The 57671-nt window shown below is 56.8% G+C and carries 47 protein-coding genes (1 of these 47 running past the window's edge); 20 read left to right on the forward strand and 27 right to left on the reverse strand.

Going from position 1 to position 57671, the window contains the following annotated elements:
- From VH599_06470 to VH599_06480, 3 genes are all read left to right on the forward strand, one after another.
- A partial coding sequence (locus tag VH599_06470) for an IS481 family transposase (protein HEY7347947.1) occupies window positions 1-133 on the forward strand: 133 nt, incomplete at its 5' end.
- Window positions 134-309: 176 nt separating this feature from the next.
- Window positions 310-798, forward strand: a complete 489-nt coding sequence (locus VH599_06475; GenBank protein HEY7347948.1) for a hypothetical protein — start codon at window positions 310-312, stop codon at window positions 796-798.
- A 122-nt stretch (window positions 799-920) separates the two neighbouring features.
- Entirely contained in the window at window positions 921-1562 is a 642-nt protein-coding gene (locus VH599_06480) for a hypothetical protein (protein ID HEY7347949.1), read from the forward strand.
- Window positions 1563-1634: 72 nt separating this feature from the next.
- On the opposite strand, the gene VH599_06485 is transcribed toward VH599_06480, so the two are convergent.
- The 5 genes from VH599_06485 to VH599_06505 all read right to left on the reverse strand — a co-directional run bounded on the left by VH599_06485 (window position 1635) and on the right by VH599_06505 (window position 7981).
- Window positions 1635-4319 (reverse strand): valine--tRNA ligase, encoded by a 2685-nt coding sequence (locus tag VH599_06485; GenBank protein HEY7347950.1) that lies wholly within the window; start codon window positions 4317-4319, stop codon window positions 1635-1637.
- Window positions 4320-5018: 699 nt separating this feature from the next.
- Complete coding sequence (locus VH599_06490) at window positions 5019-5306, reverse strand: PspC domain-containing protein (protein HEY7347951.1); 288 nt, start codon at window positions 5304-5306, stop codon at window positions 5019-5021.
- Window positions 5307-5417: 111 nt separating this feature from the next.
- Window positions 5418-6236 carry an ABC transporter permease gene (locus tag VH599_06495; protein HEY7347952.1) on the reverse strand — a complete coding sequence of 273 codons (819 nt, stop codon included), beginning with the start codon at window positions 6234-6236 and terminating at the stop codon, window positions 5418-5420.
- The gene (locus tag VH599_06500; protein ID HEY7347953.1) at window positions 6233-7249 is read right to left on the reverse strand and encodes an ATP-binding cassette domain-containing protein; all 1017 of its coding nucleotides are present in this window, start codon (window positions 7247-7249) and stop codon (window positions 6233-6235) included. The genes VH599_06495 and VH599_06500 overlap by 4 nt, the downstream gene beginning before the upstream one ends.
- A gap of 63 nt (window positions 7250-7312) precedes the next feature.
- Window positions 7313-7981 carry a PadR family transcriptional regulator gene (locus tag VH599_06505; protein HEY7347954.1) on the reverse strand — a complete coding sequence of 223 codons (669 nt, stop codon included), beginning with the start codon at window positions 7979-7981 and terminating at the stop codon, window positions 7313-7315.
- Window positions 7982-8593: 612 nt separating this feature from the next.
- Between VH599_06505 and VH599_06510 the strand changes: the two genes are divergently transcribed.
- Window positions 8594-9844, forward strand: a complete 1251-nt coding sequence (locus VH599_06510; GenBank protein HEY7347955.1) for a hypothetical protein — start codon at window positions 8594-8596, stop codon at window positions 9842-9844.
- Window positions 9845-10139: 295 nt separating this feature from the next.
- Here the strand turns inward: VH599_06510 and VH599_06515 are convergent, their stop codons facing one another.
- Together VH599_06515 and VH599_06520 are read right to left on the reverse strand one after the other, a co-directional pair.
- Window positions 10140-11885: a methylmalonyl-CoA mutase family protein gene (locus VH599_06515; GenBank protein ID HEY7347956.1), complete on the reverse strand. Its 1746-nt coding sequence runs from the start codon at window positions 11883-11885 to the stop codon at window positions 10140-10142.
- A 93-nt stretch (window positions 11886-11978) separates the two neighbouring features.
- Window positions 11979-13178 (reverse strand): acetyl-CoA C-acetyltransferase, encoded by a 1200-nt coding sequence (locus VH599_06520; protein ID HEY7347957.1) that lies wholly within the window; start codon window positions 13176-13178, stop codon window positions 11979-11981.
- Window positions 13179-13439: 261 nt separating this feature from the next.
- On the opposite strand from VH599_06520, the gene VH599_06525 reads away from it, so the two are divergent.
- Window positions 13440-14339, forward strand: a complete 900-nt coding sequence (locus VH599_06525) for a DUF5666 domain-containing protein (protein ID HEY7347958.1) — start codon at window positions 13440-13442, stop codon at window positions 14337-14339.
- A gap of 62 nt (window positions 14340-14401) precedes the next feature.
- On the opposite strand, the gene pckA is transcribed toward VH599_06525, so the two are convergent.
- Window positions 14402-15997, reverse strand: coding sequence for a phosphoenolpyruvate carboxykinase (ATP) (gene pckA / locus VH599_06530; GenBank protein ID HEY7347959.1), 1596 nt, complete (start codon window positions 15995-15997; stop codon window positions 14402-14404).
- 287 nt (window positions 15998-16284) lie between these two features.
- On the opposite strand from pckA, the gene VH599_06535 reads away from it, so the two are divergent.
- Together VH599_06535 and VH599_06540 are read left to right on the forward strand one after the other, a co-directional pair.
- Window positions 16285-16944: a uracil-DNA glycosylase family protein gene (locus VH599_06535; protein ID HEY7347960.1), complete on the forward strand. Its 660-nt coding sequence runs from the start codon at window positions 16285-16287 to the stop codon at window positions 16942-16944.
- Between the two features lie 44 nt (window positions 16945-16988).
- Window positions 16989-17741, forward strand: a complete 753-nt coding sequence (locus VH599_06540) for a PIG-L deacetylase family protein (GenBank protein HEY7347961.1) — start codon at window positions 16989-16991, stop codon at window positions 17739-17741.
- A gap of 31 nt (window positions 17742-17772) precedes the next feature.
- Here VH599_06540 and VH599_06545 read toward each other — a convergent pair whose 3' ends face one another.
- Window positions 17773-18174 carry an iron-sulfur cluster assembly scaffold protein gene (locus VH599_06545; GenBank protein HEY7347962.1) on the reverse strand — a complete coding sequence of 134 codons (402 nt, stop codon included), beginning with the start codon at window positions 18172-18174 and terminating at the stop codon, window positions 17773-17775.
- A gap of 149 nt (window positions 18175-18323) precedes the next feature.
- The gene (locus VH599_06550; GenBank protein HEY7347963.1) at window positions 18324-19202 is read right to left on the reverse strand and encodes a sulfurtransferase; all 879 of its coding nucleotides are present in this window, start codon (window positions 19200-19202) and stop codon (window positions 18324-18326) included.
- A 287-nt stretch (window positions 19203-19489) separates the two neighbouring features.
- Between VH599_06550 and VH599_06555 the strand changes: the two genes are divergently transcribed.
- Window positions 19490-20902 (forward strand): glycosyltransferase family 9 protein, encoded by a 1413-nt coding sequence (locus tag VH599_06555; GenBank protein ID HEY7347964.1) that lies wholly within the window; start codon window positions 19490-19492, stop codon window positions 20900-20902.
- Here the strand turns inward: VH599_06555 and VH599_06560 are convergent.
- Window positions 20802-21185, reverse strand: a complete 384-nt coding sequence (locus VH599_06560) for a hypothetical protein (GenBank protein ID HEY7347965.1) — start codon at window positions 21183-21185, stop codon at window positions 20802-20804. The two genes, VH599_06555 and VH599_06560, sit on opposite strands and share 101 nt — an antisense overlap.
- A gap of 353 nt (window positions 21186-21538) precedes the next feature.
- Between VH599_06560 and VH599_06565 the strand changes: the two genes are divergently transcribed.
- On the forward strand, window positions 21539-22654 hold the full coding sequence (locus VH599_06565) for a GTPase (GenBank protein HEY7347966.1): 1116 nt from the start codon (window positions 21539-21541) through the stop codon (window positions 22652-22654).
- 11 nt (window positions 22655-22665) lie between these two features.
- Here VH599_06565 and VH599_06570 read toward each other — a convergent pair whose 3' ends face one another.
- From VH599_06570 to VH599_06585, 4 genes are all read right to left on the reverse strand, one after another.
- Entirely contained in the window at window positions 22666-23262 is a 597-nt protein-coding gene (locus VH599_06570) for a PRC-barrel domain-containing protein (GenBank protein HEY7347967.1), read from the reverse strand.
- A gap of 185 nt (window positions 23263-23447) precedes the next feature.
- Window positions 23448-25304 carry an NAD+ synthase gene (locus tag VH599_06575; protein ID HEY7347968.1) on the reverse strand — a complete coding sequence of 619 codons (1857 nt, stop codon included), beginning with the start codon at window positions 25302-25304 and terminating at the stop codon, window positions 23448-23450.
- A gap of 188 nt (window positions 25305-25492) precedes the next feature.
- The gene (locus tag VH599_06580; GenBank protein HEY7347969.1) at window positions 25493-26320 is read right to left on the reverse strand and encodes a hypothetical protein; all 828 of its coding nucleotides are present in this window, start codon (window positions 26318-26320) and stop codon (window positions 25493-25495) included.
- The gene (locus VH599_06585; GenBank protein ID HEY7347970.1) at window positions 26313-27749 is read right to left on the reverse strand and encodes a MurT ligase domain-containing protein; all 1437 of its coding nucleotides are present in this window, start codon (window positions 27747-27749) and stop codon (window positions 26313-26315) included. Before VH599_06585 ends, VH599_06580 begins: the two co-directional genes overlap by 8 nt.
- A gap of 360 nt (window positions 27750-28109) precedes the next feature.
- On the opposite strand from VH599_06585, the gene VH599_06590 reads away from it, so the two are divergent.
- The 3 genes from VH599_06590 to ruvA all read left to right on the forward strand — a co-directional run bounded on the left by VH599_06590 (window position 28110) and on the right by ruvA (window position 30131).
- Window positions 28110-28871, forward strand: a complete 762-nt coding sequence (locus VH599_06590; GenBank protein ID HEY7347971.1) for a YebC/PmpR family DNA-binding transcriptional regulator — start codon at window positions 28110-28112, stop codon at window positions 28869-28871.
- A 136-nt stretch (window positions 28872-29007) separates the two neighbouring features.
- The gene (gene ruvC, locus VH599_06595; protein HEY7347972.1) at window positions 29008-29532 is read left to right on the forward strand and encodes a crossover junction endodeoxyribonuclease RuvC; all 525 of its coding nucleotides are present in this window, start codon (window positions 29008-29010) and stop codon (window positions 29530-29532) included.
- Window positions 29532-30131 (forward strand): Holliday junction branch migration protein RuvA, encoded by a 600-nt coding sequence (gene ruvA / locus VH599_06600; GenBank protein ID HEY7347973.1) that lies wholly within the window; start codon window positions 29532-29534, stop codon window positions 30129-30131. The genes ruvC and ruvA overlap by 1 nt, the downstream gene beginning before the upstream one ends.
- Here ruvA and VH599_06605 read toward each other — a convergent pair.
- The 10 genes from VH599_06605 to VH599_06650 all read right to left on the reverse strand — a co-directional run bounded on the left by VH599_06605 (window position 30113) and on the right by VH599_06650 (window position 42735).
- Window positions 30113-30982, reverse strand: a complete 870-nt coding sequence (locus VH599_06605; GenBank protein HEY7347974.1) for an NADH-quinone oxidoreductase subunit H — start codon at window positions 30980-30982, stop codon at window positions 30113-30115. The genes ruvA and VH599_06605 overlap by 19 nt on opposite strands.
- Complete coding sequence (locus tag VH599_06610; GenBank protein HEY7347975.1) at window positions 30979-31503, reverse strand: hypothetical protein; 525 nt, start codon at window positions 31501-31503, stop codon at window positions 30979-30981. The genes VH599_06605 and VH599_06610 overlap by 4 nt, the downstream gene beginning before the upstream one ends.
- Window positions 31504-31532: 29 nt before the next feature.
- Window positions 31533-33269: a hypothetical protein gene (locus VH599_06615; GenBank protein ID HEY7347976.1), complete on the reverse strand. Its 1737-nt coding sequence runs from the start codon at window positions 33267-33269 to the stop codon at window positions 31533-31535.
- A 104-nt stretch (window positions 33270-33373) separates the two neighbouring features.
- Window positions 33374-34327, reverse strand: a complete 954-nt coding sequence (locus VH599_06620) for an MBL fold metallo-hydrolase (GenBank protein HEY7347977.1) — start codon at window positions 34325-34327, stop codon at window positions 33374-33376.
- Window positions 34328-34376: 49 nt separating this feature from the next.
- Window positions 34377-35450 (reverse strand): hypothetical protein, encoded by a 1074-nt coding sequence (locus VH599_06625; GenBank protein HEY7347978.1) that lies wholly within the window; start codon window positions 35448-35450, stop codon window positions 34377-34379.
- A 23-nt stretch (window positions 35451-35473) separates the two neighbouring features.
- Window positions 35474-36595, reverse strand: coding sequence for an LCP family protein (locus VH599_06630; protein ID HEY7347979.1), 1122 nt, complete (start codon window positions 36593-36595; stop codon window positions 35474-35476).
- Window positions 36596-36732: 137 nt separating this feature from the next.
- On the reverse strand, window positions 36733-38322 hold the full coding sequence (locus tag VH599_06635) for an O-antigen ligase family protein (GenBank protein ID HEY7347980.1): 1590 nt from the start codon (window positions 38320-38322) through the stop codon (window positions 36733-36735).
- Window positions 38323-38374: 52 nt separating this feature from the next.
- Window positions 38375-39532, reverse strand: coding sequence for a glycosyltransferase family 4 protein (locus VH599_06640; GenBank protein ID HEY7347981.1), 1158 nt, complete (start codon window positions 39530-39532; stop codon window positions 38375-38377).
- A 123-nt stretch (window positions 39533-39655) separates the two neighbouring features.
- Entirely contained in the window at window positions 39656-41572 is a 1917-nt protein-coding gene (locus VH599_06645) for a glycosyltransferase family 39 protein (protein ID HEY7347982.1), read from the reverse strand.
- A 14-nt stretch (window positions 41573-41586) separates the two neighbouring features.
- Complete coding sequence (locus VH599_06650; protein HEY7347983.1) at window positions 41587-42735, reverse strand: lysylphosphatidylglycerol synthase transmembrane domain-containing protein; 1149 nt, start codon at window positions 42733-42735, stop codon at window positions 41587-41589.
- Between the two features lie 465 nt (window positions 42736-43200).
- Between VH599_06650 and VH599_06655 the strand changes: the two genes are divergently transcribed.
- The 6 genes from VH599_06655 to VH599_06680 all read left to right on the forward strand — a co-directional run bounded on the left by VH599_06655 (window position 43201) and on the right by VH599_06680 (window position 51511).
- Window positions 43201-44028 (forward strand): ABC transporter permease, encoded by an 828-nt coding sequence (locus VH599_06655; protein HEY7347984.1) that lies wholly within the window; start codon window positions 43201-43203, stop codon window positions 44026-44028.
- Window positions 44012-44896, forward strand: coding sequence for an ABC transporter ATP-binding protein (locus VH599_06660; protein HEY7347985.1), 885 nt, complete (start codon window positions 44012-44014; stop codon window positions 44894-44896). Before VH599_06655 ends, VH599_06660 begins: the two co-directional genes overlap by 17 nt.
- A 111-nt stretch (window positions 44897-45007) precedes the next feature.
- Complete coding sequence (locus VH599_06665) at window positions 45008-48145, forward strand: glycosyltransferase (GenBank protein HEY7347986.1); 3138 nt, start codon at window positions 45008-45010, stop codon at window positions 48143-48145.
- 14 nt (window positions 48146-48159) lie between these two features.
- Window positions 48160-49524, forward strand: a complete 1365-nt coding sequence (locus VH599_06670; GenBank protein ID HEY7347987.1) for a glycosyltransferase — start codon at window positions 48160-48162, stop codon at window positions 49522-49524.
- A complete protein-coding gene (wecB, locus tag VH599_06675; protein HEY7347988.1) occupies window positions 49518-50636 on the forward strand; it encodes a UDP-N-acetylglucosamine 2-epimerase (non-hydrolyzing) in 1119 nt (372 codons plus the stop codon). The genes VH599_06670 and wecB overlap by 7 nt, the downstream gene beginning before the upstream one ends.
- Entirely contained in the window at window positions 50636-51511 is an 876-nt protein-coding gene (locus tag VH599_06680; protein ID HEY7347989.1) for a glycosyltransferase, read from the forward strand. Before wecB ends, VH599_06680 begins: the two co-directional genes overlap by 1 nt.
- A gap of 15 nt (window positions 51512-51526) precedes the next feature.
- Here the strand turns inward: VH599_06680 and VH599_06685 are convergent, their stop codons facing one another.
- On the reverse strand, window positions 51527-53701 hold the full coding sequence (locus VH599_06685; protein HEY7347990.1) for a protein kinase: 2175 nt from the start codon (window positions 53699-53701) through the stop codon (window positions 51527-51529).
- Between the two features lie 664 nt (window positions 53702-54365).
- On the opposite strand from VH599_06685, the gene VH599_06690 reads away from it, so the two are divergent.
- Window positions 54366-55256 (forward strand): glycosyltransferase, encoded by an 891-nt coding sequence (locus VH599_06690; GenBank protein HEY7347991.1) that lies wholly within the window; start codon window positions 54366-54368, stop codon window positions 55254-55256.
- Window positions 55253-56251 carry a glycosyltransferase family 2 protein gene (locus VH599_06695; GenBank protein ID HEY7347992.1) on the forward strand — a complete coding sequence of 333 codons (999 nt, stop codon included), beginning with the start codon at window positions 55253-55255 and terminating at the stop codon, window positions 56249-56251. The genes VH599_06690 and VH599_06695 overlap by 4 nt, the downstream gene beginning before the upstream one ends.
- Before the next feature lie 241 nt (window positions 56252-56492).
- Here VH599_06695 and VH599_06700 read toward each other — a convergent pair whose 3' ends face one another.
- On the reverse strand, window positions 56493-57671 hold the 3' portion of the coding sequence (locus VH599_06700; GenBank protein HEY7347993.1) for a hypothetical protein. Its footprint extends 591 nt past the window's final position; the window shows 1179 of its 1770 coding nt (coding positions 592-1770); the start codon falls outside the window, past its right edge — the gene reads right to left on this strand; its stop codon occupies window positions 56493-56495.

Here is a 57671-nt window from a genome sequence, read left to right on the forward strand (position 1 = left end):
GCTCCAGAGCGACTTTGATCGCTGGCTCATCCAGTACAACACCGAACGCCCGCATCAAGGCTATCGCAACTTGGGCAAACGCCCGATTGATACGGTCAACGCTTACTTGCAAACTGTTAGGAAAGAAGCTTAGTAGTACAGGTTATCATGAAATCAAGGTTTCATTGGGTTTGTACTCATTGGCCCCCTGGTCTGGCGGTTATGCTGCTCTTGCTGTCTGGCTGCATAGTTGCTCAGCCAGGGACAAGCACGCAGTCTAATGGCCTCCATATTCATAGCGACAACCTCTCGATAGACTGGAGTACCCATATGTGTGTAGCTTACCTGGCTGCTGATGCGGGCATTGCTGGGTTGGGAGCAAGCCATTGGAACTCGCCAGATGGCTCCAGGCCAGCGGCAGATGAACGAACCATAGTGAGGCAGGGATATGCCATCTACACGCCGCTCCAGTTCTCCTCTATGCGTGTCCTTCGGGATCAGCGTCATCAGCCCACAACCGAATTTGACACCATTGGCGGGCAGGTGGGACCGGATAGCTACTCCAGCGATGATCCACAAGTGATACCTGGCGGGAGGTATCTGCTCCTGTTTGTCCCAGGAGTTGATGCAGTAGCCCAAGCCTGGAACGAAAAATGGATGGTGGCTGCTGCCGCCTGGCCTATCGACGCGAAAGGGATCGTCACGCTTCAGGCTGCACACACTGAGGAAGGGCAAGGACCAGCGGGAGAGTCATTCCCAGCCGTCACTATGCCCCTCTCCCAGATCGTTCAGCAGCTTGCCAACTGTAAGGCAGGCTAGGACTTCAGCGCAGCCAGCGGGCCGTCGTCGTGTTTGCCGATCTCCACTCGCTTGTAGCACCCATGCTATACTGAGGCACATCATTTCTACCCCGGCTGGTTAGCTCACAGAAGGAGGGTAACATGAAATCGGTGTCTCATCTTGCGCTCGCCCTCTGGCTCCCTGGTCTGGCGGTTATGCTGCTCCTACTGACTGGGTGCATAGTTGCTCAGCCAGGGACAAGTACCCAGCCCAATGGAATCCACCTTCACAGTGAAGCTTCCAGGCTGAGCGCCATTACGCCAGAACTCATGTGCAAAGCGATCCTGGTGATGGACGCTGGAGTTTCTGGGCTGGGGCCAGGCCATTGGAACACCCCAGATGGAACCAGACCAGCGGCAGCGGATGTACAGACCCTGGCGAGGGGCGGGTACGAGATCTATACGCCCATCTACTTCTCGTCTACGCACATCCATGTGGATTATCGCAGCCAACCAACGAAGGAATTTGACACCATTGGCGGGCGCGCTGGACCAGACAGCGACTCGACGGACTATCCACAAGTGGCGCCTCAGAAAAACTATCTGCTGACGTTGGTCTATGGCATCGAGGCGCAAAAGGGCGAGGTAAAAACCGTGATGATCGTGAACGATGCCTTCCCTATCGACGCGAAAGGGATCGTCACCCTTCAACCGCAGTCAGTTGAGCAAGGGAACGTCAATCCAGCAAGGACCGCTCCCCTCTCCCAAATCGTTCAGCAACTTGCCAATTGCAAAGCAGGCTAGGGCGTCAGCGCGGCCTCGCATCAGTGCGCTGCTTATTCTCCATGCGAGCAGCACGCTGATGCGAAACCATCATTACTCCAGTTCTTTGCGCCGGGCCTGGAGCTTTGCCAGTTTCTCCTCGTGGCTGGCGAGCTTCTCGCGCTCGCGCTCCACGATTTCTGGTTTGGCGCGGCTGGTGAACTGCTCGTTGGCGAGCATCTTCTGGCTGCGCGCGATGTCCTGTTGGGCGGCGGCAATCTCCGCGTCAATGCGCGCCAGTTCCTGAGCAAGATCGATCATCCCGGCCAGCGGCAGATAGACCTCGACGCCCGCCGCGATGAGGGCGACGGCTTGCTCCGGCGCGGGCAGGTCGGCCTCGATGCGCGGCGGCTCGCTGCGCGCCAGAAACTCGATCAGCGGCGCCTGGCTGCTCAGCGTCTCGGCATGCTCGTGGGCGGCGATCATGACCGGGATGCGCCGCGCCGCCTCCACGCCCATCTGCTTGCGCGCGTCGCGGATGCGCGTGATGATCTCTTGCAGGCGGCTGACATCAATTTCGGCAAGCAGATCGCGCTGGCTGTCATCCGCAGTCGGCCAGGGCGCGACGATCAGTGCAGAAGCCGGGCGGTTTTCTTCACCCTCGTAAAGATGCTGCCAGACCTCTTCGGTGACGTAGGGCATGAAGGGATGCAGCAGGCGCATGCTGCGGTCCAATACCGCGCGCAGGATGCCCGCCGTGTTTGCGCGTTCGGCCTCGCTCCCTTGTAACTGGACCTTGGCGATCTCCAGATACCAGTCGCAGTAGTCCGACCAGAAGAAGTCATAAATCTGACGGCCCGCCTCGCCGAACTGGAACTCGTCAATCAGTTGTGTGACGCTGGCCGTCAGTTCTTGCGCCTTGCTCACCATCCAGCGATCCGCCAGGGTGCGCGGCGTGGTCGTCTCCAGCGCCGGAATGCCGAGAGCTACGCCGTCGGTCTGGGTGAGGACAAAGCGCGCCGCGTTCCAGATTTTGTTGGCAAAGTTGCGATTGCCAACGATGCGCTCCGCTACCAGTTTCATGTCGTTGCCGGGCGTGCTGCTGGTCGCCAGTGTGAAGCGCAGCGCGTCCGTCCCGTACTGGTCCATGACCTCGATGGGGTCAACGACGTTGCCCAGCGATTTGCTCATCTTGCGACCCTGCTCGTCGCGCACCAGGCCATGCAGATAGATGGTGTGGAACGGGACCGTCCCCAGGAAGTGGATGCCAGACATCGCCATGCGCGCCACCCAGAAGAAGATGATGTCGTAGCCCGTCTCCATCACCGACGTGGGATAGAAGTAGCGCAGGTCGGGCGTGTCATCCGGCCAGCCCAGCGTGCTGAACGGCCAGAGCCACGAGCTAAACCACGTATCCAGCACGTCCGGGTCTTGCTCAAGCCGCTCGCTGGCGCAGGTCGCGCAGGTCGTGGGGTCTTCGCGCGAGACGGTGATATGGCTGTTCTCGCAGTACCAGGCCGGGATGCGATGCCCCCACCAGAGCTGCCGCGAGATGTTCCAGTCGCGGATATGCTCCAACCAGTCGGTATAGATTTTGTTGAAGCGCTCCGGCACGATCTTCATCAGTCCATATTTGACGGCGTTGAGGGCAGGCGTCGCCAGCGGGGCCATCTTGACGAACCACTGTTTCGAGATCAGCGGCTCGATGATCGTGCCGCAGCGCTGGCAGTGGCCCAGCGGAACGGTATAGTCTTCCGTCTTTGCCAGCAGACCCAGCTTTTCCAGGTCGGCCAGCAGGTTCTCGCGGCACTCGTAGCGGTCCTGGCCCGCGTAGGGGCCAGCCTCTGGCGTCATCTTGGCGTCGAAGCCGATGACTTGAATGCGCGGCAGATCATGCCGGTTGCCTATCTCGAAGTCTGTTGGGTCGTGGGCGGGCGTGACCTTCATCGCGCCGGTACCAAAGCCTGGCTCGATAGCATCATCACCGATAATGGGGATGCGACGGTTCAGGACAGGCAGGATGGCCGTTCGCCCGATCAGCGCCTGATAACGTGGGTCGCGCGGATTGACGGCGACGGCGGTATCGCCCAGGATGGTTTCCGGGCGTGTGGTGGCGACGGTGACGTACTGCTGCTCTGTCTCGCCCTCAACTGGTTCGATGGCGTAACGGACGTAATAGAGTTTAGCCGGGGTATCCTCGACCTCGACCTCCAGATCGGAGATGGAACTCATGCAGCGCGGACACCAGTTGATGATGCGCTCGCCGCGATAGGCCAGCCCTTCTTCGTAGAGCCGAACAAAGACCTCGCGCACTGCTTTGGATAGCCCTTCATCCAGGGTGAAACGCTCGCGCGTCCAGTCGCAGGATGCGCCCAGCCGCCGATGCTGGTTCTGGATGCGATGCTTGTACTGCCGGACCCACTCCCAGACACGCTCGACGAACGCCTCGCGTCCAAGCTGATGCCGGTCTGTCCCTTCTTTGGCAAGCTGCTTTTCGACAACAGCCTGGGTGGCGATGCCCGCGTGGTCTTCGCCAGGAAGCCAGAGCGTGGGTTCGCCGCGCATGCGGTGGTAGCGGATCATGATGTCTTCCAGCGTGGCCGTGATCGCGTGGCCCAGGTGCAGCGCGCCGGTGACATTGGGCGGCGGCATCGAGATCGTGAAGGGCCGCTGGTTGGGATCGATTTTGGGGATGAAATAGCCGCCCTCTTCCCAAAAGCGATAGAGCCGCTGCTCTACTCTCTGAGGGTCATAGGCTTTAGGAAGGTCGGCCAGGCGCCGTTTGGATTCAATCGCCATCTGCTGCCGCGCTCCTTTTTGTGCGATTTTGTGCGATCAAACATGCAAGTGACAAGAACCAATAAAAAAAGCCCTTTCCCGCCAAGGACGAAGGAAAGGGCGCTCGTGGTACCACCTTGCTTTGCAGGAGAAAAACTTCTCGCTGCCTCTGGCGCGCGGTAACGGGCGCTCCCGCGTTTCAACCTCCAGCCAGTCCGAAGACAGGCTGCAATAGCGAATCGGACTCGCAAGCGACGTTCGGTGGGCCGGGCTGCGAGCGTCTTTCAGCCAGGGACGCTCTTCTCTCTCAGCCGTGCCTTCGGCTGCGGGCGCACAAGCGCCCGCGCCGCGCCTACTCCTCTTGCTCCACGTCTTGATGCCAGTATTCGTTTTGCTAAGCAGTTGCTACAGTGTATCCCAAACAGGAGCGATTGTCAAGTTTTATCGGCTAGCATGGTTCCACCAAAAATGAGGTGTTAGCAAGCGAGACCCGTTATTTGTAGCGCCGCCTCCCTTCGGGAAGGGCCGCTTGCGGGCGCCCAGCGCCCGCACTCTCGCTCCCGTTGGTCGCTCGCGCGTCCCTCCAGGCGGCTCAACGCTGATCTGCTGGTCCGGTGGCCTGGCGGGCGAACGTTCGCCCTGGCGCAGCGGTAGCCGCCAAGATGGCGGCGCTACAAGTGGTGTCCCCCAATAGTTGGTGGAACCGGCTGGTATCTCGCCTCAGTCGTTGGGATGCTCAGTCAGCGGCTGGTGTGGCGGATACTGCGGCGGGTACTGGTTGGGCGGATAATTGGGAACGGGTACCCTGGGCAGGACCGCCCCCAGGATGACATACGCGATCACCAGCGAGAAATGGAGTGGGATAAGCAGCAGCACCGTAACGACGCGCACGGCGGTTGGATCCCAGCCCATATATTCGGCAATGCCGCCACAGACACCCATGATCTTTTTATCGCGCTGACTCAGGGTCAGTTGCCGCTGCTGATTCAATGGGTCTAGTGTATTCAATGTATTGGTTCCCTTCTGTTCCAGGGCGCTTACGCCCTATCAACTCCTTCATTGAAGACTACGCACCCTGGAGCAGAAGGTTGCAATATTGTTACCGTTCGCTTGCTTGTGTCAGCGTGTTGTCCTGCGCCCATACGCCCAGACAGCGAATGGCATGAAGACGACGAGGATACCCAGACACCAGACGAGCGCCTGCCAGCCCTCCGAACCCACTGGCTGGCCCAGAATGAACTCTCGCACGGTGTTAATGACCAGGGTCAGTGGTTGGTGTTCGGCAAAAGCCCGCAGCCAGTCGGGCATGCTGCTGGTCGGCACGAAGGCGCTGCTGGCGAAGGTCAGTGGAAACAGCCAGATAAAGCCAGCCGATTGAGCCGCCTCCACGCTGCGCACCGAAAGGCCGATTAACGCGCCCAGCCAGGAGAGCGCAAAGCCAAAGAGCAGCAGCAGCCCGCCGCCAGCAATCCAGCCGATGCCGTTCCCTGCTGGTCGGAAGCCGACCAGCAGGCCAACGACTATCATCACCAGGACGACGAAGGTATTCCGCACCAGATCGGCAATCGTCCGTCCGGTGAGGACCGCTGAGCGGGCCATCGGCAGCGAGCGAAAGCGATCAACCAGCCCACGCTGCAAATCCTGGGCAATGCCGATGCCGGTTGAGGTTGACCCGAAGGCAATCGTCTGCACAAAGATACCGGCCATCAGAAAGTTGACGTAGGTGGTGCCGCTTACATTGATCGCGCCGCCGAACACGTAGCGGAACAGCAAGACAAACATGATCGGCTGTATGGTCGAGAAGACGAGCTCTTCAGGGATGCGTGGAATCTGCTTAAGCTGGCGTTTTGCCAGGATCAGCGCGTCGGCAATGGCCCAGTACAGGCGATTGCGACGCAGCGGCTCGACGCTGCTGGTATGGAGACCAATACTGCTCATGCGGGTATCCTTTCAGCCACTCGACCAGTCCGATCAGCCTCGCTCTGCTCTTCTTCAGCAGGCGCTTCTGCCGCGTGGCCGGTCAGGGTAAGGAAGACATCGTCCAGGGTAGGTCGGCGCAGCGCCAGGTCGTCAAGTTGGACCCCGGCATCATCGAGGTCACGGATAATATTCGCCAGCAGCTTTGAGCCGTTGGTAATGGGGATGACGATACGGCGATGCTCGCTGTCTATCTGTTGCTCACCCTGGCTGTAGGGCGTGAGCGCGCGGATGGCCGTGTCGAGCCTGCTGCCCTGGGTCACGGTAATATCTAGCCGCTCGCCGCCCACCTGGGCCTTGAGTTCGTCGGATGTGCCGCTGGCGATCACCAGCCCGTGATCGATGACGGCGATCTGGTCGGCAAGCTGATCGGCTTCCTCCAGGTATTGGGTGGTGAGCAGAACCGTCGTCCCACCTTTCACCAGTTCGCTGATCAGATCCCACATGCCCAGGCGGCCTCGCGGATCAAGGCCGGTGGTGGGTTCGTCGAGAAAGAGGACTGGCGGCGAGACGACCAGGCTTGCCGCCAGGTCCAATCGTCGGCGCATGCCGCCGGAATAGGTCTTGACGATGCGCGAGGCGGCGTCAACCAGATCAAATCGCTCCAGCAGTTCGTTGGCGCGCTGCCGCGCCTGGGACTTCGGCAAATGATAGAGGCGTCCAACCATCTCCAGGTTTTCTCGTCCCGTCAGGTATTCGTCAACGGCGGCGTATTGCCCCGCCAGGCCAATCTGCGAGCGCAGTTGATCGGCTTGCCGGACGACATCGAAGCCGACCACCTCTGCCCGGCCAGCGTCCGGCTGCAAGAGCGTGGTGAAGATGCGAACTGCGGTGGTCTTGCCCGCGCCGTTTGGCCCCAGGAGGCCAAACACGGTCCCCTCCGCGACAGCGAGGTCAATACCACGTAATGCCTGGGTCTTACCATACCGCTTCTCCAGCCCTTCGGCCAGGATGGCGGGTTTGTTGGATAACATGCAAACTCCTTACTTGTGCTCTGTGTCCTACTTTGCTGCTCATGGGCATGTGCTGCCCATCGTCTATGGCCTGGCTTCTTCAGTCAGGCGTGCAATCTGGCCGTCGAGCCAGGAGATCTCGGCGTCCAGCGTGTGCAGGTGATAGTCAAACAACTGTAAGATGAAAGGGCGCTCGCTATCAGTAATCCCTGGGATGCCTGAAACCTTGTTCTGGCCGCTCTGCCAGTAGTTCCGCAGATGGCTCAGATAGCCCCGGTAGTGTTGCAGCACGAGCAATCGCTGCTCCGGGGTCAGGAACCCGAACTTTGTCAGCTTGATAGCAAACAGGTCAGGGCAGGCGCGGCAATACTCGCCAGGCTCAAGCATCAAGGCAAAGAATCGCTGGCGGCCAGCTTCGGTAATGCGATAGACCCGGCGCGCCTGGGCCTGGGTACGTGACTCATGAAAGAAGCGCCCATGCTTTTGCTCTGTTTCGGAGGTTGCCAATCCCCCCTGTTCTAGCCGCCGGATGAGCGGATACAGCGTACCCCAACTGAGTTGATGAAACGGCCCCAGCGCCTTATTCACAACCTCGTGCAGGCCATAACCGTACATAGGCTGGACCATCAACTCGCCCAGTACAAACAATTCATAAACAGGGTTCGTTCCTCGGCTTCGAGGCGCCCGCTCGCCCTCTACTGGCTCATGCGCCCGGTACGGGTCGTGCGGGTGGTGTCTTCCGCGTGCTGCCATAGAGCTTGTCTCCATTATATCGGTTCGTTATAATTATAACGGGCCGATATAATAAAGTCAAGGGATGACGAACAACTTTTCTACTCTTCTTTTTCTTCCTTCTTCACCTGGAAGTCGCGCCCGCATGTAAGGACGCGGGCTTTCCTGGTGGAAGATCGCGCATCTGGCGTATGAACGCGTTGCCCCGGCGTTACTCTCATCGCTTCCTTGCGTTCTATCAGGTAGGTAGAGGCCGTCTTATTGGCTGCTCTGCTGGGATCGCACACTCCGCACGATGTAGGAGGGTTTTCGATGGAACGCTGCATTTTTTGTCAGGCCCCATTGGCTCCTGGGGAAACGACATGCCCCCACTGTGGGCGAGCGCAATTACTGGCAGCGAGCAATCCACCATCTGAGGCTGATCCGGGATCAGACGTGTCTTCGTTGGGGGAAGTCCTCCTTCCCCCGCTTGAGTCGCCCACACCGTTTGAGACGCTGCCCGCTAGCGAGGTGGTGTCACAGGGGGACCAGCCCGATCCATTGTTGTCATCTGACTGGACGTCAGACCAATTTTCCTATCAAGAGTTCTCCGTGACCTCCCAAGGCGTCTGGCCTCTCGCGGAAGGTACCCCGATGTCGGCGCCTCCCGCGCCCGCTGCCGGTGGAGCCGTTCCAGGCGCGGAGTTGGGGCTGCCTCCCTCACCGCCGCGCAAGCGTCACCGCAAGGTGATCGCGCTGGTGTTGGCGGCGCTCGTTGTGCTGGGGGCCGGCGGGACGGCGGCGTTCATTCTCACCCGTCCCAGGCCGATCATCACTATAACCGGCCCGCAGCAGAGCGGCTCGCTCCCGGCAGGGGCGCCCGACACCGCTTTTTCTGTTACAGGGAGAGATTTCACTGCGAACTCGGCGATTACCTTCCTGCTGGATGGAAACCCCGCCCCCGGCGCGCCAGCGACGAGGAGTGACCAGACTGGCTCCATCAGCGTGGAGTTGCCCATTACAGATGACTGGCTGCTTGGACGGCATACCCTAACCGCCAAAGATGCGCAAGGCTATCTGACGAAGGATGGGGCGCTCTTAGCGGTGCTGGCTGCCCCAGTACTCAGCGTGAGAAGCAGCTATATGCGGGGATCGCTGCCTGCTGGCTCGAACGGGACGACGCTCGCATTCTCAGGAATGCGTTTTGCGCTGCATGCGCTGGTCACACTCCAACTGGATGGGAAACTACTCGATACCTCGTCTCCTGTCATGAGTGACGGGCGCGGGAGGATCGCTGGCGCCCTTTCGGTTGACGCGAAGTGGGCGTTGGGAACCCATTCTCTGACGGCGCAGGATGCTCAAGGCAATGTGACGCAGGCGGCGGCTTCGCTGGTGATTGTGGATCAGGGCGAAGCTGGTACGCCAGGCCCGAAGGGTGCGCCTGCTGATGATATTTCCTTTGGAGGGTACGCCCATGTGTCCGCCAGGGATGCGAGTGGTGTATCCTTCTCTTTCACGCAACTGTTCATGGTCACAGGGCGGCCCGACCCGGCGGGTGGTAGTGTGTGCGCTTTGGAGGATAATGGAAAGCCGCAGACCTTTACTGGCACCCTGGATAACTCCTCTGAGACGTTCACCGAGACGATCACATTCACCTGTCGGGGAACCTATAAGCATGGACACCTGACTTATATCGAGATCGGCACCAGCGATAAGTTCGTGCTGGGCAGCGGCGTGCGCTGTGCCTCAAGCGGCCCATATATCTATGGGGCTTACGATGGCACGTTTAGCAGCCCGACCACTATGAGCGGTGTCTATGCAAGGGAGTATTTCCAGGCCAACTGTACAGATGGAACCTATATCTTTCGAGACAGTGCAACGGGAAAGTGGACAGGCGGAACCTGAGACGTGAAGCTTATATCACGTTCGGCTGGATCGCCACTGCTCTTTGTAACGGTGCCTTCCAGAGCGGCGCTGCTCTGGAAGGCGGCCACCCGCCTGTACCGCCGCCACTTGTAGCGCCGCCTTCCAGGCGGCTGGACGCTGGCTTGCTGGTCCGCTGGTCTGGAGGGCGCCCGCTCGCCCTGGCGCAGTGGCTCGCCGCCGGTTTGCCAGCGCGACCGTTCCGGCGTCCCGACGGTGAGCCGCCTGGAAGGCGGCGCTACAAGTGGCCTTCGCAAGCATTCAAGAAGATGTGGTATTAGAAGACAGGCGATTCCATGTATTCGCCAAAGACTTCGCGGAAGACGCCCATCATCTCGCCCATCGTGGCGTAGGCGTTGACCGCATCAATCAGAGCGGGCATCAGGTTCTCGGATCCCTGAGCGGCGCTGCGCAGCGCCGCCAGCGCCTCTTTGACGCGCTGCTGATCGCGTTCGCGGCGCACGCGGTTCAGGCGGTCCAGATGGATTTTCTCTTTGGCCGGGTCTACATAGAGCGTCGGCACTTTGATCGCTTCATCCATCTCGTAGCCGTTGACGCCGACGATCACACGCTCTCCGGCGTCCACCTCGCGCTGGAAGCGATAGGCCGCGTCGGCGATTTCGCGCTGGAAGAAGCCGTTGTGTATGCAGGCCAATACGCCGCCTAGTTCATCAATGCGGCGCAAGTAGTCCATGCCTTCCTCTTCCATCTGGTCGGTTAGTTTCTCGACGAAGTACGAACCGGCCAGTGGATCGACGGTGTTGGTGACACCGCTCTCGGAGGCGATGACCTGCTGGGTGCGCAGGGCGATCAGCGCGGCCTTCTCGGTGGGCAGGGCCAGCGCCTCATCCAGCGAGTTGGTGTGCAGCGAGTTTGTGCCGCCCAGCACAGCGGCCAGCGCCTGGATGGCGACGCGCACGACGTTGTTGTCGGGCTGCTGGGCGGTGAGCGAGACGCCCGCCGTTTGCGCGTGGCAGCGCAGCATCCACGAGCGCGGGTCTTGCGCGCCATAGCGTTCGCGCATCAGCCGCGCCCACATGCGCCGCGCCGCGCGGAACTTGGCGATCTCCTCGAAGAAATCGTTATGCACATCCCAGAAGAACGAGAGACGCGGCGCAAACTCGTCAATCTTCAGCCCGCGCTCCAACGTGGCATCAACGTAAGCCAGGCCATCGGCGATGGTGAAAGCCATCTCCTGGGCCGCCGTTGCGCCTGCTTCGCGGATATGATAGCCGCTGATGCTGATCGTGTTCCATTTGGGCATATGGCGCGTGCCAAACTCTATGGTATCAACGACCAGGCGCATCGAGGGTTCCGGGGGGAAAAGAAACTCTTTCTGCGCGATATATTCTTTGAGGATGTCGTTCTGGAGCGTGCCGCCCAGCTTTGCGCGTGGGATGCCGCGCTTTTCGGCGTTGGCGATATACATCGCCCAGATCACCGCCGCCGGGCCGTTGATCGTCATTGACGTGGTGATCTCATCGAGCGGGAGATCAGCAAAGAGAATCTCCATATCGGCCAGCGATGAAACGGCCACGCCGCACTTGCCAAACTCGCCCATTGCCAGCGGGTGATCGTGGTCATAGCCGTAGAGCGTCGCCATGTCGAAGGCGCAGGAGAGGCCCGTCTGCCCCTGCTGAAGCAAATACTTGAAACGCTCGTTGGTTTCTTCGGCGGTGCCAAATCCGGCGAACATGCGCATCGTCCAGGGTCTGGCGCGATACATCGTCGGCTGCACACCGCGCGTATAGGGGTAATCGCCAGGCATGCCCAGATCGCGGCTGTAGTCCATTGCGGCGGTATCGTTGGGCGTGTAGACCCGCTCGATAGGCATGCCAGAGTGCGTGGTGAACTCGGCCTTGCTCTCTGGAATGCGTTCTGTGGAGCGTTTGAGAGTGGTCTGTTCCCAGTGTTCTTGCGCGCGCTTCAGATGCTCCAGCTCGCTCTGATCATAGAGCGTACCCTGTTTTTCCGTCGCAGCTTTGCGCGCGTGCGCCGCCTTTGGCGGTTTCTGTTCGAGCATATTGTCTCCTGGTGCAAAATCTATTGTGACCTCTTTGGCATTCGCTGATATACTTCACAGGGCTGGTGCGGCACGGGCAACACTGCATTACATTTACGACCCGCTGAGGGTATTGAAATCAATTGACAGGGCGACAGCGCCGCCGCCGCCCAGACAGAGCGTTGCCAGGCCGCGTCCACCTCCGCGCCGCCGCAGTTCATAGAGCAGCGTCGTCAGCACACGCGCGCCGCTGGCTCCGATAGGATGGCCGAGGGCGACAGCGCCGCCATTGACGTTGACGCGGCTCCAGTCCCAATCCAGCTCTTTGCCGTTTGCCAGCACCTGCGCGGCAAAGGCTTCGTTGACTTCGACCAGATCGAAATCGCTGATCTTCAGGCCGGTGCGCTCCAGCAGGCGATTGACCGCTCGCGGCGGCGCGGCAAAGATGTATTTCGGTGTGATGGCCGCCGAAGCGTAGCCGGTGATGCGCGCCAGAATGGGCAGCCCCAGCGCCTGAGCGCGTTCGCGGCTGGCGATGACCAGCGCGGCAGCGCCATCGTTCAGGCCGGGCGCGTTGCCAGCGGTGACAGTGCCATCTTTCTTAAAGGCGGGCTTGAGCGCCGCCAGCGCCTCCAGACTGGTATCGGGGCGGATAGACTCGTCACGGTCAATGGTGATGGTCCCCTTCTTCTGCGCAACCTGAACAGGGACCATCTCTTCCTTGAAGCGCCCGGCCTCGGTGGCGGCGCTGGCGCGTCTGTGGCTTTCGAGCGCGAAGGCGTCTTGCTCCTGGCGGCTGACGCAGAACTTGTCGGCAATAATTTCCGCCTCGTTGCCCATATGGATGTCCTCAAAGGCGCACCAGAGGCCGTCGTGGACAACGGCATCAACGACTTTCTGATCGTTGAGCCGGTAGCCGGTGCGCGCGCCGGGCAGCAGATAGGGCGCATTGCTCATGCTTTCCATGCCGCCCGCGACGAGCATATCGGCGTCTCCGGCGCGGATGGCCTGCGCGGCAAGCATCACGGCTTTCAGACCGGAGCCGCAGACCTTATTGATGGTGACGGCGGGCAAATCATCGGGCAATCCGGCGTGAATGGCCGCCTGGCGCGCGGGAGCCTGGCCGACGCCCGCCGAAACCACGTTGCCCATGATGGCTTCTTCTAACTGATCGACGGGTACACCGGAGCGCCTGACCGCCTCGCGGATGGCAATCGCGCCCAGTTCCGTCGCGCTCAGGGATGATAACCCGCCCAGGAACTTGCCGATAGGGGTACGCGCTGCGCTCACAATAACGGCTTCTCGTTCGGCCATGCAATCCTCCTCTATGAAGAGGCCCTGGATGCGCCAGTGTTCAGCGCGCGGCGCCCTGGGCTTGCCACAGGCGCACACCATTGTGCGCACTGCTGTTTCTCACTTTGATTATACGACATAGCGACCGTGACAAATAAAGAGCATAACAAATAGCCTCAAAGCGGCACTATCTGAGTGAAGCCTTTTGCGCAGAGGTCAAACACAACCAGTTGACAACCTGAGAACCAGTGACGCGATACGATGTTGGAGAGTTAAACGATCATGATACCCTGGATGAAAAGCAAACTGACAACCATTATTATCGCTGCGGTAGCCGTCTTTACCGTAGCAGGCGCAGGCGCTGTGCTGGCCGCGACAAACCACAGCCTTCCCTCTTTGATGCCCCGCGCCTCTAATGGGACATCTACCCAGCAGGCGAACGAGTTTGAGGCGCAAGGGGTGATCCAGCAGGTCACATTTGACCAGGGCAGCGCCCACAGCGGGAATCTGGTCTTCTTGCCAAACGGGCAGCAGACAACAGTAAAGGTGATTTTCACCGCCGCAACAGAAATTAAAGTGGGCGGGGGCAATGGCGGCGATAGCAGCCACGACCAGAACGACGATAACGGCAATGATAACGCGCAGCCCGGCGTCCTTCAGGCCGGAATGACCGTCAAGGTTGAAGGGGTGACGCAGGCTGATGGCTCCGTCCTCGCCAGGGAGATAGAGGCGAATGCCAATGATGCGAACGATAACGACGATAACGACAATAACGATCAGGAAGATCGGCATTTGTTCGGCGTCATCCAGTCGGTTGATCAGGGCGCGCAGACCTTTGTCTTCCTTCAGGATGGGCAGACGACGCCTGTGACCATTGCCTTCGACTCAAAGACCAATATTGAGGATGAACACGACGACGGACACGATAACGCGATCCTGGCTGCTGGCGCACATGTGCGCGTTGAGGTCGTCACGCGATCTGATGGCTCGCTCTACGCGAGGGAGATCAAGCCTGCCTCTGATAATGAGGGAGATGGCGGCCATAACGGGGATAATGGCGGCGGTGACAACAGCGGCCCTGGTGGCTCTGGTGATGGCGGGGGTGACAACAGCGGCTCTGGCAGCGGCCACGATGGCGGCGGTGACAACAGCGGCTCTGGCAGCGGCGATTCAGGCCACTGATCGACTGTAGCAAAAGAACACAGGCGGCTGAAGCATGGCGCTTCAGCCGCCTGTTCCTGCGTTCAGGAGCCGCGTGGCCCGGCGGCGCGCACGTCGGGGTCGGCGTCGGGGAACTTGGCGCAGTTTTCTACAAAGCTGCGCGCCAGGTCGCGCGCCTGGCGATCATACGCCGCGCTGTCCTTCCAGGTGTCGCGGGGGCGCAAGATGCTGGCGGGGACATCGGGGCAGGCCGTCGGGACATGCAGCCCGAAGATCGGGTCGGTCCAGGTCTCGGCTTTCTCCAGTGCGCCAGAGATGGCGGCGCGCACCATCGCGCGGGTGTAGGGCAGGCTGATGCGCGCGCCCACGCCATACGGGCCGCCGCTCCAACCAGTATTTACCAGGTAGACGCGCACCTGATGCTCCTCGATCTTCTTGCGGAACATCTTGGAGTAGACAGTGGCGGGCAGCGGGAAGAAGGGCGCGCCAAAGCAGAGACTGAAGTCCGGCTCAGGGTCGCTGCCCATGCCCGCCTCGGTTCCGGCCAGCTTGGCGGTGTAGCCGGAGAGAAAGTAATAGGTGGCCTGTTCCGGCGTCAGGATGGAGAGCGGCGGCAGTACGCCAAAGGCATCCGCGCTCAGCAGCAGGATCGCTGAAGGATGGCCGCCCATGCCCTCAGGGACCGCGTTCTCGATGAAATCGAGCGGATAGGCGGCGCGGGTGTTCTCGGTGAGCGAATCATCGGTATAGTCGGGAACGCGCGTCACCGGATCAACCACGACGTTTTCTACGACGGAGCCAAACCGCACAGCGTTCCAGATTTGCGGCTCGTGTTTTTGCGAGAGATTGATACATTTGGCATAGCAGCCGCCCTCGAAGTTGAAGACGCCCTTGTCACTCCAACCATGTTCGTCATCGCCAATCATCGGCCTTTCAGGGTCGGTGGAAAGCGTTGTTTTGCCTGTCCCCGAAAGGCCAAAGAAGAGGGCCACGTCCCCGGCTGCGCCGAGGTTGGCCGAGCAGTGCATCGGGAAGATGTTTTGCAAGGGCAGCACATAGTTCATCACGCCGAAGATTGATTTTTTTATTTCGCCAGCGTACTTCGTGCCAGAGATAATGATCAAGCCCTGCTCGAAGTTGACCAGAATAGCAGTCTCGCTGCGCGTGTCATCGGTAGCCGGAACCGCCAGAAACTCCGGCGCGGCGATGACTGTAAAGGCGGGCTTGTTATTCGCCTGCTCCTCCGGGGTCATGCGGCGAAAGAGTTGGCGAGCGAAGAGTTCATGCCAGGCATATTCAGCGACCACGCGGATAGGCAGGCGATAGGCCGGGTCAGCGCCGACCCAGGCATCCAGCACAAACACGTCGCGCCCCTGGAGATAGGCGCTCACCCGCGCGCGAAAGCGATTAAAGACGGCTGGCTCGATGGGCTGGTTGATCTTGCCCCAGGCGATACGGCTGGCGTTTTCCGGGGTGCGCACAATGAACTTATCTTTGGGGGAACGCCCGGTGCGCGAGCCGGTGGCGGCAACCAGCGCCCCGTTCGAGGCCAGCACCGCCTCGCTGCGGGCAATGGCCTGCTCCACAAGCTGCGGAACCGAGAGGTTCCAGTGGACAGCGCCCAGGTTGGTTACACCAATTTCAGCCAGGCTTTGATTGCTGGCGGTAGCAATAGCCATATCACTCTTCCTCACCTTCGTTGGCTTGCTTCAGCAGGGACATCGCTGTCCCTGTGGATAGATTGGTCGGGAGCCTCTGTAATGGTTTTCTACATGCTTTATGAGAGGGAAGCTAAGGCAGAACCTCACTCTATGTTATACGATATGGTCCATGTTTTTGACAAACAAACGTAATCATGCGGTGACCCTGCTGTTCTGCCCAATTGCTCTGTGCCAACTATACCTTTTTGGCCTGGCTGCTGTCAATAAACTTGCCATCAGACCAGGATACGGGCTATACTGTAGAGATGGAAGCGCGAATAGAACCAGCGGGACAAGAGACGCTTCGGGAGCGTCAGGCACGGCTGGAAGTGTTGATGACGCGCGTTCTCGCCTGTCGGCTGTGCCAGGAGCGCGGCTACCTGCGTGTAGCGAATCCGGTGGGCGGCGCGCGTGGCCGCGTGACGGATCGCGTGATGGTCATCGGGCAGGCGCCCGGCCATCACTCGGTTGAAAAGCAGCTTCCCTTTGCTGGCCCCGGCGGCAAAGTGCTGCAAAGCTGGTTTGTGCGCGCGGGCTTCCAGCCTGAAGACTTCCGCGAGCGCATCTATCTTTCGGCGATCACGCGCTGCGACCCTGGCCGCAATCCGCGCGGAACGGGTGATCGCAAGCCGTCCCCGGCTGAGCAGGCGCTCTGCCGCCCCTATCTGGATGAAGAGCTTGCCATCGTGCGCCCGCGAGTGCTGGCGCTGCTGGGCGGGCTGGCGATCCAGGTCTTCTGGGGTCCGGCAAAGCTGGATGAAATCGTCGGGACGTATCGAGAGCAGGATGGCCGCCTGCTCCTGCCCCTGCCGCACTCATCCGGCGCGAGCCGCTGGCTGAACGACCCGCAGCATCAAGCCCTGCTCTCCAGGGCGCTTGAGCATCTGGCCCGCTGGCGGGTCGAGTTGGGGTTGGATCAACGCTAATTGAGATTAATGCTCATTCCAGGTAAGGAAGGATAAGAATCCGAATGGCTGAACAGACAGCAGCGAACGAACAGCAGCAGAACCCTAAGCGGGCGTTGGTAGTGATGGCGCATCCCGATGATGGCGAGTTTGGCGCGGGCGGGACGATTGCCCATCTGGCGCGCCAGGGCTATGAGGTCTATTATTGTGTGGTAACAGACGGGAACTGCGGTTCAAGCGATCCCGAAATGACCTCTGAAAAGCTGGTACCCATTCGCCAGGAGGAACATCGCGCGGCGGCGCGCACGCTGGGGGCAAAGGAGGCGCTCTTCCTGCATTATGTTGATTCGACGCTGGAGCCAACGCTGCAAGTGCGTCATGATATTGCGCGGCTGATTCGCCAGATTCGCCCGGACACGGTGATTTGTCAAGACCCAACGATGTTCTGGTCCGGCCAGGGCTACATCAATCACCCCGATCATCGCGCCGCTGGCGAGGCCACGATGGCCGCGATCATGCCAGCGGCTGGGACGCGCTTGATCTTTACCGATCTGCTCAAAGAGGGTCTGGAACCCCACGATGTCAAGGAACTCTATCTTGCCAGCAGCCGCAACGCCGACCGCTGGGTAGACATCAGCGATACGCTGGAGGCGAAGATCGAAGCCCTGCGCCAGCACAAGAGCCAGATCAAAGATTGGAACCCGGCGGAAGAAATGAAAAGCTGGGCGAAAAGTACGGCTGACGAAGCCCGCAAGCATGGACATGACTTCAGATACGCCGAGGGCTTTAAGTATTTCCGCTTCACCGATGACGAGTAAGGCCCACTGAGGAAGCCGCCAGGGTTTTCTCCTATCCGGCGGCTTCCTTCTTGCGCTTATATTCGTGGACACCCTGCTTCAGCGTACCCAGCGCCGTCGTGGCGCAGGTGGGGCGGGTCATCACTACTTCCCGTCCGAGCGCGTCAATGAGATCCTCAAAGGTGAGGGCCTCTATCTCTTCTGGGGACATGCCCTCGGTGATCTCGCTGACGTAGGAAGCCGCTGCCATACTGACAGTGCAGCCTTCGCCCTCGAAATAGACTTCCTTGAGATGGCCGTCTTCATCAAAGTTGGCCTGCATGGTAATCACATCGGCGCAGCCGGGGCTGCCACCAGTGAGGTGAATATCCGGGTTTTCAAGCGTACCCCGATGGTAAGGGTGTTGATAATGCTCCAGCAGAAAATCAATAGCTTCCTGACGGGTCATGCTCATGGAAAGATGCTCCTTGGCGCAATGGGAAAAAGATGGGTTACGAGGAACGTCTCAGCGCGCCCTTCGCTGGAAACCTTCCTCCTGCATTATATCACGGTATCCAATCGGGCGGCTTTTCCCGTAAACGCCTCGTAACCCGTTGCCCGCGCTTACGGCTTTTCGATGGGCGCGTTCACCAGATTGCCCCATTCGGTCCAGGAGCCATCATAGTTGCGCACATTCGTATAGCCGAGCAACTGCGTTAGCACAAACCACGTATGCGCCGAGCGTTCGCCGATGCGGCAGTAGGCGACGACCTGCTTATCGGGTGTGACGCCCTCGCCGCCATAGAGTGCGCGCAGATCGTCGGCAGACTTGAACGTGCCATCTTCGCGCGCGGCCCTGGCCCAGGGGATGTTTTTAGCCGAGGGGATATGGCCGCCGCGCGTCGCGCCCTCTTGCGGGTAGTTGACCATGTGCAGCAGCTTGCCGGTGTATTCATCGGGGGAGCGCACATCCACCAGCGCGTAGCCGGACTTGCCCAGCAGTTCTTCCACCTGGTGGCGGAAGGCGCGAATGGAGAGATTGGCGTTCTGAGCGTGATAGGTGGCTGCCGCGAACGTCGGCGCGTCTTTGGTGAATGCCCGCCCTTCGGCTTCCCACTTGGCGCGGCCACCATTCATGATACGCGCGTCCTGGTGGCCGTAGAGCTTGAACAGCCAGAAGCTGTAGGCAGCGTACCAGTTGTTTTTGTCGCCATAGAAGACAACGGTGGTGTCGTTCGAGATGCCGTAGCGGCTTGCCAGTTTCTCGAAGTCGGCCTTGTTCACGAAATCCCGGCGCAGGGGGTCTTGCACATCAACATGCCAATCGAGTTTGACGGCGTTCTGGATATGCCCAACCTCATAGAGCAGGACATCTTCATCGGCCTCGACAATACGGACCTTGGGGTCATTGAGATGCTCCGCCACCCAGGCGGTGTCAACCAGCACCTCTGGATGAGCATACTGGGTGTAGTCAGCGGTGGCTCCTGTTGCTGTTCCTGACATAAGTCCTTAAACCTCCATTACAATCATTGGCCTATCTACCATGCAGGCCAATCAGGGACGCTGCTCTTTGGCGAAACCAGACAAACCTTCATAAGTATAACAAAGTTGATTGATTTAGTCAACTCCATCGTCCAGACATGTCTCTTAATGCGGTTACAGTGCTGTATCTGCAAGTTTGTGGCCGCTGGCCTGTGCCGGAGTGAAGAGGGCTTGACATCGCCCATCTAATTTGATATACATCTAATTAGATTTGCATAAAATTAGATGTATATCGAAGGAGATAAGCGATGCCGCTGGAGGCTATGCCGGTACCGGCGCGCGAGCGTGTTGATAGCCAGGGGGCGCAGACCCATTCGCTCGCTTTCTTGCATGATGGCGCGCTCAAGCGCCAGCGCCCCCTCTCTCCAGATAAACGGGGTGTTCTGCGCCTTGCCCAACATGCGCTCAAGCAGGCTGATACGGTTATCATCTGCCTGGGAGGCCGGTCTGGCCGATTAGGTGAGTGTATTGTGGGGACCGCCCTGCTGGAGGGGATACTGCTGGCGCTGCGTTTTGTTGGGAAAGCCGGAACGGCGATCAGGGTGATAATAGACACTGGCGCGCTCGAACTCTTCGATGAACGGCTTTACCAGGAACACTACTGGCCTCAGATTCAGGTCTCTGGCGCGCCGGTTGGGCAAACACTTTCACGCGCTGAAGCGCTCATCCAACAAAGCGCGGCAAGGAAGAGCCTGGTCGTCGATCTCCATGGTGCGCATGATGGGATGCCTTATCTGCGGATTGAGAAAAGGGCGCTTGCTCGTTCGTCTGGGAGCCTGGATAGAGATGCCTGCACGGTTACGACGTTAGGACGCCTCTTCCGGGTCGGGGTGAGAAGCTATGCGCAGCGCGGGAGGCACAGACGCTACGCCGATTTTATTGAGGATGTGTTTGATTTTCCCACTGGCGTGATCGATGGGCTTCTGGCGCAGCCACGGATATGGCTGAGCGCCGCCGATGAAGCGCGATACGGCGCTCTGGCAGGCGAATTTCGGCTGCGGCGCTCCGCGCTCCAGGTGGTCTGTTTTTTCCAATCCATTGTCCTTGCCAAGTGTTATGGGAGATGGCGTGAGGCGCTGACGATGATGTGTCAGCAGGTTGCGCGCCGCTTTCCAGACCAGCAGATTGATTTTCTCGTCGCCTGTGGGCCGGATGAGGACTTGCCCATAGGCGTCAAACTGGCCGATGTGGCCGATGAGTTCATTGATTTTACCGGGGACAATCGGAACGTGCGCACCAGCGTGCGCGCAACGCCTTCGCTGCGCGATCTGGCGATAGTGGTCAGGCACGCTGCGTTGGTCCTATCCAACGATACCGGGCCGGGCCATCTGGCTGGCGCACTGCGCATTCCTGCCATTGTCCCCTATCTTCCCGGCCAGGTGTATTCCAAGGCGGTGTGGGCCTCGACCCCTTGGCATCATGGAGTGACCCTGGAGCCTGCCCCATTTTGCGCTCAGCAAATAGAAGCAGCGGTACTCTGGGAGAGCACAGACATCATTGATAGCATACCTGCTGAACGCCTGGCGGTTGCCGCGCTGGGCGCGCTGGAAACCCGCTTGCTCAGCGATGGTTATAAAACTCCACGCTCCAACGCCACTCCTGGTAGTCCGGGGCATTCCACCACTGCTGCAAGATGCCTACCTCGCCGCCTGGGAGAATGACCGGCGTTCCATAATCGGCTGCGGTGGGCCAGATGTCCTCGCGGGTGATCGTCTGGCCCTCTCGACGCAGACGGGCGATAGGGCTGTTGGCGGTGCGCAGCAGGTCGGCGCCACGCGCCAGCACTTCGCCGTCATCGGCGCGCACCTCGATATTGAGCTGCTGTGGCAAGGCGTGCGCCAGCAGCACATCCGTTGGATTCAGCCGACCACGCGCAAAAGAGATACCGATTGGACCTACATCAGCGATCCACAGATCCCAAATCTGGCATGCGTTCTGAGTCATTGCTGCCTCCTTTGGCTGCTTGGACATCTTCTTTACAGGACGCCATCGTCCTGCTATGATGTAGTGTATAAGACAATGAACTGCTACGCCAGTGCCAGTGTGGGGAAAGTGGTCTATCGTATCCCGACTGTCCTCGATCCACCCGGAAATACCTTTGTGCGCTTGCCTGCGGTGACGCATCCAAAGATATGCTGCTTGCCGGATGCGGCATGAGATTTGCACAAGCGGCGCTTGTCGGATGAGCGTTCCTGTGGTATGCTGGAAGAGCAGGCGAATAGCTATTTCAGGTGTCTGGCGATGCCGGGGGCGTGGGCGGCCATTCCCGGCAGGGGAGCGCACATGAAGGGAAGACAATGGTGCTGAACAAGCTACTTTTTGCGGCGAGGTCAGGTGGCAGGCGCATTGGCGTCGGGTCGATCACCAAACTGCCTGGAAATATCATGCTGTTCCGTGATTTTATGACGGCAGTCAATTGGAAGACGGCCCAGGGAGAAGTGCAGTGGGCGCTCACCTCCAAAATCGCCCTGGTTGGCATGCCAAACAGTGGCAAGTCCACGCTCTTCAATACCTTCAAGGGCCAACGCATCTCGCCGGTTTCGCCGGAAGCAGGCACCACCAAGACGCTGATTCGCGGCGCTTTTGGTCCCTTTGCGCTGATCGACACGCCAGGCCATCTGCCCGATATTATGCACCGAGGCATTAAAGAAGCTTCGGTCATCTTGCTGCTCATTGATGGCACGCGCGGCTTTACCAAAGAGGATGAGGCGCTCTACAAGGAAGTGAAGCACGCCGATAAGCCGATCATCGCTGTGGTGAACAAGATCGACCTGATGCGTACTGACCCGGAAGAACTGTGCGATGACCTGGCGGTGCGGCTGGAGATCGAAGAGGCGGTACCGATCTCGGCAAAAAACGGCACGAATGTAAACGAAGATTTGATTCCGGCGATGATTGATGCCAGCCCCGAAGCCGCCGTGGCGATTGGCCGCGAACTTCCGGCGTTTCGGCGGGCGGCAGTTGCCAAAATCATCCGCAACTCGACGCTGCTGAGCCTGGCCGCCGGGCTGGAGCCGGTGCCGCTGGTTGATATTCCTATTTTACTGGGGACACAGATTCGGCTGGTGCTGCGCATTGCCGCCATCTATGGTGAGCCGCTGACGGCCAGCCGCGCGCGCGAGGTGGTGGCGACCATTACCGCCGGGCTGACGCTGCGCTATGTGGCCGAGCAGGCCGCCAAGTTGGTACCCTTTGGCGGCGACCTGATTTCGGGGGCCATTGCCGCCGCGGGTACGTGGGCTTTGGGGCAGGTGATGACGGAATACTTTGAAAGTGGCAAACAGTTGAGCGGCGGCCAGATGCGCAGCATGTTCACGCGCTTCTATAAGATCTATCGGCAGGAAGACAAACGCCAGGCGCTGCTGAGTGAATCCAAGAAAAAGCATGCCTTGCTGCCCGCGCCCAAAAAGTGATTCGCCAGTGGCTACCACTCCTTGGGAACATCAACACCCTCGGAAATGGAAATCCCTTTGTGTACCGCCGATTGCGGGACGATCAGCACATCTTTGCTGCCGCTGAGTGTACTCTGCGCCGAGACGCGCAAACCCGTTTGCAGATAGGTATCCCAGAAGTTGCGCGTGAGTTCATATTCAATGACGTTGAGCGTCTGCGGGTCAATCTCGGCATCACGAATGCGCCCCAGCAGCATGCCTTCGTCAGTGACGATTTCCAGCCCAATCAGGGTTTTCAGATCAATCATCCGATCAAATTCGGGCTGTCGGTTGTCCCCCATGCCCATTGGCGCGCCCAGAATCACCGCATGCTGCCCCACCCGTTTGACGGCTTCGCGCAAGACAAGATGCTCACCGCCCCCTGCTCCAGCGCCACGCACGCGCAGCGCCGCAACCCAACGCGCTGTCGGGTCAAGCAGCGCATCCTCTACTTTGCCCATTTTGAGCGCCTCTGAAAGGCTGATGACCCGCAGGCCACGCAGTTGCGTAATACGGATGGGTATGGTGCCTTCCCCAAGCGTCGAATGGGTGAGGCGATTCGCTGGCGAAGGCTGATCCTGGCTAAGCATGCTGTACCTCTTCTGATAGTGATTCTGTGATAATGGTCCGTGATAGTGTTTCTTTGATGATAGCCCTGTGGTAGTGGTTCTTTGGTAGTGATTCTGTAATAGTGGCCCTTCAGGCAGAAGATGCGAGAGAGCGTCGCCTCTTCTGAAGGCGTTAGGGTCTGGCAACAACTATGCCATGACACCGCCTAATTGCTCGTTTTTGTTGGCTGCTCCGGCGCAGCGGGAGCGCCCGACCAGGGGCCGGGTTGGCCGCGATAGGCGCTGGTGAGCGGCAGGCGTCGGTCACGGCCAAAGGCGCGCCCGGTTATCTTGATGCCCGGCGGGGCCTGGCGGCGCTTATATTCGCTCTTATCTACCAGGGTCATCACTTTTTGGACCGTCGGGCCATCGAAGCCCAGTGCCAGCATCTCCTCGAAGGTACGGTCATCCTCTACATAGGCGCGCAGAATGGGATCGAGGATAGGATAGGGCGGCAGGCTGTCCACGTCGCGCTGGTCGGCGCGCAGTTCCGCCGATGGCTCTTTGTCGAGGATCGCCTGCGGGATGACGCCGCCAGGGGTCAACGTATTGCGATAGCGCGCGAGGTCATAGAGCAGCGTCTTGAAGACATCTTTGAGGACGGCGAAGCCCCCGGCCATATCGCCATAGAGTGTGGCGTAACCAGTCGCCATCTCCGACTTGTTGCCTGCTGTTAAGACCAGCCAGCCAAACTTATTGGAGAGCGCCATCCAGGTGGCGCCGCGCAGCCGGGCCTGGATATTCTCTTCGGCCAACCCCGGCTCGGTCCCTGCAAAGGCGGGAGCCAGCGCAGCGAGCGCCGCGCTGAACATGTCGTCAATGGAGATGGTGAGCAAGCGAATGCCCAGCCGCTCGGCCAACGCCTGCGCGTCGCGTGTGCTGCCTGCGGAGGAATAGCGCGACGGCATCGAAACGCCAATGACATTCTCAGGAAAGAGGGCATCAACCGCAATCACGGCGGTGAGGGCAGAGTCAATGCCGCCGGAAATGCCAATAACCGCCTGCTTGAAGCCGTTCTTGTGGGTATAGTCGCGTGTCCCCAACACCAGCGCGGAGTAGATTTCGGCGAGGCGCTCTGGCTTTGGTTCCACTCTAGCCGGTGGGCGCGGAGTATAGTCGGGCTGCTCCAGGCTGGCGCGCGCCGGATGCGGGCGCTCTCGTCCGTTCTGTCCAGGGGGCCGGCTTTCGTCATCTGTTACCCGGATATGGGGTACCTGTCCATCAGTGAACTCCAGGCGTTCTTTGCGGCGGCGTGGGTCATGCAGGCGCGTGCGGAAGACGGCTTCAACATCCAGATCGGCCAGCAGCAGGTCTTCGGCGCAGTGTTTGCCGCGAGCGATCAGGTTGCCGCTCTGATCGAAGATGACGCTGGCGCCGTCGTGAACCACTTCATCCTGGCCGCCCACCATATTGAGATAAGCGACGATCAGCCCATTATCCGCCGCGCGAGTGGCAAGCATCTTCTCGCGGAAGTCACCTTTTCCCGCGAAATATGGGGAGGCGTTGATGTTCACCAGCACCTCGGCTCCGGCGTAGGCTTGCAGCGTGGCCGGGCCGGTGGGATACCAGATGTCTTCGCAGATGTTCACGCCCACCTGCACGCCGCTCGTCTCGAAGATCGGGCTGAGCGTACCTGCCTGAAAATAGCGATTCTCATCAAAGACGCCGTAGTTGGGCAGATATTGCTTGTAATAGACTCCGGCCAGTCGGCCAGAGTGGATGACGGCGGCGGCGTTATAAATATCCACCTGGCGGTCCACGAAGCCAGCCACGATGGTGAGGCCGGGATAGTTGGCGGAGCGCCGGACCAGTTCGTCCAGGGCACGCAGGTTGTCGGCAACAAAGCCGGGCTTGAGCAGCAGGTCTTCGGGCGGATAGCCGGTCAGCGCCAGTTCGGGAAAACAGATCAGATCAGCCCCTGCCTGAGCAGCCTGCGCCGCGTTCTCAAGGATCAGGCGCAGGTTGCCATCCAGATCGCCAACAACGGCATTGATTTGGGCCAGCGCGATACGCAGATGACGCATGGCAGGGCCTCCTCATACTCTTCTACGCGGCATAAGCGTTTCTATTTCTTAACTTCTCTATTTATTGTAACATAGCTGCGTGGCCCATCAGTTGCAGGGGGACAGAGATCATTTGCGGATTGGATGAAGGCTGCCTGGCTACACATGCGCATCGAGCCATGTGTTGATGTCGCTCAGCACTGCTTACTTTAATCGCCAGCCTGTCGTCCATTGCTCTGGCGCTTGGGAAACGTCACCTTCAGCCGCCGCAGCATCGTTTCGTGGGCGCGCCATTCCAGCGTATCATCCAGCGGCGGCAGCGCGACTTCCGGCCCATATTTGCGCCGCAAGGCCAGCGTGAGCAGGTGATCGGCGAAGTGCGGGTTTTTGGGGAGCAGCGAGCCATGCAGATAGGTACCAAAGGTGTTGCGATAGACCGCGCCTTCGGTATGGTCCTCGCTGTTGTTGCCGTGTCCGGCCAGCACTTTACCGAGTGGTTTAGACGTGCCTAGATAGGTGCGCCCGCCATGATTCTCGAAGCCCACCAGCGTCTGCCCCTGCCACTCGATGGCGATGTTGCCGATGCAGCGCGCCACACGCAGCCCTTTGTGAATGGTCCAGGCGTCGAAGACGCCTAGCCCTGGCATGTCGGGGCCAATGGCGGGGCGATAGTAATGGGCCAGCAGTTGATACCCCCCGCAGACGGCCAGGACCGGCATATCATCTTCGATAGCGGCCCACAGGCCAATAGCCTTGATCTCGCGCAGGTCTTGCGCGACGGGAGCCTGTTCTTTGTCCTGGCCGCCGCCGATGAAGAGGAGATCGTATTCGTCGGGGGCCAGCGCGTCGCCCACGCCCAGGTGGCGCACCTGAAGATCAATGCCGCGCCAGCGGCAACGCTCGCGCAGCGACAGAATGTTGCCCCGGTCCCCATAGAGGTTGAGTTGGTCAGGGTAGAGATGACCAAGGGTCAGTTGGTAATGGGGCTGCTCACCCCCTGCGGTATCGCCGGTCGCTGACGCTTCAAGTTCAGACATCTTTACCCTCCCAATAAGGCGCGGTATAGCCGCGCCGCTCCAGTTCGCCGCGCACAGCCAGCATAGCGGTATAGGTCGGCACGATATAGAGCGTTTCGCCTGTGGGCGTTGCATTGATGGCCTGGGTGATGGCGGCAGGAATGTCGCCTTCCACCGCCCCGCTGACCCCCCCGTATTTCAGGCGCACCGCCAGATCATCGGCGCGCGTGCCGGAGAGAGTCAGCGCCAGGTCTTTGCCGGTTAGCTGCTCAAAGTCTACATCCCATATCCACGAGATGTCGTGACCATCCGCCGTGTTATCATTGAGGACCAGCAGCAGATGCCTGGCCGGATTTGCGCTGAAGAGTGTGCGCAGTACTTCGGTAAAGCCGGTTGGATTTTTGGCGAGCATCAGGCGCAGGGTGCGTCCTTCGGCCTCGATAGTTTCGCCGCGCCCAAAGGCTGGGCGGAAACGCTCCAGGCCAGCCAGGACAGCAGGAAGATCGATGCCAAGCCCCGCAGCGACGGTGGCGGCGGCCAGCGCATTGTACACGTTATAGAAGCCTGGCAGGGCGATCAGTGCCTCGCCCGCGCCCCCTGGGCTGCTGATGGTGATACGCTGGCGATCAAACTGCTCTTTGGCAACCCCGGTGGCGAAAACCGCCGGTGCGGGACGGTGCTCGCCGCAGGAGGCGCAGGTATAGTGGCCGATATGGCTGTAAAAGCGCAGGCTGTACTCCAGATCGGCCCCGCAGCGTGGGCAGGTGCGGGCGTCAATGGTCTGGCCTTGCTCGCTGGCTTTGCCCTCCGCCGCGATGGCCTGGCGGGCGTCGTTGATGCCATAAAAGAGCGTTTCACCGCGAAAGCTGGCGCTGAGCGCGGCAATCGAAGGGTCATCGGCGTTGAGGACCAGAACCGTCTCCGGCGAGATTTCCGCCAGCGTTTCGCGCCAGCGCATGGCAACCGTCTCCACTTCGCCATAGCGGTCAAGCTGGTCGCGGAAGAGATTATTGATGACGATGGCGCGCGGCTGCAACTCGCGCACGACGGCGGGGAAGGCGGCTTCATCTACCTCGAAAATGGCAATTGTATTGTCGCCCCGGCGCAGGCGGCCATCGAAATTAGCGCGAATAATCAACGCGGCGGCAACGCCGTTGATGAGATTGGAGCCTTCCCGGTTGCGCCAGACACGCAGCCCCCCTTGACGCAGGATAGCGGCGATCAGGCCGCAGGTCGTGGTTTTGCCGTTGGTGGCAGTGACAACGATGCTGCCCCTGGCAAGCTGGCCCGAAAGGCGGCGTATTATGGTCGGGTCCACGCGGCGGGCCACGATGCCGGGCAGGCTGGCGCCGCCGCCCATGCCCAGGCGGCGGATCAGCGCCCCGGACAACCGCGCCAGTGTCACCGCTGCTGCGGCGCGCACTCCGCCTGTGCGTTCTCGACTCTGCATCTTCCCATTCCCCTTGAAAAAGAGACGAAGCGCAGCCTGGAAACGGTACTTTCGGACAGGCGCGCTGTGTGTGTGTATGTCTGCTTTAATGCTGAGAGTATCGCATGTGTTCCTGTTTCGGTCAAGTGGAGACCGAGGAACGGGCAACGGCACAGTATAACGTCTGCCTGGAGGCATATTGGCAATAGGCTGCTGGCGTGGTACAATGGCCCTACAAACACCAAGATACGACGAAGCAGTGTATATCTGCGCTCAGCATCCTCTATGCAGTACAACTTAGTGATGATGCGAGTAGGTGAAAGCGGGCAAAAGAGCCGCCTGCTTTCGGTCGCTTGAGAATCATGAGGGGGCGATTGCACGATGTCAGGCCATTCGAAATGGGCGCAAATACGCCGACAAAAAGGCGTCAACGACGCCAGAAGAGGGCAGATTTTTACTCGCCTGGGGCGGGAAATCATCGTTGCGGTCCGCGAGGGCGGCAGTGGTGATCCTGCCGCGAACTTTCGCCTGCGTATGGCGGTCCAGCACGCGCGCGAAGCCAATATGCCAATGGAGAATATCGAGCGATCCATCAAGCGCGCGCTGGGCGGCGGCGACGGCGCTTCGATTGAAGAGATTACTTACGAGGGCTATGGCCCGGCTGGCACTGCTGTGCTGGTTCAGGTGATGACCGATAACCGCAATCGCACAGTGGCCGAAATCCGCAATGTCTTCAGTCGCAACGGTGGGAACCTGGGTGAAAACGGCTGTGTAGACTGGTTGTTCGAGCAGAAAGGGGTGATTGAAATCCCCCTGGGCAAACTGAATGCTGATGAGGTAACGCTGGCAGCCATTGATGCCGGAGCCGAAGATATGGACCCGGTAGAGGAAGGCGCCGAGACGCTGACGATCTATACCGATCCGGCGGAAGTGGATGCCGTGCGCGCCGAGCTTGAGAAGAAGAAGTACCCAATCTCTAAAGCTGAGACCACGCTGATTGCCAAAACGACGGTTGAGCTTGATGACAAAACCAGCGTCCAGGCGTACCGTTTGATTGAGAAGTTGGAAGACCTGGATGATGTGCAGAACGTTTATACAAACGCCGAGTTCTCGGATTCTCTGGCTGCACAGCTTGAGGGCTAAGGGCCGATGACAACCGCCAGACAGATGATGCGACCCCACGTATGACGCGCTGGGGCCGCTCTTTTTTGGGGAAGGAGAGGGAAATCGTGCGCCTGGCGGCAAAATGTGGTATACCTAAGAGCAAGGAGGCGAAGGCATGACCTTTTCAACGCAGCAGCGCCCGCTGCGCGTCACTCTGGGCATTGATCCTGGCACAGCCATCGTTGGCTATGCAGTGGTGGCGGCGCGCGGCGACGATCTGACCCTCCTCGCTTGCGATGTGCTGACGACGCCAGCCGGGATGGCGCTGCCGCTGCGCTTGCAGCGGATTTATCGCGGGCTGGGCGAGTTGATCGCGCGTTATGAGCCGCAGGATGCCGCGGTAGAAGAACTCTTCTTTGCCAGAAACGCGCGCACCGCGATGGCAGTGGGGCAGGCGCGCGGCGCGGTGCTGCTGGCGGCGGTGAACGCGGGGCTGGAGGTCTGCGAATATACGCCCAGGCAGGTGAAACAGGCGGTGCATGGTTATGGTAACGCGACCAAAGAGCAGGTAGGCGAGATGGTGCGTATTCTGCTGCATCTGCCCGCTGTACCCAGGCCGGATGACGCTGCCGATGCCGCCGCCATTGCGATCTGCCACCTGCACAGCCTGCCACAAACACAGTTGTTATGGAGAAATTGATGATTGCAGCGGTGCATGGGGTTCTGGAGGGCAAGACACTGACCGGCGCGTTGGTGCGCGTGGGCGGCGTGACATTGCTGGTGCAAGCGCCCGTGACGACGCTTAGCCAGCTTGGCAGCGTGGGCGACGAGGTGACGCTGCACACCCACCTTTATGTGCGCGAAGAGGTTATCGCGCTCTATGGCTTTGCTGCGCTGGAAGACCTCCAGCTTTTTGAGACGCTGCTGAATGTCACGGGTGTTGGGCCGCGCATGGGGCTGGCGATCCTCTCATCAATGAGCGCCGAGGCGTTTCGCCAGGCGGTCATCAATGGCGATGAGCAGCGCCTGACCTTGATCCCCGGCGTGGGCAAGAAGCTGGCAGGGCGGCTGGTGTTGGAACTGCGTGAAAAGTTTGCTAAGGGCGCGCCCGTCCTGTCAGGCGCTGGAGCCGCCGCTGGCTATAATTCGGCGCGGGCAGAGGTGATCGAGGCACTGACGAACCTGGGCTACAGCATAGCTGCCGCGCAGACCGCCTATAATAAGCTGCCCCCTGAAAGCAGCAGCGCCAACCTGGAAGAGCAGATTATGCAAGTGCTGCGCTATCTGGCGAAAGAGTAGCTCGCGCGGCCCCACCTGAGCAGCCCGATAACCAGGCTGCTGAGCAGCAGTGTTATCAAATAGACGACGACCTGCGCCAGCGAGCCGCCAGGGACGTAGGGCAGGATGAAGAGGCTTGCCAGCAGGCTCGCGGCGGCAATTTGCTGCAAAGTCGCGCTAAGCTGCATGAGCGCCAGGTCTGCGCCGGTCAGGTCGGTATAGGGTCCGGCGATCAATTCGGGGCTGCTCTGAAAGATTCCCCACGCTGGCTGGGGGATGAGCGCGGGAAGGCAGAGCAGGAAGATCAGCCCGGCCAGAGCGTCCAGAATGATGTTGGCGGCGGACGGATGGCTCTGCGGAGTCGTCAAGAGGGCCAGACTGAGCGAGCCGCGCTGCGCTGCAATCGCCAACGCGCTGAGCAGGAGCAAAGCAGCCAACAACGCGGCGCGACGGACGGCGCGTTGGGCGGCGACGCGGCCATAGGGCGAGGCCAGCAGATTCCCCAGGAAAACTGGCGCGAGCGCGGGCAGCAGGAGCAGGAACAGCACAGCCAGCAGATCGCCGCTGGTCGTGGACGAATCGGCGGCCAGATTTCCAGGCAGCGGCAGCAGAACCAGCGCCAGCAGCGGCGCGACAACGGCCAGCAGTGGAATCAGGCGCACGCCGGTTTCGGCTCCAATAGGCAGGCTGGTGGTCTTATTGAGCAGCTTGAAGAAATCCCTCGCTGGCTGCAACAGGCTTGTTCCGCGTATGCCGCGCCAGCGCGCGCTCAGGCTCCCGGCCAGCCAGAGCAATACCCAGCCCGCCAGCAGGGCAAACATTCCCCCTGGATAGAGCAGGATGGTGATCGCATAGCGCAGGATGATATTCATAGCTGATCCTCGGTCTGCCTTTCTTCATCCTCGCCGCCAGGCTGGCGCTCTTCTGCGTGGTCGCTTTCGGGCGCGGTTTCTTCTTCCTCTTCAGTCTCCTCTTCACCCTCTCCATCGAGCAGCTTGATCGCGGCCTCGATGCCTTCCAGAATCAGGGTTGGTGAGGGTGGGCAGCCAGGAAGTTCGACATCAATGGGCAGCGTTTCTCCGGCAGGCGTGAAGCCCTCTTGCCCACGAAAGACGCTGCCGTTGATCGGACAATCGCCAACCGCGACAATAGCACGCGGTTCGGGCAGTAATTCCCAGACACGGCGCGCGGCCTCTCTGCTGCGTGGGGTCATGATGCCGGTAAGCAGCAAAATATCGGCGTGGCGCGGGCTGCTGGCAAAGGCGATGCCGACCTCTTCCAGCGCGTAGCGCGCGGCGTGCAGCGCCTGTATCTCCTGCTCGCACCCGTTGCAGGAGCCGCTGTTCAATGGGAAGAGCCAGACGGAATGCTGGCTGGCCTGGCGTCCAAACACGGGGGTACCTACTCCAGTCTCATCGGTGGTTAGCTCTGCGGCAAGCTCTCTGGTTCGCGCGCTTGCTCTGTCTGCGGAGGCGATGCGGATATTGTATCACCTGCGTTGACCGCTTCGGCCTCGCCGCCCATAAAGACCGGGGCGCTCGCTGGCTGGCGCGCGTGGCGCGTGAGGAAGAAGCACAGCAGGAGCAGAACCAGCGCCAGCAGCCAGAAAAGTCCTGGCAGCCAGGTTCCTGTCGCGCTGAGCAAGCCAATCTGATTGGTCAGGACACCGGCTCCGGGCGCCTGGCTGGCGATGACTGGCAGCGCGTTGGCGGCAGGGCCGGTAAAGAAGTTCACGGCCACCTCTGGCGCGATACCTATCACCAGCGCCAGCAGGGCGAGTAGAAACGTCAGGAAGCTGGGCAGCGGCTCAGGTCGGCTGGAGAGTCCAGGCGCAGGCGCTCCGGCAGCGGGGGCTGGCTCCGCGCCGCCGACACGCACGATTGCCAGCGTGACCAGCAGCAGGGCCAGCCAGTTCACGCCGACCCCGGCGACCCAGGCCGGGCCAGCCGCTGCTGCGCCGCTGGTGATAAGCCAGGCGCTGCTGAATCCGGCGGCAAAGGGCAGCGCGCTCAGCGCCAGCGCCGCCAGCCACCAACTCATGCTTAAAATGGGCTGCGCTGGCTTGCGTCCTCCCGCCAGCAGCAGCGCGCCCAGCGCCAGAAAGCGCAGCAGCTTGAACAGCAGCGCGCCGTTCAGAGCCGCTGTACCTGTGATGGCGACGCCTGCCAGCATCCAACTGAGCAGCTGAACGCTCAAAAAGAGTGGGAGCGTGACACGTTGGGCTGCGCGCATCGCCAGCAGCGCAGCCCCCAGCGCCAGTGCTGCACAGACCCAGATGACGACCAGGCTATAAGCTTGCCAGCCGATAGAGCCATTGCCTGGCGTGACCTCGCCAGGACCGGCAATCAACAGCGCGAGCCGCGCAAAAGCAGTGAAGGTGACAGGCGACGCCATCAACACGAAGATGGCGATCTGGCTCATACCTGCCTGGCGCGGCGCGTTGGTCGGGATGACCTGCTGGCTGAGCAAAGCCACGCCCGGCGCGAGCAGCGCGGCGAGCATGAGAAGCGCTGCCCAGAATGGTTCGCGCCCCAGGCCATTGAGCAAATCCAGCCGCTTATCATCGAGTGTGCTGATGGCCGGAAGCAGGGAGAGATAGAGGATGAGGGCCGAGATACAGGGTATAGCCAGCAGCATGCTCGCGCGCTTGCGGCTCTGGCCCTGGATGTAGAGCGTGAACGCGCACAGACTCGTCATTCCCCAGCCGACCACCATCCAGAGCGCGCTGTTGGCGAAAATGGCCGTAAAGACAGCGCCCAGCGCGATCAGCAATACGCCCAACTGCCAGGCGCCGTTTCCCTGCTCACCCGGCCCTTGCTGTGGGGCCTGCTCAGGTTCGAGGGCGATCAGCACAGCGGCTGCCGCGCTCGCCAGCACGCCGACGATCATCGCGCCAAAGATATTGAAGCTGTCAACCTGATAACTTAGCTGGAGCCAGCGCGCCCAGCCAGCAGGAGCAAATGCGGTAGCCTGGATGGTATCACCGTAGGCCAGCAGCCGGATAAAAAATAAGACAACGAGCAGGCTGAAGAGCAGCACGATGCCGCACCAGATGGCCGCGACGAGCCGCGACAGCACTCTGGCAGCCAGTATCAAGATCGCGCCGGATACCACCGGAACGAGACCAAGCAAACCCAGTAACAACGCGAGTGAGATCATTGTCTACCCATGCCTATGATGCTTGTAACGCCTCTTCAACGGCTGCTCTGAATGCCTTTGGCAGCATAATACCACGCGATAGCTCACTGGAGTCAGGGATTTCTTCAGAGAACCAGCGTGGTGCCGACGCTGCTGGCAATGAACGCTTCTGGCATGGTGCGCGCAATCTGGTGAACGGCCTTCCAGCCGGTGCAGTGGCAGGGCATCAGATAGCGTGGCCTGAACTGCTCTAACGCGGCAATGGTGGCCGGAATGATCGGCTCAAAGATCGCGCCGGTCAGGTGGAAACCGCCAACCACTGCATAGATGGTCTGAATGCCGGTGAGGCGCTGCGCGTTACGGATGATGTTTACAATCCCCGCATGACCGCATCCGGTCACGATGACCAGCCCTTTGCCACGCACGTGGATGATGGCGCACTGGTCGTCGTGGATCAGCGGATCAGGCTCCCAGGCATCATGACGTTTGGCGTAGTGGATGGGAAATCCTTGTTCAAAATCGGTAGTGCGGGCCACTTCCCCAGAGACCAGCAGCATGCCCTCCACCAGCAGCGAGGGGCCAACCTCTTCGATGACTTCGATGTTTTCGCGCTGCAAATCACTCTTGCGCGGCGGGGGAAGGTTGATTTCCATCCCGGTTGGCAGGACGATTTTCCGCTCCAGGTAGGCGTCGGGGTGCAGAACCAGCGGCAGCTTGCGCGTGCCCAGCCGAGTGAGCAGGCCGAGCAGCCCCATCGTATGATCGGCGTGACCGTGACTGACAATGATCGCCCGCGTCTCGCCGGGACGAATCTCCAGGGCGTCCATATTATGCAGGATGCCTTGAGGGCTGATGCCGGTATCAAACAGAATCGTTCCGGTCTTCTCGCCGCGTTTCAGATGAATCAGGGCGGAAAACCCATGCTCGGCCTGTGGCTGAGCGCGCTCAAAGAGGTCTGCGCGCAGGGGATAGCGCCGGGCAACGTCGCTTCCGGCCATCAGGAGATCGAGGCTGTTATCCACAATGATGGTGATCTGCGCTTCATCAACTTCCAGCAGAGGGATGGGTGCCTGTGACACTGGATGCTCCTTTCCAGGTGGTGGTAGTGAGCAACTACAAGATCAGTCGTTATTTATCCACACAAGCTACGCATATATCCAGGCTTGCCAGGATGAGCAGCGCGTCGCTGAGTTTGTTCCCCTCCAGCGCCAGGGGAACCGCTGCCAGGTTGCGCTGGCTGGCGGTGGTGATGGTCACGCTGGCCGGGCGGGCGGATCCATCGCCGCGCGCCTGCCAGGTTTCGCGGCCCTGCGGCCCTTCGAGAGAAGCTTCGGCCTCGCCAGATGGAAGGAGATCAGGGAAGGGCTGCGCCAGCGGCCCATCGGGAAGCTGCTCAATCAACTGCGTGGCGAGTTCGATGCCCTCGCGCATCTCGCCTAGCCGCGCGGCTATTCTGGCGTGTGTGTCTCCTGCGACGCTGCTCGCGCGTTCGGTCAGGTTCAGGTCGGCGTAGGCGTCGTAGAGGTATTCGCGCCGCGCATCGTCGTTCAAGCCAGAAGCCCTTGCCACTGGCCCCGTTAGTTTCAGTTGACGCGCCTGATCGGTAGTGATCGTTGCCAGCGCACGTGTGCGCCGCTGCATCTCTCGGTTGTGGACAAGCTGCTGCTCTAGCTGGTCAAGCGCCGCGCTCATCTGCTGAAGCGCCTGCTCCACCGGCGCGCAATCCGGCGCGGAAGCGATGCCGCCAGGGACGGGCAAGCCCCACAGCAGACGATGGCCTGTCGCTTGCTCCATCTTCTCCAGCAGGTGTTCGTGCGCTTCGATAGCGACGTAGAAGGCGCGCGGGCGCTCGGCGGCACGCGCGAGTTGGGCGGCCCAGGCGAGGTGCGAAAGGAGCCGCTCCACTTCGCAAAAGAGGCTGCGCAGAGCGCGGGCGCGTGGCGGCGGCTTGACCTCGGCCAGCCCCTCCAACACCAGGCAGAGCGCCAGGCGGTGATGATGCGCCGCGCTGCCGCACAGCCGCTCAGCCAGCTTCAGTCCCTCTTCGATGCCGCGCTGAGCGAGCAGCGTTTCTACGCCACGATGCGTGTAGCCAGTGGTGATCTCGACGCTGGCAATCGTTTCGCCTTCAAGGTGTAATTGGTACCAGACCGGCTCTGGCAGCGCCGGATGATAGGGGCCAAGTGGCAGCACTGATACCACGCTTAGCGGCTCCTTCACGGTTGTTATTTTTTACCTAGCTGCTGCTGGATGTATTGCTTCACTAAATCCCAGTTGCCATTGCGGGGCTGCAAGATATACTGGCCGTCATCTGTCGAACTATCCACCAGCACGTTTTGATTGGAAAGGCCAATATGCTTGGCATTGTTCAGGTCCATCTTACCCACGAAATGATAGAGGTCGAGCGCAGACAGATTGGTGTAAATGCTCTTTTGCAGGGCATCCATCGCGCCAAAGAGATGAGGCCACTCGGAAACCTGTGTCATCTTCGAGACAATGGCTTTGATGAGAATCTGCTGGCGCGCCGAGCGAGCAAAATCGGTACCCTCGGTGGGATCGCCACCCGTCACCTCCCGCGCCCGCGCGTACTCAATGGCATGCGCGCCATCCATATGCTGCGGTCCGGCCTTGAACGTCACGGTGATCCAGGAAGCATCAATGCTAGGGTCATCGTTCTTGGGATAGAGCGCCGTAAAGCTGTGCTGCACGTTTACATCAACGCCGCCCAGCGCGTCAACCAGTTCGCGGAAGCCGCTGAAGTCGAGCGTCATCCAATATTTGACTGATAACCCCGTAACATCGCTGAGCTTTTGCGCAGTAATATCACCAGCGGCGACTTTGCCCGCCTGCACTGTGCCATACCCATTATCCAGCCCATACTCATAGGCTGAGTTGAGTTTGCCATAGCGCCCTGAATCCGGCGGAATCTGTACCCAGAGGTCACGGGGTACCGAGATGAGTGCCGTCTGGCCGGTCTGAGGCTGAATGCTGATGATGAGCATGGAATCGGTCAGATACGCGCCGGGGTGGTTGCCACCGCCAAAGCCCATAACTAGCAGATTGACGCGATTCGTGCCGTTAAGGTCAATCTGGCTGCTGAGCGGCGATTGGGTGGAGATAGCCTGGCCGAAGGCGTAGGCGCGCTGCCCGACGATCACGCCCAGCGCCACCACAATGATCAGCAGGACGAGGAAAGTCAGGGCTACCCAACGGCCCCAGCGACGACGCTTGCGAGACTTGGGCCAGGGAGCCGGTGGTTGATAGTATTCTTGCAACCCATCTGGGCGCACCGGCTGCATCGGGTCGTACCCGAAGGTTTGTGTTGGATAATAGCCACCGCGCGGCATAGATTTCTCTTTCTCGCTTTGCGTAGACAGCCACTTACAGACTTCGAGGCACTCCGCGATTTCTCCATAGCACCATGATACATGACGCTATAGCGGCAAGAAAGGTCTCACTTCACACTTTGCAGCATCTCATCCTATCACATCACATCGTCGCGTGTAGCCAAAAGTGATGCTTCAAGAGGCGTCTCTGGGACTGCGCCTTTCTTCTGCTGGGAATGTATAATCTGGTTTTCACGCTGAGCAATAGCCTGGATTACAAGCAGCGTGCCCATGAAGAACCAGAACATCAGCGCCAGATCCGGCACAAAATACGAGTTATCAACCAACCCATGTACCAGAGATGTCACAATGGCCCCCGCTATACCGAGCAGCAGGCGCTGGAGAATCCTTCCCTGGCGCAGAGGGGGTGCGCACAGGCGATAGGTGCGCGCCAGGATGGTTGCAGAGGCAGCGAGCAGCCAGAACCACGCAACTACTCCCAGCAAGCCGCTGCTGATCCAAAAATCAAGGAAGAAGTTGTGCGGGTGCGAGAGGTGAGGATTATAGGCGGCAGGGAAGGATTGCCCATCCAGCGCCTGGAGTGCGTAAGAATTGGGCGCTGTTGGAATATACAGAGTATTGAAACTGTCAGGGCCAGTACCCAGCAAGAGATGATCACGAATGATCAAGAGCGCCGCTTTCCACAAGAGGAATCGCTCGGAGAGCAGCCCATGCCCTGCCTCGTTGAACAACTGGAGGATGCGCGACCAGAAGAGTGCCACACACAGCACACCAGCGCCTGCCACAGCCAGGATCGCGCCCCAGTGGCGGACCTCGAAGATAAAGTACAGGAAGAGTACCCCCAGCAGCGCCACCTCTGCCCCGCGCGAACCGGTCCAATAGAGCGCCCACACCAGCGGTATCATTGCTCCCAGGCAAATCCACCGCAGTGGGTCACGCCAGGCAGGCGGCTCTTGCGAAGCATCGGCGGCTGGACGACGCACACCCAGAAACGTCAGCGCCAGCAGGATGGGCAGCGCCCGGTCCAGCAGAAACGCCAGATTGTTCGGGCTACCATAGGGCCCATTGACCCGGAAGGTAGTAGCATCCACAATCAGCAAATCACTGGTGATATGCAATAGACCTTGAATGATGCCCATACCGGCGGCAATTGTGGTGGAGAGAATAAAAGCTCCCATCGTGCGCGCCAGATCATCGCGGGTTCGCAAATAGCGCAAGATGAGCAGAAAATACAGGATTGGCTCAAGAATCTCTTCCCGATACGCGCGCAGACTCTCATGCCGATCAGGGGAAACGAGGACAGCCAGCGCGGCGCCAATCAGGAACAACAGGGCTGGTAATAACAACAGGCGTGCGCGCCTCCACAAACCGTGTAACCATTCCCAGGTGGCACGCCGCTCCTGCGCCAGAAGGATATTCCGTAAACAGGCCACTCCCAGACAGATAAGCACGCCAAGCTCATTCAGAGAGAATGCGAGAGAGCCGCTGGAGTTGAGAGGGAGAAGATCAAGGTAATAGGGGAATGTGAGTGGCAGCAGGGCAATGGCAATCTCAAGGCGCATCCAGGCCAGTCCAGCCGCGATGCCCAGCAGGATCAGTGAAGCAGGCGGGTGATGCCAGAAGAAAAAGAGCACGAATGAAAGACACAGCCCAGGCCCAACAAAACGAAAAGGAAGCCTTGAGCGTCCACCTGACTGAATAAAGCGCCGAACCATTATACGTACCACAAGCCTTCTCTATGTTTGCAAAATCTATGCGGAAAGAGGCGCAGTGTTCATGCTAGACGTTAGATGGAGAGATAGAAAGTAATGCAGCAGGCTGCCATGTCTCGTACAGGGTCATATAGCGTTGAACTAGTGTTTCCACTGAATAGTCCTGGGCGCGCTGCAAGCAAGCTTGACGCATCTGGACCAACTCAGCATCCGACATCATCATGACATGATGAAGGATGTCGGCCAGAGATGACACATCATTCGTCGGTGCGACCCAACCGGTGACACCGTCTTCAATGACCCCGGCAGCATTCGCCGCCTGAGAGATGATCACCGGGCGTCCCGCAGCCAGAGATTCTATGCTGACATTGGGCAACCCCTCGGCTGGAGAATACAAGATCGTTGCATCGCAGGCATGATAATAATCTTCAGGATAAGGGGTTTCTGGATGCTGGATGACCACCTCGCCTAATTCATCTTGCAGGATTACCGCATCAAGAGCCTTCTGGGCGGCGGCTCCTTGAACTGGCCCCACGATAAAACAGCGCACATCAGAAGGCAAGCGGCTCTGTCGCTTCAATATCCCAAACGCCTGGGCGATCCAGTGCATATTCTTTTCGGAAGAGATACGGCCCATGCTCACAAAGACACGGCGAGAACCGGGAGCGACATGGCAGCGGAACATCTCATCATGCGGCTGAATATATCGCTCCAAGGTTATTCCATTGGGGATAGAGAGGATTTTGGGTGCTGCCACCCCGGCAGAGGATACCAGCATGGTTTTTAAGTGCGGCGCATTTACCACAATGTGCGCGCAGACTCTCTGGCCGAGCCGTTCATATAAGCGTTGTTTCGCTGTGAGGACGCCGCGCACTGTGCCAATGAGCTTTACAGGGGGCAGGAATGGGAAAGCCAGCCTCATGAGCAGGTTGGCATGGTAGCCTTCGGCCTGAATAATCTGTGGCCGCACCGCCCGCGCTACTCGGATGATAGAGGCTATTCCCCTGGCTTTATCCCAGGCGCTCCAGCCCAGATCGGGGGTATAGAGACTGATGCCAGCAGCACGAATCTGAGAGGCAAAGTGCAGATTTCGAGCTTTTGGCCCATACAGGCAGAGAACATGTGGATCAAAGCGGCTGCGATCCAACCTGGTTACTAGCTCCACCAGTTGAGACTCGATTCCTCCTGCCATGAGGGAATCGGCCACATAGAGAACACGTATCATTAACAAAAGTCTCCAGGACGCTCAACGCGCTCTCTCTGCTCTTCGCCTGACCTGCCCCGTTATCAACAAACAACCGATGGGTGAAAACGAGAAGAAAGGAGATGATAGCCGCGTCCCAAACATCTACCAGCCTATTTCATAGACCAGATTTGTTCCGTACTTATCTATCAAATGGAAATGCTCTGGATCTGCACCCGCCCATTGCGCGTAATCACTGCCCTTGGTAGTATCCAGGTACTGTATGTGCTGAGATTGTAGGGTCTTCATGAAATCGGCAGAGTTTTGGGGTTGTATCATGAATACCTGGTTGTTAAGCTGAGAACCGAAAAGCGGGTATACACACCACACGACGTCATTGTAACCTGTGAGAGCAATGCGTGACCCTGGCGGTACATGGTCCACCCAGCGAAATTGAGGATACCACAGATTCCCAATAGTTCGCTGCTCAGGTTGCATTCCCAGGGCATGAAGGGCGAGCTGAGGAGAGAAGTAAAGTTGGGCTGAACTAAAATAAAGAGAGATAAGCACTAATATCAGACCAACCACCTGAAGGAGTCCTCTCAACCACCATCTGTTTAACTTATCTATCACGTATGGCAAGGCAATCGCTCCTGGCGCCACGATGAAGATCGTGTACCGGCTCCACCAGTTAGCAGGTTGGACAAAGAAGATCACTATGAATGGTAGGAGAAAGGTAAAAAAAAGACCTCTTTGCCTGTATAAGCTATAGGCAATAAAAACCACCAGAGCAGGCATGGCGAGATATGTCCACTGAGGTCCGAATCCCCCCAAACGCTGATCATAGACATAGTATCCGTTTAAGCCAGAGCCACAATTTCCCAGTTGATTATAAATGCAGAGAGAGTACGTGGGTTTTGGGGGTTCGCTCCACCAGGAAAGGAGGATCTGTTGCCACCAAGAGTGCCCTACTAATTCCTGGGGAACGTTAGCCCCCAGAACCAGGCTCTGAAATGTCCCTACGCCAGGAAGAGTGTAGCCCAGAAGACGTACAGTAATAGGGTAGAAAGGATTACCATAAGCAACCCATGTGCGCAGATACCAATAGGAACCTAAAAGTAAGAGCGGTGCTCCCAGAACAAGCAATAACCTGGTCGTCTGCTTGAAATTAAGCTGGCGCCGATAGAGAGAGACAACTAGCAGCACCAGTAGGCTGATTCCAACATAAGCCAATCCAGATGACTTTATCCCTAGAGTGATCCCACCAGCTAACCCTGCCAGGAGTAGGTCAGCCTTGCTTTGATGCTCTATGTAGCGGAACAGGAAATAGAAACACACTAAGAACATGGAAGCGAAGGCAACATCAACATAATTCGAGATAGCTTGTAGAAGGACGATGGGGGTCAAGAAGAAAAGACACCCTGCGGCTAGGGCAGATGTACACTTGAGGCCACTGGACCTTCCCAACCCGACAACAGCCAACATTCCTCCTATTGCGAAAATCAGTTGTCCCATGCGTACGAGGACATCAGTATGTAGAAAGAGTATCAACCACGCAAAGAATAACTCTGCGTTTGCTGGGTATCCGTTGGACCAGATAGAATAAGGAATGATCCCTATTTTCTGCGCCTGTATCCAGGCAACGGCGGATGGTAAATGATATGTCAAGGCATCGTAATCATGGGAAGGGAGTAAATAGGCCAGAAAAGCCACCCATATTATTTCGCCTAACGTTAAAAGTAATAAGGCGCATGCCCAAGGATCATGCAGTAATTCCTTGAACAGGTTTGAGATCATACCCTGAAGGGCAAGCCATGGCTTCGGAATATTCTTTCCCCTATATCGGAGGGTCAATACTACTAATAGCGTAGTAATGATCAGGTTGATGAAGAAAACAACAACTGAATTAAAGGCTTCCAACACTACACCAGCAAAGAGCAAAGAGACCATGATTTGGGACATTGAGAAAGTAAAAATAGCTAAAAGGATAGGTATTGATCCCGTTAACCTGAGACAATGGGTTGCGGCTATAGCACCTATGAGTACGACTAAATTTACTACAATAAATATCAGCACAGACATACATCACCCTATCTTTATTGCTTATTGGGTGCTCCTGCGGATTCTCTCTTTTCTTTAAGGATCAATTCCTTTCCCCTAGCTGTTTGGGCCTTGAGCGATTTCTTACTAAACATAGTAAAGAAGAAAAGAATGCCTCCAAAGATCAGCGTACTCACTAGGCTAATCATGCGATCCAGTACAATAGTCGCGGCAGCTCCATTCTGCGCTGCCGCCGTATGAGGGATAAAGAGCAATATCATAGCAAGCATTCCTGATTCGACGAAGCCCACACCACCACTGGTCAAAGGCACGGTCGTCAGTAATGCCTCGCCTAATGAGATAAAGAGCGCTGCTGTGAAGATATGGATCGGATCTCCTCCCAACATCCTGGTTGCCAGCGCCACAAACATGAAGCGCAGCGCCTCCATCGACCATATCGTCAGTGTTAGTGGCACAAGCAGGTGCAATCGCTTAAAAGAACCAAGGGCCCCCTCTTGAAAGTGAATGTAATAGTCCCGGAAGCGCGGTGGAATGAGTAGGCGAATCTTGCCATGATACCCTCGTAGGAGGACTAGCCCAGCAATCAAACAGACCAACAACACCAAACAGATATGGAGGGCAAGTTCAAGTTGAGACGGCAGTTGCCCATGTAGGCTAATCAATACCGCTGAAATAAAAAGCAGCAGGAGCGTGACCAGATCAAGAATTCGCTCGGCCAGAACAGTTCCAAACGAACGGGTAGCTGGGGCTTTGGATTCCTGCCGCAGGAGATAGGCGCGATAAATATCGCCCAGCTTCGCTGGCACAATCAGGTTTGCGAACCAGGAAAGATAGAGAATTTTCGACAAAGGCAGAAAGCCTGGCAGGTGAACTCCTTGCTCCTTGCGATAGCCGACATTTTGTAGCATGAGCTTCCATCGCAAGACACGGAGTGGGAACGAGCTATAATAGACTATGAAACCGGCCAGAAATACCCAGATATTGGCTTGGGCAAGTGCCGAGGCGATACCTTTGGGGTTAAACTCCAGACCAAGGTGTTGTGCTACCAGCGCAAAGACTACAATCACCACAACCAGAGGAAGAATAGTACGCCAGCTCAACAACCTTCTACTAATCGAAAGCCGTTCTAGCTCAAATTCTGTTTCATCCCCATTTGCTTCCAGGTGGGCGGGCCCATCCTTCATCTCCTGTCCAGAGAATTCATCAATAAATACGGGCCTTACCTCACCTGCGTTTCTTGGGTTACGAGAAATGGGACACCTCCTGTTTCTCAGCCACCCATGCCGTTGCGTTACGATTGTTCGTCATTACCTCTACAATGGCCCGAGTTTGAGAATGGCACTGAGCCACTTCAACACGAAAGACGGTCTGCGAAACAGGAAGTAACATGGATGACGTTCACCTTTGTATGCGTGATTTCATGACCAAGGTGCTTCTTAGTATGAGATGGTGCGACCAATTTTACATACTTGACGGGACGCTAACGCCCAGTCCTCCCATGCCTCAGCCTCGCACATCTTTAGTTCTCTTTGCCGAGGTCGATAGTAGTACAATTTGTTACTTTACTCATAAAAGATGCGTTGAGATAGAGGGAAAAAGAGCAATAAAAGCAGGCGAAACCAATAATAACCTGTCTAAGGTATACCATCATGAAGCAAACAGCAGTTCCAATTTATGACTCAAAAGCTATAAAGTTGCGGAGTATCTTTGAATTCAAAGAACTCCTGCGATACCGCTTTCTTGTAAGGAATCTGGTATCCCGGGATCTCAAAGTGCGCTACAAGAGATCAGTTCTTGGTTTTATATGGGTTATGTTAAATCCCTTGCTTACTATGGCGGTAATTAGTATTGTATTTTCTCAGTTACTACGCTATAGTGTCCAATACTATCCAACATTTCTCTTATCTGGAATCTTGATCTGGAACCTGTACGCACAAGGCTCTGTAGCTGCAATGTCCAATCTCCTTGGTAATGGTTCTGTTTTGAAAAGAATTTATGTGCCCCCAAGCGTCTTCATCGCTTCATCAATTGGGAGCGCGCTAGTAAACCTTCTATTTGCAATCCTGCCATTTTACATTCTTGCATTATTGAATGGAGTGCCAATAAGCCTTACATGGATTCTGGTCATCGTCCCTATTGTAGAAGTGACCATTTTTGCATTTGGAATAGGACTCATTATATCTCCGCTGATGGTCTTCTTTACTGATACGTTCGAGATCTATTCTGTGCTTGTCAACATTTACTTGTATCTAACCCCTATCTACTACCCAAGCTCAATCTTGCCAGAGCCGCTTCAGCAAGCAGAGGACTGGAACCCCATGTTCTTGTTCATCAATTGCTTTAGGGATGCGGTTCTTGGAGATAGGATCCCCCATTTCCACCAGATGATTCTAGGTGGAGTGTATGCTCTTGGCGCGTTCCTGGTTGGTTGGCTGTTCTTTACCCGATTGGAGAACAACTTTGCTTACCACTTCTAATGGTGAGCAGCGAGTAAAAGGCTCTCTTGCATCAACAAACCTGGCAATAGGATTGGCAGGAGTTTCAGTACGCTATCGTATGCCAAGCGAGCGTATCACCACCTTAAAGGAACAGATCATCCGGCGTATTACGCGACGCAATGTGAAGTACCAGGAATTTTGTGCGCTAAGCAACATTAACCTTAAGATTTTACGCGGCCAATCAGTAGCATTAATTGGGCGTAATGGAGCAGGAAAGAGCACCCTGCTCAAAGTGATCGCTCGGGTGCAAAATCCAACAACAGGCCGGGTCTGGGTAAGAGGGAATGTAGCTCCTCTTATCGAGTTGGGAGCTGGATTCCATCATGAATTAACCGGGCGTGAAAATATTTTTCTCAATGGCGCCATGCTTGGATTCTCGCGTGCCCAAATGCTGAGAAAATTCGATAGCATCGTCGAGTTCTCGGAATTGGGTACTTTCATCGATTCACCCCTGCGCACCTACTCTTCCGGTATGATCGCTCGCCTTGGATTTTCTATCGCAGCTGATGCAGATCCAGATATTCTCATTATCGATGAGGCACTCGCGGTGGGAGATGAGGCATTTCAACATAAGTGCCTGGAGCGGATGTTTAGCTTTCGGGACCAGGGAGTCACAATCCTTTACGTGACCCATGCTCTTGACTCGATTCACGAATTGTGCCAACAGGCCATCTGGATTGATGAAGGGCAGATCCGTTTCTCAGGAGAGACCCAGCTCGCGGTAGAACTGTACCGCGAGAGCCTCGAAGTAGGGTCAAATATGTCAATTTTACAAAAGAGACGGGTCATTCAGGCAGAACCCAGAAAGGCACAAATTACCCAACCCATTCCACAGTTGGAAGAGTAGGCAACGGAACAACAATTGCTCATTTTGACATTGCCTCCTGAACACGTCGCAGATCGGGTTAGCTTAAGAAAATCGTTGGCGTAACAACAAATTCTGAAAGAAGACACCATCGTGCAAGAAGCGAAACAAGTCATTAATTCAAAGGGCTGGTGGAATACCTACTTCATAGAGCATTGGGAGGCTAACAACGGGAGAAACCAGACTCGTCACTTTATGGAACGCCTGCTGAGCACGCTTCCCGATTCTACCAAGGCGTATCTTCATGCTCATGTACTTGATATTCTTGATTGGGGATGTGCAATGGGGGATGGCGTCAAAATGCTGAGCCAGGCTTTTCCCCAGAGCCACGTTGTCGGCCTGGACTTTTCTACCCAGGCCATTGAAGCAGCCCGTAATCAGTATCCAGAGTGTGAATTTATTGTTGCAGATCGCATTCCTCGTGAATTCGATGTCATTATTACGTCCAACTGCCTTGAACATTTTGAGAAACCCCTCGATCAGATCAGAGAACACCTGCACTGGTGCAAAAAGCTTTATATCATCCTGGTCCCCTATAACGAATGCCCGCTCATTGACCAGCATCGTGCTCAATTTAGGGAAGAATCTTTCCCCGAACGGCTAGAGAACTTTACCCGCCTCTGTGCAGAGCCGATTGAAGTAGATCCAATGTATTGGACCGGCAAGCAACTTCTGGTTATGTATGGCGCTCCTGCTCATGTACGAGAACTTGCTATCAGTATTACTGGAATTGAAGAGGAACAGCGAGGTAATCCACTTTCTGGTATTGGTATCCTGGAAGAGAAGCCATCAGAATTGTTGAATATCCTGCTTGCCGCCGCCCTGGTCCAAAGAATGGGCACAGAAAGCAGGGTCAGCCATTTGCGAGCACAGGTAGACCTCTTAGAGGAACTACAAAAACGCGAGGCGCTGGTATATGCAGAAAAAGAGGGCCACCTTGTTGCTGAGCGCGACCAGCTCGTTGCCGAGCATCAACGTCTTGCTACTGAGCGCAGCCACCTTGTTGCCGAGCGTGACCAGCTTGCTGCCGAGCGCGATCAGCTTGCTGCCGGGCGTGAAGATCTCATTGCGCAGCTCAACCTGCTTTATAGTACCAAAGCCTGGAAATTGACCTACGCCTACTGGAATCTGCGTCGAGACGGGTTAAAAGGCTGGTTCCGCGCTGCCACCAAGGCGCTCAAGTTTGTGGCGAGAGTCCCGTTCAGGTTACTCTACCGGGTCATCCACACTTTCTATCATCTACTTGTCCCCCGAAGACTGCGGGTTGCCTTTTGGGAATATAGGTGGAGGCTTGCACACAAGCCGGTTTCAAGCATTGCCACCACATCGACTGCTTTAGTATCTTCAAATAATCCCCTCGCAAATCCCCCTGCACATGCCAACGCTAAGAACAATAAACACATCTTCATCTTTGCACTTGTCCCTTATTATGACATTGGGGGAGGACAACGACCGGCACAACTGGCCAAGACTTTCAACAAGATGGGATATTCCGTTCACTATATCTATGCGTACGATTCATCAGACTCTGGCAAGAAGGAGCACTATTTTCCACTTGAGAAACATGTCCAACTCCAGAACCTAACACCTAAAGAGGTAGTTTCCTCCCTCAAAGGGGATCCCATTTTCATTTTTGAGGCGCCCTACAAGGATTTTCTGCCATACTTAGAGCTTGCCCGGAGGATTCGGGCCAGGGTTATCTACGAGCACATTGATAACTGGGATACTTCACTTGGTAATTACTTTTCCTTCAGTGTTGATCTCCTCAAGCAGTTTTTGCGGAACGCTGATGTGACCATCACCACAGCCCAGGTTCTTAGGGATAAACTGAATGCCATTATTCAGGAGGATCAGAACCTATCACAGTGCGCCAGCAAGGTCTTCTATGCGGCGAATGCCGTGGACACCGACCTGTTTGATTCAATTTTAGAACAGCACCATCCTAAAGACCTGATAGTGGGCCGACGGACCCTGCTCTATTATGGGTCACTCTGGGGCGAGTGGTTCGATTGGAATCTCCTGAGGCAGGTAGCCACAAAGTGTGAGGAATGCGCTATCAATCTTATCGGCGATTACGAGAACTGGCCTCAAGTTAAAGCGATTATGGAAACCATGCCTAAGAATGTACAGTTTCTCGGGCCGAAGTTGCAAAGAGAACTGCCTGCTTACCTACGCTACAGCGATATTGCTCTCCTACCATTCAGAAATGATGAGATCGGTAAGTACGTTTCCCCGCTCAAAATATTTGAGTATATCGGGATGGACAAGCCGATATTAGCCACGAACCTGCCTGATATTGAGGGTTATCCCAACGTTTATGCTTCAGATGAAGCTGATGATTGGGTTGCATTTGTCAAAAATGAATTACCAGCTTGTACCGGACAAGGCCCGGCCTTTGCGCGGAAGAATAACTGGTATGCCCGTTGTAACTATCTGCTCGACCTGATTGAGCCTGTTCACCCCGTTCCGGAGAGGGGGACAATCTCGATTATTATCCTCAACCGGAATAATGCCAATATCATTACTCGCTGCATTGACAGCCTGATTGAGTTCAGAGCCAGATACCAATATAAGGTAATTGTGGTAGATAATCAGAGTACTGATGGCTCCTATGAACTGCTGCATGAGAAGTATAATAATGACATCCTCTTGCTCAGAAACAATAAAAATGGCTGTTCCTCTGGAAGGAACTTGGGGGTCAAGCAGGCAAAAGGGAACTTCATCCTGTTCCTCGATAGTGATCAGTGGGCCGTCAGTGCGCGGTGGCTAGAAGCTCCTTTGGATGTGTTGAGAAGGAACAGGAATATTGGCGCGGTTGGCTGGGGCGGCGGATGGTTCTTCCCAAATCACATTGGAGACATGATTAGCGCCCATTTGCCTTATAGCGGTGTGGAACCCGCGCTGCTTTTCCGGACAGATATAGGGTACCTCGGCACGTGTGGCATGCTGATCCGACGGGAAGTACTTGATGCTACAGATGGATTTGATGAAAATTTAGATCCGACATGCTATGAAGATACAGATCTTTCACTTCAGATCCGCGATCTAGGCTTTGAACTCGCATGTTGTCCTTACATGAACATTGTTCATCTCCCCCATCAAACGACCCAGGCGAATTCGCCAGGTCATTTGCAGTTAATGGAGAGGAATGGGAAATACTTCAAGAACAAATGGCTTGTGCGGAACCCTCGGCTGCTAGAGTACTATTATACTTCCAATGACCTGAAGTGATACCAGGGGGTAAGATGATGCGATCTAGCGGCATAGAGAATCATCCACAGGGCCATTTATGGAAGGTAGGGGAGAGGCGTTCGGCTCCACTCTCAGCAGCCATGCAACTATTCTATCGAGGAATTCATTCTGCGTATCATACCGTTGTGCCCTATCGGATGCGCATCATTCTCTGGGAATACCGTCGTCGGCGTTTAAGGGCGTTTAAAGAATATGCCCAGGCAAGGAATCGAAAGCTCATAGAACAATGTAAAACCGAGCTAAGGCAGATTATAGCTCAATCTCCAGACGCAAAAGGAGTAGTTATCTTCCCCCGATCCGTCGCTTGGGATACCCCTTTGTTTCAGCGCCCTCACCAAATGGCGATGGCCTTTGCTTCTCTCGGCTACCTTGTGTTCTATTGGGTTCAGGTGGATTCAATAGACAATGTGGCAAGGTTTCGCAAGGTTAATCATGGGCTATACCTGTGCAATGTGGCGCCGGAAGTGCTTCGTTGTGTCGAGAACCCCATCGTGATAACTTATACCTATACCTATAACTGGACAGCCCAACTCAAATCCTCGTCAATCGTCTACGAACTTATAGATCGCTTAGAGATTTTTTCCAACTTTCCCCTTCCATTGCTACGGCACTATCATAAGAAGCTCCTGAGCCAGGCTACAGTTGTTGTGGGAACGGCAAATGAACTTCTTGAAGACCTGGCACAGCATCGCCCGGATGCGATACTGTGCCCTAATGGAGTAGATTATGATCATTTTGCCAGCAATAACAAAGATATCCGTGGTTCCTACGAAGATATCCAACGGATCATCGAAGAGGGCAAACCAATTGTTGGCTACTATGGAGCGCTGGCTGAATGGTTCGACTATGACCTGATGAAGCATGCTGCAAAAGCACTTCCTGGATACAATTTCGTCTTGATCGGACCAGATTACGATTTCAGCATCGGTAAAACCGGCATTACAAAGCTTGCCAACATTCATTGGCTAGGCCCTAAAAATTACCATATACTACCCAAATATTTGCATGCTTTTGATATTGCTACCATCCCTTTCCAGATCACTAAAACGCTCCAGGCAGTATCACCAATCAAATTGTTTGAATACATGGCCGGAGGGCGGCCTATCGTTACAACCGATCTGGTGGAGTGCCGCAAATACCCCATCGTTCTCGTCGCCAAGAATCAGGACGAATTTGTTGGGTGTCTTCAGCGGGCAATGCAACTACGTGACGAGCCTGCATATCTAGCTGCCCTTAAAACTACGGCACAAGAAAATACCTGGCATGCGCGGGCGCGCACAATAATCACCGCAATTGAAGCGAAACAAACACCTCCTTTTTCATCCATATCAAACTCCAAGGAATCGAGATCATGCTAACCGTTCTCAGTGTTATAGGGACGCGCCCAGAAGCAATCAAGATGGCTCCAGTGATCAAAGAACTAGAGAGGCATCGAGATCACGTTCGTTCTTTTGTTTGTTCCACCGGCCAGCATCAAGAGATGCTTAATCAGGTGCTTGATTTGTTTCAGATCACCCCCGATTATGATCTGCATCTTATGCAGGTCAATCAAGGGCTAGCGCAACTGACTGCTCGCCTCTTTACTTCATTGGATGATGTACTTGAGGACGTTAAACCAAATTACGTCCTTGCTCAGGGCGATACAACAACGGTTCTGGTAGCCTCTCTTGTTGCGTTTTATCGTGGGATCAAGTTCGGCCATGTCGAGGCCGGCTTACGTACCGGCGATAAGCACAAGCCCTTTCCTGAAGAAATCAATCGCCGCCTGGCTGATGTGGTGGCGGATCTGTTTTTTGCCCCTACTGAACGGGCCCGCCAAACACTACTCTGCGAAGGGGTTTCGGCGCAGGATATTTATCTCACTGGCAACACGGTAATTGACGCGCTTCTTGACATTGCATCCCGCAATTATGAGTGGTCTAACAGCCCTCTGGCATGCCTACCAAGAGATCGTCGCCTGGTTCTGATTACCGCGCATCGTCGAGAGAGCTTTGGTGAGCAGTTCAAAGAGTTATGTTTGGCGATTCGTGACCTGGCCGAAGCGTTCCAAAAAGATGGTGTGCATTTTGTCTATCCCGTTCATCTGAATCCAAACGTGCGCAAGCCAGTTGGTGAGATTTTGTCGAATATACCAAACGTCTCGTTAATAGAACCGCTTGATTACCTTGCATTAGTTCAGCTGATGAAGCATGCAACACTTATTTTGACAGATTCAGGTGGCATTCAAGAAGAAGCACCGAGTTTAAGAGTCCCTGTATTGGTGATGCGTGATACAACTGAGCGCCCTGAAGGCATCGAGGCGGGCGTTTCACGACTCGTTGGCACACAGCGCGCTCGAATTGTGCAAGAGGCACAACACCTCCTCTGTGATCCTGCCGCGCATGCCGCTATGGCGACCAACACAAATCCATATGGGGATGGAAAAGCAGCAATGCGGATTGTCGCAGCTCTTTTTGAACGGGTATTGTGATGGTGGCCTTAACACCCCCTTTAGTTTCTATCGTGCTGCCAGTCTATAACGGCGCGCGCTATCTTAAAGAATCCATCCAAAGCTGCCTGGATCAAACATATCTTCGCTGGGAACTGCTTATAGTGGATGACGCGTCAACAGATCAGACCTCTGCAATTATTGCTGAATTTACAGCAAAAGATGACCGTGTTCGGTACATCCGGCATGAGACAAATAAGCGACTGCCCGCAGCCCTAAATACGGGCTTTGCTCACGCGCAGGGGGAATATCTGACATGGACATCTGATGATAATCGCTATCACCCGCAAGCACTGGAGGAGATGGTAGAGATCCTTGCTAGTAACAAATACGTTGATTTTGTCTATACAGATTATGATGAAATCTCTGAAACAGGTCAGCTTATGCAAAGCATAATAGCTGAGCCTCCCATGCAGTTAATTGAAAAACATACTGGTTTGGCATGCTTTCTCTATCGTCGTAGCCTCTATGAGCAAATTGGCAGCTATTCGGAAGACTTGTTTCTTGCGGAAGACTATGATTACTGGTTACGCATACTGGCTTCTGGATTTCACATGTATCCTCTCCATAAGAGCCTCTATTGGTATCGTCGCCATCCAGATTCTCTTACAGATGAACAGAGGGGGCATACATTTCTGGCAGCAGAGCGAGCTTTGCTCCGAAATCTTCCTAAGATGGCCTGGGCGGGTACAGCAGTACAAGGAAAAGCTTATCTTTACCTGGCATCATTAGCTGCATGGCGTGGCTCTCACAGAGCAGCTTTCCTATACTCAATACGCGCGATGCGTTACGCCCCCGCCGCCGTTACAGCCAAAGTGGCTTTCTTCCTGGCTAAATGTATAGGGCATCAACGTTGAAATAAATAGAGATGCTCATGCCCCGCTGGTGATGCGCCCAATCTTGTTGCCTGAGGCCTCAGTAAACCAGAGGTTGCCATCAGGCCCTGTGGTAATTCCAGCAGGGGCGCTCAGAGGCTCCGGGAGAGCATACTCATCAATGTGTTGTCCATCTGGGGTGATACGCCCAATCTTGTTGCTATCATACTCGGTAAACCAGAGGTTGCCATCTCGGCCAGTAGTAATCTGGAAGGGCTGGCTTTTAGGATTTGGCAAAGGAAACTCATCGACACGTTGCCCATCAAGGCTGATGCGGCCAATCTTGTTGCCTGCTGCCTCGGTGAACCAGAGATTGCCATCTGGACCAATTGTCATGCCCCGAGGGTGGCTATCAGGCGTCGAGATGGGGAACTCCCTGATGCTCTTCCCATCGGGGGTGATGCGCCCAATCTTGTTGGCGCCATACTCTGAGAACCAGAGAGCGTTATCTGGCCCCTTGATAATCATGGAAGGGTGGGCGCCAGGCGACGAGAGAGGGAACTCAGCGAAATCCCCATTAGGAGTGATGCGCCCGATCTTACTGCCAGTAGTTTCCGCGAACCACAGATTGCCATCGGGGCCGCTAGTAATGCCTTCAGGTATGCTACCAGGCGTTGGGATATCGAACTCGTTGAGGTGCCCATCAAGGCTGATGCGCCCAATCTTGTTGGCATGCCATTCAGTAAACCAGAGAGCGCCATCGGGTCCGGTGGTAAGCACAACTGGGCCGCTATTAGAGGTCGGCAGGAAGGGGAACTCGTTGAGGTGCCCATCAGGGGTAATGTGGCCAATGCGATTGCCTTCATACTCTGCAAACCAGAGGGCGCCGTCAGGGCCACTGGTTAGCTCATACAAGTGGCTTGGAGACGTTGGCACAGCGAACTCGGTGATGATTCCGGCAGGCAGCGTTGTGGGCTTGGGAGTAGCCCTGGACGCCGTGCCGCCTTTGAAGAGACCCAGCGAGGCCCCCACTGCCAGCGTTGTGCCTCCAGCGGCGATCACCACAAGCGCCAGCAACAGCAGCAGTATAGGTAGTATGCGCCGGCGACGTGGTGGAGGTGGAATGACCGGCGCCTGATTGGGCAAAACTGCAAGCCCCGTTGCATAGGTCGGTGGCAACGGAGGCATAGTCGCTGGACCACTGCCGGGCGTGGCCCAGCCATATGGCCCGCTGCCAGGCTCTCCCCAAACGGGAGGTGGCTCCGAACGCGGTCCGGCTGGCGGGAAGGCCGCTGGACCACTGCCTGGCGCTGGGGGCAGGCCATACGTCACAACCGTTGGCAAATCACCAATCTCCCCAGTGGTAGGCGGTGACACATATGTCATCTCATCCGAGGGCGCAACGCTGGCAGCGCGCAGGGCTGCCTGAAACTCCGTCATCGTCTGATAGCGCTCGACAGGCGCCTTCGCCAGCGCTTTCAAGATCACTGCTTCTACTGCCAGTGGAATAGCGGGATTGAGGCTGCGCGGGAGCGGCGGCGGCTGCTGCGCCTGCATCATCAGCAGCGAGACAGAGGTCACTCCAGTGAAAGGAAGCTGCCCAGTCAGCATTTGAAAGAGGATCACCCCCAACGCATAGATATCGACGCGGTGATCAATCGTCTTGCTCAACACCATCTCTGGTGCAGCATATTCCGGGCTGCCAACAAAGGCGCCCATGCTTGTCAGGGTTGCAGCAGCATCTTCCTTCTGTACCAGTCGCACAATACCAAAGTCAGAAAGCAGCGCACGACCCTCATCACTTATCAAGATATTGGCCGGCTTCACATCACGATGCACTAGACCCCGCTCGTGGGCATATTGAAGGGCGCCAGCTACCTGCTCAGTAACTGACACCACCTCAGAGAGGGGCAGGATATGACGCTGAGCAAGGTATTCGCGCAGCGTGCCGCCGGAAATCAGAGGCATCACCAGGTAGGTCAGATCACCCTGCTCGCCGAAATCATAGACCGGAACAATATGAGGATGATTCAATTTCGCCACCGCGCGCGCCTCGCGTCGAAAGCGCTCAAGATATCCTGGCTCGTGTGCCAGCGCAGCTGACAGCACTTTGATCGCCACTTCGCGTTCCAGGCGGGGGTCATGCGCACGATAGACCTGGCCCATGCCACCAGCACCAAGCAATATTTTGATTTCGTAAGGGCCAACGTTGGTCCCTTCCAACTCTGCCACTGGAAGCCTCCTAACCTCACCGCTGAACAGATGAGCGGATAATGCCACTACAAGCACCCGCTCACCCCCCTGCTAGCTGACTTCCATTATACCAGATACGGTCGTTTGGAGAGCTACAGAATCACCTGCTTACGAAGAAAGAAGTTCCTCATTGACACTCCCCGCTTAAAGGCAGGGAGATTCTTCCTTCAGCCGGCCAACGTAACCGGGCGTCATCGCTTGGGTTGGTCGGCAGTTGATTGTCCAGAAGTGTTCGTACTCCGAAGAGTCCCGTTCCCGCCTGCCCGGCGGTACGGAGCGCCAGGACTAAGATGTTCAAGGCGGCGTTTTGATCGCGACTAAGGACTGGCACGGTGGAGGTTCATCCGCATGGGACCAATCAGTTCTGCCATCCTGGCTTTTTTTTCAGTTTTACCGTATCCTTCTTATGTGGCTCACTACCGTCGCTCTCATTCAAGAAAACTGCTGAGCCATAGGTACTAAAGGGCTTGGCACAGAGAGAGAATATAGCATATCCTTGAGATGTTCTGATAGGTCGAGCGCTTGCTTTAGATTGAAACACATTCGCTCTTATTTCTTCTAGGAAGAATGTTCACTTGGAGAAAGGCACAGTCAGATGACTCCCCCGATACCGGGAGATACTCTTAGCGGCACCCCCCCTTGCGTGAGTATTGTTATCTCAGCTTATAATCGAGCAGGCTTTCTTCCAACCTGTCTCTCCTCTCTCTGCACACAAACATACCCATCAAGTCGTTACGAAATCATTGTGGTAGATGATGGTTCAAGTGATGGCACCGCTGACAAAGCAAGAGAGGTTTTGAGTCACTGGGGAGGCGCATTCCAGGTGATTCAGAAGGCAAACGGTGGTCCGGCCAGCGCCCGCAACGCTGGCATCCGAGCTTCCCAGGCGGATGTCATCGCCTTCATCGACTCCGACTGTGTCGCAGACTCAAACTGGCTGACAGCACTCACCGATGTTCTGAATTCTTCAGATGCTGCTGGTGTTGGCGGACCGCTGGTGAATAGCAGCCCCAAAGGTTGGGTGTCAAATTACCTCAATGCCGCCGATTTTTATCGTCATCGTGTACGTGCTGGGAAGGTCGATTACTTGCTCACCGCGAACGTTGCCTTTCGGCGTATAGCTCTGCTACAGGTAAAAGGATTCGCCGTGCTAGATGGTGTCTGGAGTGAAGACGCGGACCTTTCCTTCCGCTTGGTTCAGTCTGGCTATACTTTGTTACTAGCCAAGCAGGGAATCGTTACGCATTATGGAACGCCGGTCTCGGTTCGAGGACTTATCAAAAATCTCTACCGATATGGATACGGAAATTGTGTACTGTCAATACATTGGAAAAACGGACGAACGCCTGGCACTGAGTTGATACGACATGGAGGAGCCATTGTATTATCACCCTTCCTGGCGCTCTCCTATACACGACGCGTTGGACTAGCGTGGGCTGTTGCTTTCTGGCCTTTGATTGCCATTGAGCATACGGCATTTGTGGTGGGTCTTATCAGTGGCATGATGCGAGGAATATCGCGGGGACGGCTATGACGGACCAGATCTTCGTAAGTATCGTTATGCCGGTGCGTAACGAAGAGGCTTTTATTGCACGCAGCCTTGGCGCTGTCCTCAACCAGGATTACCCCCACGAATCCATCGAAATTTTAATCGCAGACGGCGAAAGTTCGGATCGCACGCTTGAGATCATGCATTCCTTGTCCGGGATGGAGCGAGTACGCATCATCTGCAACCCTCAGAGAACACAGGCAGCGGGTTTGAATAAGGCGATTCAGCAGGCCAGAGGAGCTATCATTATTCGTGTTGATGGGCATACCATCATTGCGCCAGATTATGTTCGCCAGTGTGTCTCTGCTTTGCAAGAGACGGGGGCTTGCAACGTCGGTGGCCTTATGAACCCGGTCGGCATCACACGCATGGGGAAAGCCATCGCTGGCGCGATTAGATCGCCTTTTGCCGTACCGAGCGCCTTTCACATAAGTAGAAAAAAACAATACACCGATACGGTGTACATGGGCGCCTGGCCACGTTGGGTCTTTGAGCGTGTCGGTGCATTCGATGAGCGCCTGGCTCCGAATGAAGACTATGAACTCAATTACCGCATACACCGGGCCGGAGGCGAGATCTATCTCTCTCCCAACATTCGCTCTCACTACTTCGGGCGTCAAACACTGCGCACATTGGCTCGGCAATATTTCTACTATGGAAAAGCGAAAACCAACACCCTCAAAAAACACCCGGCTTCGCTGCGGCTGCGGCAACTGGTTGCACCCTGCTTTGTGGGCGCTCTCCTGGGAGGAATACCTCTTGCTGTTATGATCCCTCTCTCGCTGTGGCTCTGGCTCCTGATGCTCGTCGCTTATCTGTCCGCCAATCTCATCTTCTCCCTCGCTGCGGCCAGACGGATAGGATATCGCTACTTCTGGTGCATGCCATTTGTCTTCCCGACGATTCACCTGGCCTGGGGCGCAGGGTTCTGGGTTGGCCTCGTTGGAGGGGGTGTCCGACTGCCTCGCAGGAAACATTGAAGAAGTGCCCTCGGTGATCGCTATTACAGGCCAGGTGTTTCAGGCTGCGCCTCGAACGGTGCCAGCAGGGTGGGTAAGAAAAGTATGATGGAAGGAAGAAGGAAGTACACACAGAACCACCTCACATCGGCTCAGCGTCGGCTGGCATCTTCCTGTTTCGTGCAGAGGAAGGTTATTCGTATAGCCAAAAAGGCTAGTTGATTCCTTCTAGCGCAGCCAGGGAGATTTCTGATGGTGGCCGTTACTGTGATATCGGGCCTTCTAGGGTGGGCAGCGGCGCCTCTTCTGCTGCCTGATCCTTTCGTGGTGCAGCAGAAGCTTGCTTAGCCTGCTGGGCTTTATATGCCGCGTAGGCCAGAAGGCTAAAGATCCCCCCTGCTCCTACCAGCGCCAGCGCGTGGGCTGAATGAGTGAATAACCAGTGAGGTCCCGTCCATTGGGTTGGATCGGCCAGGCGAGCTGTGCCGTGCAGGAGCACCGTTGCGGCCACACTCAGCACCCCTCCGCCAATAATGCCGATGGCCCAGGCCAACCTGATCACCGGCCAGAGTCGAGCGAGCAGCTTTGTCCACGAAATAGTTCTCAGAGACCAGAAAAGAGGTGGAATGCAGAGGAGCAAGGTTCCCCAGATCACGGCGAGCATGATCGGGTCAAAGGGGGTGTGTAAGCGTGCGAAACTGCCATATCCGCCGACTGAGACAACAACTAGCTCGTACACGCCCAGGAATGCGAGAGCGCCCATCATCTGGGCCTGTCGTGAAGAACGCTGCCAGAGCAACAAACCAAACCAGAACAGGGCAAATAGCGGAAAAAACCGATACATGAAGTAGACTCTGCCTGAAATCTGCTCCAGTCCAAAGAGGGGGGCTGCAAACACGCCCTGGGGGTCAATCTGTGAAGTTAGATAATACGTGTTCGATGAAGTGAGCAAGACCGGAATAGTATGCAGCGCAAATTCGACGGGATGCGTGTCCACAATAGCTGAGGCATAGTTCCCCGCAAGCTCCCAACGATTGTCGGTGATCGCTGGATAGAAGGTAGCAAAGGTATAGGGATTGATTTCGCCACCTGCGGCCAGATAGGCGTTCAGCTTTTGGGTCACGTCGGCATATTGGGCAGGAGCCTCGTTTTGCATATGGTACTGCATGACCTTGCCCAGGAGGTTAATACGCTGGATATAGGTGATGCCAGGATAGTTATGCTGCGTCGCATTCATATAAATGAAGAGTCCCAGGCAGCCATAGAGGATCAGGATTGCCAGAACTGCGTGTGGCAGCAAGCGGAGTACCCTGCCGCGCTGTGCCCCAATACCCAACAGATAGGCAAAAAGGGGAATGGGCACAAAGGCCCATTCGGCGTGTGTCATCAAGGCGCACAACACCAAAAAGGCGACCAGCCATAAGAGACTGGCGCGGCAGGT

It is taken from the genome of Ktedonobacterales bacterium (assembly GCA_036557285.1).
Classification (GTDB): domain Bacteria; phylum Chloroflexota; class Ktedonobacteria; order Ktedonobacterales; family DATBGS01; genus DATBHW01.

Excerpts from the sequence above, each read along its gene's own strand:
- VH599_06475 (HEY7347948.1), top strand. The coding sequence starts at position 310 with ATGTGTGTAGCTTACCTGGCTGCTGATGCGGGCATTGCTGGGTTGGGA.
- VH599_06480 (HEY7347949.1), top strand. The coding sequence starts at position 921 with ATGAAATCGGTGTCTCATCTTGCGCTCGCCCTCTGGCTCCCTGGTCTG.
- VH599_06485 (HEY7347950.1), bottom strand. The coding sequence starts at position 4,319 with ATGGCGATTGAATCCAAACGGCGCCTGGCCGACCTTCCTAAAGCCTAT.
- VH599_06495 (HEY7347952.1), bottom strand. The coding sequence starts at position 6,236 with ATGAGCAGTATTGGTCTCCATACCAGCAGCGTCGAGCCGCTGCGTCGC.
- VH599_06500 (HEY7347953.1), bottom strand. The coding sequence starts at position 7,249 with ATGTTATCCAACAAACCCGCCATCCTGGCCGAAGGGCTGGAGAAGCGG.
- VH599_06505 (HEY7347954.1), bottom strand. The coding sequence starts at position 7,981 with ATGGCAGCACGCGGAAGACACCACCCGCACGACCCGTACCGGGCGCAT.
- VH599_06510 (HEY7347955.1), top strand. The coding sequence starts at position 8,594 with ATGTCGGCGCCTCCCGCGCCCGCTGCCGGTGGAGCCGTTCCAGGCGCG.
- VH599_06515 (HEY7347956.1), bottom strand. The coding sequence starts at position 11,885 with ATGCTCGAACAGAAACCGCCAAAGGCGGCGCACGCGCGCAAAGCTGCG.
- VH599_06520 (HEY7347957.1), bottom strand. The coding sequence starts at position 13,178 with ATGGCCGAACGAGAAGCCGTTATTGTGAGCGCAGCGCGTACCCCTATC.
- VH599_06525 (HEY7347958.1), top strand. The coding sequence starts at position 13,440 with ATGATACCCTGGATGAAAAGCAAACTGACAACCATTATTATCGCTGCG.
- pckA (HEY7347959.1), bottom strand. The coding sequence starts at position 15,997 with ATGGCTATTGCTACCGCCAGCAATCAAAGCCTGGCTGAAATTGGTGTA.
- VH599_06535 (HEY7347960.1), top strand. The coding sequence starts at position 16,285 with ATGGAAGCGCGAATAGAACCAGCGGGACAAGAGACGCTTCGGGAGCGT.
- VH599_06540 (HEY7347961.1), top strand. The coding sequence starts at position 16,989 with ATGGCTGAACAGACAGCAGCGAACGAACAGCAGCAGAACCCTAAGCGG.
- VH599_06545 (HEY7347962.1), bottom strand. The coding sequence starts at position 18,174 with ATGAGCATGACCCGTCAGGAAGCTATTGATTTTCTGCTGGAGCATTAT.
- VH599_06550 (HEY7347963.1), bottom strand. The coding sequence starts at position 19,202 with ATGTCAGGAACAGCAACAGGAGCCACCGCTGACTACACCCAGTATGCT.
- VH599_06555 (HEY7347964.1), top strand. The coding sequence starts at position 19,490 with ATGCCGCTGGAGGCTATGCCGGTACCGGCGCGCGAGCGTGTTGATAGC.
- VH599_06560 (HEY7347965.1), bottom strand. The coding sequence starts at position 21,185 with ATGACTCAGAACGCATGCCAGATTTGGGATCTGTGGATCGCTGATGTA.
- VH599_06565 (HEY7347966.1), top strand. The coding sequence starts at position 21,539 with ATGGTGCTGAACAAGCTACTTTTTGCGGCGAGGTCAGGTGGCAGGCGC.
- VH599_06570 (HEY7347967.1), bottom strand. The coding sequence starts at position 23,262 with ATGCTTAGCCAGGATCAGCCTTCGCCAGCGAATCGCCTCACCCATTCG.
- VH599_06575 (HEY7347968.1), bottom strand. The coding sequence starts at position 25,304 with ATGCGTCATCTGCGTATCGCGCTGGCCCAAATCAATGCCGTTGTTGGC.
- VH599_06580 (HEY7347969.1), bottom strand. The coding sequence starts at position 26,320 with ATGTCTGAACTTGAAGCGTCAGCGACCGGCGATACCGCAGGGGGTGAG.
- VH599_06585 (HEY7347970.1), bottom strand. The coding sequence starts at position 27,749 with ATGCAGAGTCGAGAACGCACAGGCGGAGTGCGCGCCGCAGCAGCGGTG.
- VH599_06590 (HEY7347971.1), top strand. The coding sequence starts at position 28,110 with ATGTCAGGCCATTCGAAATGGGCGCAAATACGCCGACAAAAAGGCGTC.
- ruvC (HEY7347972.1), top strand. The coding sequence starts at position 29,008 with ATGACCTTTTCAACGCAGCAGCGCCCGCTGCGCGTCACTCTGGGCATT.
- ruvA (HEY7347973.1), top strand. The coding sequence starts at position 29,532 with ATGATTGCAGCGGTGCATGGGGTTCTGGAGGGCAAGACACTGACCGGC.
- VH599_06605 (HEY7347974.1), bottom strand. The coding sequence starts at position 30,982 with ATGAATATCATCCTGCGCTATGCGATCACCATCCTGCTCTATCCAGGG.
- VH599_06615 (HEY7347976.1), bottom strand. The coding sequence starts at position 33,269 with ATGATCTCACTCGCGTTGTTACTGGGTTTGCTTGGTCTCGTTCCGGTG.
- VH599_06630 (HEY7347979.1), bottom strand. The coding sequence starts at position 36,595 with ATGCCGCGCGGTGGCTATTATCCAACACAAACCTTCGGGTACGACCCG.
- VH599_06640 (HEY7347981.1), bottom strand. The coding sequence starts at position 39,532 with ATGATACGTGTTCTCTATGTGGCCGATTCCCTCATGGCAGGAGGAATC.
- VH599_06645 (HEY7347982.1), bottom strand. The coding sequence starts at position 41,572 with ATGTCTGTGCTGATATTTATTGTAGTAAATTTAGTCGTACTCATAGGT.
- VH599_06650 (HEY7347983.1), bottom strand. The coding sequence starts at position 42,735 with ATGAAGGATGGGCCCGCCCACCTGGAAGCAAATGGGGATGAAACAGAA.
- VH599_06655 (HEY7347984.1), top strand. The coding sequence starts at position 43,201 with ATGAAGCAAACAGCAGTTCCAATTTATGACTCAAAAGCTATAAAGTTG.
- VH599_06670 (HEY7347987.1), top strand. The coding sequence starts at position 48,160 with ATGATGCGATCTAGCGGCATAGAGAATCATCCACAGGGCCATTTATGG.
- wecB (HEY7347988.1), top strand. The coding sequence starts at position 49,518 with ATGCTAACCGTTCTCAGTGTTATAGGGACGCGCCCAGAAGCAATCAAG.
- VH599_06680 (HEY7347989.1), top strand. The coding sequence starts at position 50,636 with ATGGTGGCCTTAACACCCCCTTTAGTTTCTATCGTGCTGCCAGTCTAT.
- VH599_06695 (HEY7347992.1), top strand. The coding sequence starts at position 55,253 with ATGACGGACCAGATCTTCGTAAGTATCGTTATGCCGGTGCGTAACGAA.